47 protein-coding genes and 1 riboswitch are annotated in these 52009 nt (G+C 43.1%); of the genes, 10 read left to right on the forward strand and 37 right to left on the reverse strand.

What is annotated here, in order from left to right; genetic code table 11:
- Positions 1-267 precede the first annotated feature (267 nt).
- The 3 genes from L6773_RS17235 to L6773_RS17245 all read left to right on the forward strand — a co-directional run bounded on the left by L6773_RS17235 (position 268) and on the right by L6773_RS17245 (position 4090).
- Complete coding sequence (locus tag L6773_RS17235) at positions 268-1527, forward strand: M16 family metallopeptidase (protein ID WP_237855716.1); 1260 nt, start codon at positions 268-270, stop codon at positions 1525-1527.
- A gap of 322 nt (positions 1528-1849) precedes the next feature.
- Positions 1850-2386, forward strand: coding sequence for an REP-associated tyrosine transposase (locus L6773_RS17240; protein ID WP_237855717.1), 537 nt, complete (start codon positions 1850-1852; stop codon positions 2384-2386).
- A gap of 201 nt (positions 2387-2587) precedes the next feature.
- Positions 2588-4090: an asparagine--tRNA ligase gene (locus L6773_RS17245; RefSeq protein ID WP_237855718.1), complete on the forward strand. Its 1503-nt coding sequence runs from the start codon at positions 2588-2590 to the stop codon at positions 4088-4090.
- A 155-nt stretch (positions 4091-4245) separates the two neighbouring features.
- On the opposite strand, the gene L6773_RS17250 is transcribed toward L6773_RS17245, so the two are convergent.
- The 27 genes from L6773_RS17250 to L6773_RS21805 form a co-directional block, all read right to left on the reverse strand.
- Positions 4246-4443, reverse strand: coding sequence for a hypothetical protein (locus L6773_RS17250; RefSeq protein ID WP_237855719.1), 198 nt, complete (start codon positions 4441-4443; stop codon positions 4246-4248).
- Positions 4444-4533: 90 nt separating this feature from the next.
- On the reverse strand, positions 4534-4767 hold the full coding sequence (locus L6773_RS17255) for a hypothetical protein (protein ID WP_237855720.1): 234 nt from the start codon (positions 4765-4767) through the stop codon (positions 4534-4536).
- Between the two features lie 36 nt (positions 4768-4803).
- Positions 4804-5754, reverse strand: coding sequence for a nitrilase family protein (locus L6773_RS17260; RefSeq protein WP_237855722.1), 951 nt, complete (start codon positions 5752-5754; stop codon positions 4804-4806).
- Positions 5755-5884: 130 nt separating this feature from the next.
- The gene (locus L6773_RS17265) at positions 5885-6688 is read right to left on the reverse strand and encodes a dienelactone hydrolase family protein (protein ID WP_237855724.1); all 804 of its coding nucleotides are present in this window, start codon (positions 6686-6688) and stop codon (positions 5885-5887) included.
- A 153-nt stretch (positions 6689-6841) separates the two neighbouring features.
- Entirely contained in the window at positions 6842-7633 is a 792-nt protein-coding gene (locus tag L6773_RS17270; RefSeq protein ID WP_237855725.1) for a hypothetical protein, read from the reverse strand.
- Between the two features lie 8 nt (positions 7634-7641).
- Complete coding sequence (locus L6773_RS17275; RefSeq protein ID WP_237855727.1) at positions 7642-8481, reverse strand: hypothetical protein; 840 nt, start codon at positions 8479-8481, stop codon at positions 7642-7644.
- Positions 8482-8504: 23 nt separating this feature from the next.
- Positions 8505-9647 carry a UDP-galactopyranose mutase gene (gene glf, locus L6773_RS17280; protein ID WP_237855728.1) on the reverse strand — a complete coding sequence of 381 codons (1143 nt, stop codon included), beginning with the start codon at positions 9645-9647 and terminating at the stop codon, positions 8505-8507.
- A complete protein-coding gene (locus L6773_RS17285; RefSeq protein ID WP_237855729.1) occupies positions 9634-10311 on the reverse strand; it encodes a DUF707 domain-containing protein in 678 nt (225 codons plus the stop codon). Before L6773_RS17285 ends, glf begins: the two co-directional genes overlap by 14 nt.
- A 99-nt stretch (positions 10312-10410) precedes the next feature.
- Positions 10411-11412, reverse strand: a complete 1002-nt coding sequence (locus tag L6773_RS17290; protein ID WP_237855730.1) for a Kelch repeat-containing protein — start codon at positions 11410-11412, stop codon at positions 10411-10413.
- 57 nt (positions 11413-11469) lie between these two features.
- Positions 11470-12468: a glycosyltransferase family protein gene (locus L6773_RS17295; RefSeq protein ID WP_237855731.1), complete on the reverse strand. Its 999-nt coding sequence runs from the start codon at positions 12466-12468 to the stop codon at positions 11470-11472.
- Between the two features lie 14 nt (positions 12469-12482).
- Complete coding sequence (locus L6773_RS17300) at positions 12483-13643, reverse strand: PorV/PorQ family protein (protein ID WP_237855733.1); 1161 nt, start codon at positions 13641-13643, stop codon at positions 12483-12485.
- A 23-nt stretch (positions 13644-13666) separates the two neighbouring features.
- Positions 13667-14704: a PorV/PorQ family protein gene (locus tag L6773_RS17305; protein ID WP_237855735.1), complete on the reverse strand. Its 1038-nt coding sequence runs from the start codon at positions 14702-14704 to the stop codon at positions 13667-13669.
- Entirely contained in the window at positions 14704-16326 is a 1623-nt protein-coding gene (locus tag L6773_RS17310) for a FlgD immunoglobulin-like domain containing protein (protein WP_237855736.1), read from the reverse strand. Before L6773_RS17310 ends, L6773_RS17305 begins: the two co-directional genes overlap by 1 nt.
- 46 nt (positions 16327-16372) lie before the next feature.
- Positions 16373-16993 carry a sulfotransferase family 2 domain-containing protein gene (locus L6773_RS17315; RefSeq protein WP_237855737.1) on the reverse strand — a complete coding sequence of 207 codons (621 nt, stop codon included), beginning with the start codon at positions 16991-16993 and terminating at the stop codon, positions 16373-16375.
- A gap of 320 nt (positions 16994-17313) precedes the next feature.
- Positions 17314-18654 (reverse strand): cell division protein FtsZ, encoded by a 1341-nt coding sequence (gene ftsZ / locus L6773_RS17320; protein ID WP_237855738.1) that lies wholly within the window; start codon positions 18652-18654, stop codon positions 17314-17316.
- Between the two features lie 117 nt (positions 18655-18771).
- On the reverse strand, positions 18772-20031 hold the full coding sequence (ftsA, locus tag L6773_RS17325) for a cell division protein FtsA (protein WP_237855739.1): 1260 nt from the start codon (positions 20029-20031) through the stop codon (positions 18772-18774).
- 185 nt (positions 20032-20216) lie between these two features.
- On the reverse strand, positions 20217-20948 hold the full coding sequence (locus tag L6773_RS17330; protein WP_237855740.1) for a cell division protein FtsQ/DivIB: 732 nt from the start codon (positions 20946-20948) through the stop codon (positions 20217-20219).
- Between the two features lies 1 nt (position 20949).
- Positions 20950-22365, reverse strand: a complete 1416-nt coding sequence (murC, locus tag L6773_RS17335; protein WP_237855742.1) for a UDP-N-acetylmuramate--L-alanine ligase — start codon at positions 22363-22365, stop codon at positions 20950-20952.
- Positions 22365-23525: an undecaprenyldiphospho-muramoylpentapeptide beta-N-acetylglucosaminyltransferase gene (gene murG, locus L6773_RS17340; RefSeq protein ID WP_237855743.1), complete on the reverse strand. Its 1161-nt coding sequence runs from the start codon at positions 23523-23525 to the stop codon at positions 22365-22367. Before murG ends, murC begins: the two co-directional genes overlap by 1 nt.
- Entirely contained in the window at positions 23522-24715 is a 1194-nt protein-coding gene (locus L6773_RS17345) for an FtsW/RodA/SpoVE family cell cycle protein (RefSeq protein WP_237855744.1), read from the reverse strand. Before L6773_RS17345 ends, murG begins: the two co-directional genes overlap by 4 nt.
- Before the next feature lie 51 nt (positions 24716-24766).
- Positions 24767-26125 (reverse strand): UDP-N-acetylmuramoyl-L-alanine--D-glutamate ligase, encoded by a 1359-nt coding sequence (gene murD / locus L6773_RS17350; RefSeq protein WP_237855745.1) that lies wholly within the window; start codon positions 26123-26125, stop codon positions 24767-24769.
- A complete protein-coding gene (mraY, locus tag L6773_RS17355; RefSeq protein ID WP_237855746.1) occupies positions 26125-27261 on the reverse strand; it encodes a phospho-N-acetylmuramoyl-pentapeptide-transferase in 1137 nt (378 codons plus the stop codon). The genes murD and mraY overlap by 1 nt, the downstream gene beginning before the upstream one ends.
- Positions 27261-28748: a UDP-N-acetylmuramoyl-L-alanyl-D-glutamate--2,6-diaminopimelate ligase gene (locus L6773_RS17360; protein ID WP_237855747.1), complete on the reverse strand. Its 1488-nt coding sequence runs from the start codon at positions 28746-28748 to the stop codon at positions 27261-27263. The genes mraY and L6773_RS17360 overlap by 1 nt, the downstream gene beginning before the upstream one ends.
- Positions 28749-28751: 3 nt before the next feature.
- A complete protein-coding gene (locus tag L6773_RS17365; RefSeq protein ID WP_237855749.1) occupies positions 28752-30896 on the reverse strand; it encodes a penicillin-binding transpeptidase domain-containing protein in 2145 nt (714 codons plus the stop codon).
- Positions 30893-31336, reverse strand: coding sequence for a hypothetical protein (locus tag L6773_RS17370; RefSeq protein WP_237855750.1), 444 nt, complete (start codon positions 31334-31336; stop codon positions 30893-30895). The genes L6773_RS17365 and L6773_RS17370 overlap by 4 nt, the downstream gene beginning before the upstream one ends.
- Positions 31333-32262 (reverse strand): 16S rRNA (cytosine(1402)-N(4))-methyltransferase RsmH, encoded by a 930-nt coding sequence (gene rsmH / locus L6773_RS17375; RefSeq protein WP_237855751.1) that lies wholly within the window; start codon positions 32260-32262, stop codon positions 31333-31335. The genes L6773_RS17370 and rsmH overlap by 4 nt, the downstream gene beginning before the upstream one ends.
- A gap of 1 nt (position 32263) precedes the next feature.
- Positions 32264-32728 carry a division/cell wall cluster transcriptional repressor MraZ gene (locus L6773_RS21805; protein ID WP_237855752.1) on the reverse strand — a complete coding sequence of 155 codons (465 nt, stop codon included), beginning with the start codon at positions 32726-32728 and terminating at the stop codon, positions 32264-32266.
- A 521-nt stretch (positions 32729-33249) separates the two neighbouring features.
- On the opposite strand from L6773_RS21805, the gene L6773_RS17385 reads away from it, so the two are divergent.
- Positions 33250-33777, forward strand: a complete 528-nt coding sequence (locus L6773_RS17385; RefSeq protein ID WP_237855753.1) for a hypothetical protein — start codon at positions 33250-33252, stop codon at positions 33775-33777.
- A gap of 513 nt (positions 33778-34290) precedes the next feature.
- Positions 34291-34914, forward strand: a complete 624-nt coding sequence (locus L6773_RS17390) for a porin family protein (RefSeq protein WP_237855754.1) — start codon at positions 34291-34293, stop codon at positions 34912-34914.
- Between the two features lie 61 nt (positions 34915-34975).
- Here L6773_RS17390 and L6773_RS17395 read toward each other — a convergent pair whose 3' ends face one another.
- The 8 genes from L6773_RS17395 to L6773_RS17430 all read right to left on the reverse strand — a co-directional run bounded on the left by L6773_RS17395 (position 34976) and on the right by L6773_RS17430 (position 43560).
- Complete coding sequence (locus L6773_RS17395; RefSeq protein ID WP_237855755.1) at positions 34976-36055, reverse strand: homoserine dehydrogenase family protein; 1080 nt, start codon at positions 36053-36055, stop codon at positions 34976-34978.
- 2 nt (positions 36056-36057) lie between these two features.
- Positions 36058-37104: a homoserine O-acetyltransferase MetX gene (gene metX / locus L6773_RS17400; protein ID WP_237855756.1), complete on the reverse strand. Its 1047-nt coding sequence runs from the start codon at positions 37102-37104 to the stop codon at positions 36058-36060.
- Positions 37105-37158: 54 nt separating this feature from the next.
- Positions 37159-37695 carry an OsmC family protein gene (locus L6773_RS17405; protein ID WP_237855758.1) on the reverse strand — a complete coding sequence of 179 codons (537 nt, stop codon included), beginning with the start codon at positions 37693-37695 and terminating at the stop codon, positions 37159-37161.
- A gap of 107 nt (positions 37696-37802) precedes the next feature.
- On the reverse strand, positions 37803-39131 hold the full coding sequence (locus L6773_RS17410; RefSeq protein ID WP_237855759.1) for an O-acetylhomoserine aminocarboxypropyltransferase/cysteine synthase family protein: 1329 nt from the start codon (positions 39129-39131) through the stop codon (positions 37803-37805).
- A 133-nt stretch (positions 39132-39264) separates the two neighbouring features.
- On the reverse strand, positions 39265-39738 hold the full coding sequence (locus L6773_RS17415) for a CoA-binding protein (protein WP_237855760.1): 474 nt from the start codon (positions 39736-39738) through the stop codon (positions 39265-39267).
- Positions 39739-39849: 111 nt separating this feature from the next.
- Positions 39850-39980: riboswitch (SAM riboswitch) on the reverse strand.
- Between the two features lie 249 nt (positions 39981-40229).
- Positions 40230-41300: a hypothetical protein gene (locus L6773_RS17420; RefSeq protein ID WP_237855761.1), complete on the reverse strand. Its 1071-nt coding sequence runs from the start codon at positions 41298-41300 to the stop codon at positions 40230-40232.
- 492 nt (positions 41301-41792) lie between these two features.
- Complete coding sequence (gene era / locus L6773_RS17425; RefSeq protein ID WP_237855762.1) at positions 41793-42674, reverse strand: GTPase Era; 882 nt, start codon at positions 42672-42674, stop codon at positions 41793-41795.
- 166 nt (positions 42675-42840) lie between these two features.
- Positions 42841-43560: a pyridoxine 5'-phosphate synthase gene (locus tag L6773_RS17430; RefSeq protein WP_237855763.1), complete on the reverse strand. Its 720-nt coding sequence runs from the start codon at positions 43558-43560 to the stop codon at positions 42841-42843.
- Positions 43561-43757: 197 nt separating this feature from the next.
- On the opposite strand from L6773_RS17430, the gene L6773_RS17435 reads away from it, so the two are divergent.
- From L6773_RS17435 to xylA, 3 genes are all read left to right on the forward strand, one after another.
- Positions 43758-44222, forward strand: coding sequence for an NlpC/P60 family protein (locus L6773_RS17435; RefSeq protein ID WP_237855764.1), 465 nt, complete (start codon positions 43758-43760; stop codon positions 44220-44222).
- Positions 44223-44438: 216 nt separating this feature from the next.
- Entirely contained in the window at positions 44439-45932 is a 1494-nt protein-coding gene (locus L6773_RS17440; protein WP_237855765.1) for a xylulokinase, read from the forward strand.
- 10 nt (positions 45933-45942) lie between these two features.
- Positions 45943-47256 carry a xylose isomerase gene (gene xylA / locus L6773_RS17445; RefSeq protein WP_237855766.1) on the forward strand — a complete coding sequence of 438 codons (1314 nt, stop codon included), beginning with the start codon at positions 45943-45945 and terminating at the stop codon, positions 47254-47256.
- A 300-nt stretch (positions 47257-47556) separates the two neighbouring features.
- Here the strand turns inward: xylA and icd are convergent, their stop codons facing one another.
- Positions 47557-48804: an NADP-dependent isocitrate dehydrogenase gene (icd, locus tag L6773_RS17450; RefSeq protein WP_237855767.1), complete on the reverse strand. Its 1248-nt coding sequence runs from the start codon at positions 48802-48804 to the stop codon at positions 47557-47559.
- A 289-nt stretch (positions 48805-49093) separates the two neighbouring features.
- Here icd and L6773_RS17455 point away from each other — a divergent pair, with 289 nt between their 5' ends.
- Both L6773_RS17455 and mutL read left to right on the forward strand, forming a co-directional pair.
- Entirely contained in the window at positions 49094-49297 is a 204-nt protein-coding gene (locus L6773_RS17455; protein WP_237855768.1) for a hypothetical protein, read from the forward strand.
- Positions 49298-49327: 30 nt separating this feature from the next.
- Positions 49328-51160 (forward strand): DNA mismatch repair endonuclease MutL, encoded by a 1833-nt coding sequence (mutL, locus tag L6773_RS17460; protein ID WP_237855770.1) that lies wholly within the window; start codon positions 49328-49330, stop codon positions 51158-51160.
- Between the two features lie 116 nt (positions 51161-51276).
- Here the strand turns inward: mutL and L6773_RS17465 are convergent, their stop codons facing one another.
- Positions 51277-51627 (reverse strand): hypothetical protein, encoded by a 351-nt coding sequence (locus L6773_RS17465; RefSeq protein WP_237855773.1) that lies wholly within the window; start codon positions 51625-51627, stop codon positions 51277-51279.
- Between the last annotated feature and the right edge of the window lie 382 nt (positions 51628-52009).

Consider the following 52009-nt stretch of genomic DNA (forward strand, 5'->3'; position numbering starts at 1 on the left):
CTTCTTTGACCGGCGACTTTTGCAAAGGGTAATAAATGTAAAAGGCTGCAATCTGTCTGGCTTTAGCTCTGGAAGGGAATGGGGCTAAAGCCCACTCCTTAGAATAGAGCTTCCAGCCGTTGGCTGAAGCCAACGGTAATGAATTGAAGAATTCTGCCAAAATGAACGGTAGTCTCAGTCATTCTATTCAGTTATTATCAGTTTAAATTTGACTCGCCTTATTCGTACTTTTGGGCAAATAATTCATTTCGACTATAAATAATCTATATGACATCTACATCTACGGCAGCCGGGAAAACGATTCAAAAATCAGTTCTTCCAAACGGTCTAAAAATTGTTACTGAGCACATTGAAAGTATAAAAAGCATATCGGCCGGAATATGGGTAAAAACAGGCAGCCGAAACGAGAGTGATGCACAAGCAGGTATAACTCATTTTCTTGAGCACATGTTATTTAAAGGAACCGAAAACCGTACTTCATTTGAGATTGCTCAGAGCATGGAATCGGTTGGGGGATATCTCAATGCATTCACTTCTACAGAATACACATGCTATTACGCTCGATGCCTGGACAGTAAGTTGGAAGACGCCCTGGATGTTCTGAGTGATATGGTCCGTCACTCCATTTTTCCTGAAGAGGAGATGCAAAAGGAAAAGAATGTAGTACTCGAAGAGATGAAGATGTACAACGACAGTCCGGATGATTTTGTAATGGAGGAGTTCAGCGGACAGCTCTTTCCGGATCATCCAATCGGCCGGCCGGTTTTGGGTTACGAAGAGACGGTGGTCTCCTTCACTCGTGAGGGATTATTTGATTATATCGACAACCGGTATAATCCCGATAATTTACTGGTTGCCGTAGCCGGGAATGTGATTCACGAAGATGTAGTAAAACATGTTACACGGCTTTTGGATCAAGATGCATCAGGGGCTACGGTTAACGAAACACAAGCGATCCCTCCCTATGAAATCACTCAAAAAGAGCTGACGAAGCCGATTGAGCAGTCTCATATGATTTTGGGCCGGCGTTCATTGAATTACGACCATCCCGATAAATACCTGTTACTGCTTGCAAACACCATTTTGGGAGGGGGGATGAGCTCCAGGCTTCATCAAAATATCCGGGAAAAATATGGATACTGCTATTCAATTGGACCATTCAATCAATCGTACCTGGATTCCGGACTTTTTGGGGTATACATCGGTACGGACAAAGATTATGTTTCCCATGTCCGTGAGTTGATTACGGCTGAATTTATGCGATTACAGGAGGAAAAAGTGGGGGAGAAAGAGCTCAGTGAAGCAAAAGCACACTTGAAAGGAAAGCTTATGCTATCACAGGAGAATACCAGCAACAGGATGACAAGAATGGCGAAAAGTGAAATCTATTTCAACCGCTATGTAACTCTCGATGAACTTGTTGAAAACATAGATGCCGTCAATTCCGAAGATCTGAGAACATTTTCTGAAGAGTTCTTCAATCCTGAAATGTATTCAGAGACATTGTTGGTGCCGGAGAAGAAATAACTTTTAAGTTCTAAACCACAAACTTCAATAACGATTTTACTTGTCCCGAAGGTCTCCTTCGGGACATTGCACAACGAAGGTCTGCTTCCGGTAAACCATACGGATGCGATAATTTTTAAAGGGGTGTAATTGGAGAATAGAAGCGGAGCTTCAGAGTGGCCGTGCCAAAGGAGACCTTTGGCACGAGTTAAAAATCACAGATTCCAAACTTATTTACTTGTTTCGAAGGTCTCCTTCGAAACATTGCGCGTAGAAGCTCTGCTTCAAAAAAACTTTGTAAGGTTTTTGCTCAAGCAAGTTCATACAATAAAGAGTCTTGATTATGAGCAGAAGTCGCTACAAAATCTATGAAACAGAATACCCATACTTTCTTACCAGTAGTATAGTTGAAGGTATCCCACTATTTGCAAATCCTGAAATTGCACAATTCATACTTGATGGATTTCAGTTTCTACAAGAATCAAAAAATGTGGATTTGTATGCGTATGTGATCATGGAGAACCATATCCATTTCATTGCTGCTCACGATGATTTACCGAAGAAGTTGAAAATTTTTAAATCCTATATGGCTCGTCAGATAGTCGATTTTCTTGTAGAAGGAAATTATCATCGTTTATTGAAACAAATTAAACGAGCTAAGTTACAGCATAAAAACCAGAGTAAGTATCAAGTCTGGCAGGAAGGGTATCATCCGAAGCAAATTACTACACCCGAAATGATGATTCAGAAGATAGAGTACATTCACAATAATCCTGTAAAACGAGGATATGTTGATGAACCTGAGCATTGGAGATATTCATCGGCGCACAATTATTTAGGATTGGAGGGTTTGATACCTATTAAGTTGTACGAGGAGTGAATAGAAGCGGAGCTTCGAGGTGGCGAGCCAAAGGAGACCTTTGGCACAAGTTAAGTATAGTTAATTCTCTTTCAACTGACGAATTTTCAACGTTGCATTATCAGTTGTGAATATCTCTGTGTTGATCACAGCAATTCTTCCCGGTAACTTGTATTTTTGAGCGAAAATTTCAGAAAACGAACACAAACTATAGGATAATTTATGAGTATCTCTTCAGTTAAGAATCTCGCCGATCATCAAGACAAAATCGTAACACTCAAAGGATGGATCTATAATATTCGCAGCAGCAAGGCGATCCATTTCCTGGAAGTTCGGGACGGAAGCGGACTATGCCAGTGCATTGTTGCCGCCGATGAGGTATCTGAAGGGGTATTTGAAGCGGCCGGAAGCCTGAAACAGGAGAGCTCGCTTGAAATTACCGGGAAAGTTGTGAAGGATGATCGAAGTATCGGTGGGTATGAACTTCATGCTACAGATCTGAAAGTGATACAAATTGCTGAAAATTATCCCATCACTCCGAAAGATCATGGTGTGGAATTTTTGATGGAGAACAGACATCTGTGGCTGAGGAGTCAACGGCAGTGGGCGGCGATGCAGGTTCGAAATACCATCCAGTTTGCAATACATCAATTTTTCCAAAAGGAGGGATTTATCCAGATGGATGCACCCATTTTTACCGGAAATGCCGCCGAGGGAACGACCACTCTTTTTGAGACCGACTATTTTGATGAGAAAGCTTACCTCACACAATCGGGTCAGCTCTATGCCGAAGCGATGGCGATGGCACATGGAAAAGTGTACACCTTTGGCCCTACATTCCGGGCGGAAAAAAGTAAAACCCGCCGTCACCTCACCGAATTCTGGATGATTGAACCGGAAATGGCTTTTTACGATCTGGAAATGAATATGGACCTGGCCGAATCGATGTTACAGTTTATCGTTCAAACGGTTTTAGATGAAAATGAGTCTGAACTCGAGATACTTGAACGCGATACAACCTACCTGGAAAAAGCGGCTAACGAAAAATTCATCCGGATCTCCTACTCCGACGCCGTGGAGCAACTGAAAAGCAAGGAAACGGCTGAGCTCCTTGATCAGATGGAAGTAGATCGTAAAGAGGAGTTAAAAGAGATTCAGAAGGAAGAGAAGGAGATTAAAAAAGAGCACGGATCGGCGAAGAAATGGCGTAAAGCGCAGATCGATCAGCGGATTAAGGAGATTAACGCCCGGGTAGATCAGATTGAAGAAGATTTAAGAAATATCCCGGTTTGGAAAGAATCGGCTGCAAATTTTAAATGGGGAAATGATTTTGGCGGCAGTGATGAAACGATCCTGACGATGCAGTATGATACACCGTTGATGATCCATCGCTATCCTGCAGAGGTAAAAGCCTTTTACATGAAGCGTGATCCCGAAAATGAAAAACTGGCATTGGCCCTGGATGTACTTGCGCCCGAAGGATATGGAGAGATCATTGGAGGAAGTGAGCGGGAAGATAGCCTTGACGTTCTGCAGGCAAGAATTGAGGAGCATGATCTGCCTGAAGATCTGTTCAACTGGTATCTTGACCTTCGAAAATTCGGAACGGTCCCGCATTCCGGTTATGGATTGGGCCTGGAACGAACCGTGGCATGGATTTGCGGTCTGCAGCACGTGCGCGAGACGATTCCATTTCCACGTATGCTGGGTCGATTGAGGCCATAATTTTTTTAACCGCAATGGTGCGGAGTATCGCTTACTGGTAGAATTCACTCATTCCGAAGCTCCGTTAACTGAATGAGTAAACTGTTTCAGATCCACGAAGTTTTTGAAACTTCGTGGATCTACTTAAAAAGATTGATAGTAAGTATACATTACTTTTAACGTTGTGGCTTCTTTTCAGGATTTTCTCTCACATCAAAAAAGGAAAGGATTATTATTTGATGATCTTTTATTCGATAAAAAACACGTGTCTGCTTTGAGAGTTGGAACCCCCGAATCTTTTTATGAGCATATTCAATGCTCCCTAACTCAGGAAATAATTCTACTAAATCGAAAAAGTCTTTTGTTTTTTTCAAAGGCCGAGGCACATTTTCTCCCCGCTCATCGGAAATAAAACGCTTTGTAGAATTGTAGGTTTTCTTCAGCTCTTTTGTTGAGAAGTATTTTCATGAATCAGAATCAAAGAGTTCATCTCTTGTAATTAAATTCTGCTCGTTCTCTGATACTTCGAATGATAATAAAACTTCATTTTTTTGCTCTTGGGACAGTGAGTTCCAAAGAGAAACAGTTTTAACATTTTCTCTACCTTTTAAAAAGTCATAGAGGGACTGCAACAACTCTTGATTTTCTATCCGATCGATTATTTGATGAATATTGTGTTTGAGTTTAAATGTTTCCATAACATTTCTTTTAAATTTCAATGATCTATTTAAACCTCAATCATCATTCTTCATCCATGCCGGCTGAATTTCTGACTTGTGATCGGCTCCCATGATCTCCCGAAACAGCTTAGGCTTTCGTGCATTTCGATATCGAAATCCACCCGCAAGTTTCAGTTTATCTGATGTGATGGTTGCTGTTGTCACTTCATCTTTAAACGATTTGATCTCTGTTACCACATCGCCATAGGGATCAAGAATCAAAGCGTTGCCGTTTTTCAGATGTTCGCCGTCGTACCCAATCGGATTGGTGAAAGCGTAATAAACGCCGTTGTCGAATGCGCGTGCGGGCAGCCAGCGCATCAGCCATCCAATTCCTTTCGGACCGTCGAACTCCATTCGAAGGGGGACCGGATCGAGGTGTCGATTTTCCCAAAGTTCATGATCTACATACCCTCGTCCCGGCATGGAAGATGGCGTGCACATTGTAACGTGCGGGGCAAAGATCACTTCAGCTCCCAGCAGTGTGGTTGCACGGGCATTTTCGATCACGTTGTTGTCGTAGCAGATCAGGATTCCGCATTTCCAGTCGTTCAGTTCAAAAACGGTGTATTCTTCACCGGCCGACAAGTATTCACTAATAAAGGGATGAATTTTTCGATGCTTTCCCAATACACCGGATTGATCTACACAGATATAGGAGTTGAAATATTGATCGCCATCTTTTTCCACAAGTCCGGCGAGGATCGGAACATCATACTTTTTAGAAAGCTGGATCAGTTTCTGTGTACTCTTGCCATTGGGAATCTCTTCGGAGAGATCATCGAGTTGCTGTTTGTTCAAATCTTTCAGGTGAGTATATGCTGTGATGCATAGCTCATGAAAACTGACGACCTCGGCACCGTCCGCCTTGGCTTTGGCTGTAAGTTTTTCAATAACCGAGAGATTGTAATCTTTATCTCCATCTGTGGGTTCAAATTGTGCAACGGCAATGTTAAATGTGCGCATTCGATTAAGTGTAGCTATTTGATGATTCCAGGTGATAAGAAAATATGAAAAAATAACCGCAGTGTACGCGGAGGGTCGCAGAGTTTTTTAAAGAATTCCTCTGCGTTTCTCCGCGCTCTTTGCGGTTACATTACATGATTATCTCTTCAAGTAAACCCTTCAACCGCTCCCAGGCGGCATCGCGGGCAGCTTTTGATGCTTCATCTGCATTTGGATCATCGCCGGCTCGCATAAAAGCATGGCCGGCACCTTCATAAATTTCATACTCATACATTTTTCCAAATTCGTTCATCATCTCTTCAATGGCCGGAATTCCCGAGTTGATTCGTTGATCGTTCTCACCGTAAAAGCCGTAGACCGGCGCGCTGATTTGCTGTACGGCTTCAGGGTCATCGGGTGCAGATCCGTAGAAAACCATATAAGCTTCAGGTTGGTCACTGTTGGTAGCATAACGAAATGTTTGCGATCCTCCCCAGCAGAAACCGGCTACTACCACAGTTCCGGTTGAAGCAGGAACATTGCTGATGTACTCTCGTACGGCGTGAAGGTCTTGAGTGATCTGATTGGGATCGAGAGTGTAGAGGGCATCGCGCGCGGCATCGGAGGTTGGAAAATCGGTTGTGCGTTCATATTCATCACTAAAGCCGGATAGCAGATCGGGTGCGATCGCAATATAACCGGCTTCAGCAACCTGGTCGGTGAAGCTCCTTGCCCAGTCATTCAAACCGCGATTTTCATGAATGACGATTACCGCAAGCGTTTCTTCATTAGTTTCGGGATAGGCCACAAAATTGTGGATGGTTCGGCCGTTGTATTCCACATCCACCCACTCGTGGTGACGCGGTGAATTTTCAAGTTGATCAACGGCATAGTCTTGTGCCATTAAACCGGTAGTGAAGAATAAACTCGCCAGGATAACTATTACTGATTTCATAAGATTTGATATTAGGTAGAAGTTGATGTTCTATAGCAAGCAACAATCTATCAATAAGCATTCCTCAATAAACGATCAATAGTGTTTACAAGGTTTAAGAAATTAAATTTGGCATGTTTTGAATTTTCCTTGAATTAATTAGTGAGATTAATCCTACTGTATAGACTTTTGGGAGAGGAAAAATGGATAGCCAACGATATGCAGCCAGTGTCGTTCAAACATATAGGCCTGAATGTGAGCACCTTTTGACAATCGATGCATAGATTCCAGTGCTTTTCGTGAAATTTGTGAAAGAATTGAATTCTGAACCGCAAATATAGCGCCGTACGTTAATTGTCCAAAAAGATTTGAGGCGGCCAACTCAGCACGCTCGGGAAGTCCACACATGTTCAGAAAATGTTCTGAGAGATTTGTGCCTTCTTTTAAATCATATTGAGTACGATATATTCTATTCAGTTTGATTGAAAACTCATCATGAAATTTCAAAAAGTCCATAGAGTAGACAGAAAAGGGCTCAAGCCGAACCCGAAGATCACCCACAAAGTTGTTTTTGTCGTTTTTTAAAAGGACGTCAGGAGGTAAAAAATCTTTTTTGTATCTAAAGGATAGAGGCTGGACTGGTTTCCACTTTGATTCGTTTTGAAGTAGCTTCAAGAAATCCGGACTATGTTCAAATGGATCGGCCTGAGTGAAAACAGAATATCCGTTTGGATTGATGTATGATTTTCTCTCCGTTAGATACGTGATATAAGTTTCCGATTCACGTCCAATATTTTTCTGCTGGCTTACCTGTAAATTTTGCCTGTAGATTTGATTGAGTGAAAGCGGTTCTCCCTTGTTGTAAATTTTTATACCAAACTTTTTAGGAACATGCCTGATCCATGAAATATCTTCATTGAAACGAGCAATAACCAGCGTATGAGGGCTTTCGAGAGTAGATGCCATTCTGAAGATTACAATTGAACTTCTTGAAATTTGTTGCTTGGGATCTCCCTTTCGTTTAATAAAAAAGGTTCACCAAAAATATGCATCCAATGGCGTTCAAAAAGGTAGCCATATTTATCATCCTTATGAGTTAAGTCATACATTGAGTAGATAGATTCCTCTTGCAAATCATTGAGCAATTGATTCTTTACAGCGAAGATGGCTCCGAATGTAAAACGCCCCAGATTGTGACAAGCCGCTGTTTTTGCTATTTCAGGCAGATTGCATTCTTTCAAAAAATGATGAGAAATATTTACTCCTTCCCCCAGGTTTCTCTCGGATTGATACCATTTCGTTGTGTATTGAATCCCTTTATCCAGGAAATAAATAGTTCCCAAAGAGTATAGCGAAAATGTTTCCACCCGAACTCTTAAACCTTCAATAAAATGACGTTTATCCATCTTTAATACTTCTTTTGGTGGGATATTCCTGTCTTTCCTCCAGCGATAGGAGAGAGGTTGGAGCGGATCCCAGAGATGAACGCGGTTAAGCAGTTGAAGGAAGTCCGGGCTGTGCTCAAAAGGGTTTCCCTGGCAGAAAACCGTATAACTTTCGGGATCACCATACTCAGCAGTTTCCTTTACATATCGCAAATAAGTTTCTGCTTCGCGTCCGCAGTTGGGAATGTGGACGACTTGAATACGGTCATTGAGTTTGCATAGAAGTTTTTGAAATAGTGGAAGCCGTTTGCTTTTGTTGTAGATGATAATGTCGAATGAATCCGGTACATGTTTCACCCACGAAATATTTTCTTTGTACCTGGCAATAACCAATGTGTGTACAGTTCTTTCGGTTGATGAAGTATTCAATTGAAATATGCTATTTGATTCAATCAGGTGATCATTTGTGTTGAACTGCAAAGGTCTTTTTCAAAAAGGCTTAATGCACGTGCCACGGCTTGATCCATATCGTAATAAAGATAGTCAGCCAGGCGGCCGGCAAAAAGAACATTCTTCCCAAGCTGTTTTGATTCTGATTTATATTTCCTAAACAGTTCTCGGTTTTCAGGGTGGGGAATTGGATAATAGGGCAGTGATTTACCCTGAATATGAGCCTTGGGGAATTCATAGGCGATTGTAGTTGACCTGCTCTTTTGTCCAGTCAGATGTTTGAATTCTGTTATTCGGGTAAAATCAAATTCATTGGGATATGTTACGATACCGGCTGACTGGTGAAACTCCTGCTCAAAGTGTCTGTATTCAAATTGAAGGCTTCGGTATGGAAGTTCACCGTGTAAGTAATCGAAGTAAGCATCAATCGGGCCGGTATAAATCATCCTGTCGAATGATATATCATTTACTATATCTTTATAATTGGTACTCAGCACTACTTCAATATTCTCATTATCGATCATCTTTTTGAACATCTCTGTATACCCCTCCAGTGGGATGGCCTGGTAGATGTCCTGGAAATACCGGTTATCTCTGCTGATATGGATGGGCACTCTTGCCGTCACGGAATCATCGATCTCTTCGGGTGTTAATCCCCACTGTTTGGTTGTATAACCCAGGAAAACATGCTCATATATATAATTGGCAAGAAAGCTAAGTTCACCGCTGGATCTCTCCTTCATTTTTAGAATTGGAATTTTTCTCCCGTAGCCAAATTCGTCAATAAGCAAAGTTTCGAGTTTCCCGGCATATAAAGGAGGAAAGCATTGATATAACGCGTTCAAATTAAATGGAATGGGCACCTCGATTCCTTCAACTGTAGCAAGCGATTTATGATAGTAGGGGCGCCAATTGGTGAATTGTGAAAGATAATTCCACACTTTTTTACTATTCGTATGGAAGATATGGGGGCCATATTTGTGAACCAGGATTCCGGCTTCGTTATAAAAATCATGAGCATTGCCCCCAATATGATCTCTTTTTTCAACAAGCAATACTTTTTTATCAAGTTGGGAAGCAAGTCGTTCAGCTAAAACGCTCCCCGTAAAACCGGCTCCCACAATCAGATAATCAAATTGATTCATAGACCTCCTTCGTGAGATTATATTTCTCAATATATCTTTGAAGTTCATCGAAATGCTTTGATTGAACCGGTCTTGAATGAAAGGACATTACATCGTCAATAATGGCCATATTTTTCTGTTTATAATCCACAATGTCTCCCCAATGAAAGTCCATCCCCCAGCCACTTTTATTTTCTTTAAATGTAAACAAAGTTTTTTTGAGAGCCTCCCTGGAAAAACAGGGTTGCATAATTTCTACAAAATTGGTGTATCGCAGCTTTGAATTTAACTTCAAACAAGTATGTGGATAAGAATAGAATTTATTAATCAGGGCGGGTTGTGCGATTGCAAGATTATATCTCTTCATGTATGAAAATAGGCGCTGAATTGCTTCCGGTTTGATGATTATATCATCATCAGGCATATAAAAGTATTCATATTGATTTAGGAAGTCTTCATTCTCTTTGAGGTAATCATAGATCAGGTTGTACTTATATCCTTTTGATTGTTTGATAAATGGCGTGTCAGTGTCATATTTATCTATAGAATCATCATAAACGATTAAGTGAAGATCAAAACGGCTGTTTTCACTGATCCATACAGGATGCTTGCTTTTCTCACCTACCGCAGATATAACACAATATGGATGAGAGGGTCTTGGATCTGTATTTTTGTTATTCCCCATTATGATTTTTCAGATTACTCACAGAAAATTTAATGAATCAGCCTGAAATGCGTGAAGTTATTTTGCTTTTCTTCAGCGTTGAATTCGGTTTAATAATACTCAATCCGACGGAAACTCCAAGTACCAGGAGTCATTGTTATTTGTTGGAGCACCAGCACCGCCAACGCCCCAGATTTTATTTTTAAAGACAGCATTGGCGTGACTATATCTCCCAAAGTAAGGTTCTGTCTTCTGCCAGTTAACTCCATCACTGCTGTACCAGATCTGTTTGCTTACTGTACCTACTATACCATTCACACTCTCATCAATTATGAACCCTCCGATAAGCCAAATTTTATTATCAAATACAACGCATTCGAAATAGATTAAATTAGCAAATCCAGCATTTTCAGAAGCCATCGTCCAATCTATTCCATTTTCACTGTACCATACATCATTGTGTCCATATCCACCAATTACCCACATTTTATCATCAAATACTACACTTTCATGGCCGGTTCGAGGTTTAAAGGCCGCATCATCCGTGGCTTGTGACCAGTTCACCCCATCTGAGCTATACCATGCATCATTACGGATATATGTCTCATTAAAATCGTCACTTATTTCACTGCCGCCAATCACCCACATTTTGTTGTCAAAAACTACACTTGAGTGGCCGTTTCGTCTTCCAAGAGGAGTATCATCAGCAGCCTCTACCCAATGGCTTCCATCTTCGGTATACCAAACATCTTTGAAAAAACCACCGACAATCTCACCGCCAATTAGCCACATTTTATCATCGTATGCGAATGCAGTGTGCTGCACTCTCGCGGGAAAATCAGCTTCTTCAGTTGCTAATTCCCAATGAATCCCGTCCTCGCTATACCAAACGTCTTTCATCCCAAATCGATGCTGCAGGCCACCGAACATCCATATTTTATCATTAAAAACTACCAGGGAATGTCCTTGTCGCAACAGCATTCCTATATTTTCATTTGCAATTACTCCACTACCATGAGAAATGTTTTCATCTTCAGGATCAACCGGTGAGTCCGAACCACAGGAAATGATGAGAGTGGTAAACAAAATTATAAATGTGCAGAAAATTTTATAGTCACTCATGATGGAATATTGATGAAAGATTAACCTTCATCTTAAAAAAATCGAAGATGCATTTGGTTATAATTCCCGAATAATCTCCTTCAACTCTTTCTGAGATTTAAAGAACTTTAAGTTTTTCCCCTCTTGTTCTTTTAAGCATCCTTTTTCGGGCAGGATAATTGTTTTATCATAACTTTTTGCAAGTGGAACTCCTCCGGATGCAAGTACACTCTTGTAATTAAAAACAAGAAAATCGGCCGCGTTGAAAAATTCGGGAACACAATCTTCTTTGATGAACTGTGGAATCAGAAGTACGTTATTCATCTCCTGAGAAGCTTTGCGAATTTTTTTGAAGTATGCCATTTGTCCTTTTTTTACCGGCCCAACAACCAGTAGTTTTTTGTTTAAAGGCTCATCTTTAAAGATTGCGCAAACTTTGTCAACCTGCTTATAAGGGCTGATGTGTCCGAACATCAAATAGATTCGGTCCTGGATTTTAATTTTCACATCGTAACGGTGGTTAATAGCCTCGATGGCGGCTGCTCGCGGCATCAGTTGTGGTGGATAACCGGGATGCGACCAGACACGGAATTTTTTGGGAGAGACGTTAAAATAGATCGACAGATCCGGAATTATTGATTCACATTCCACAACAAGCCGATCTGCTTTTTTTGCAAGCCACCTCCGGGCTTTAATATGCAGCCATTCATGGTTGCAATCCGGCGGAACTTTGTTATGCAGAGACCAAACAAGTTTACCGCCTAAAAGCAGGTACAGTTGAATGCAGAATAATTTAAAAAGGAATACAAAAACAGATCCTAAACCAGAAAACTGGATCCAATGATAGTGTAAAATTGAGTCGCCTTTGATGAGCTGGTGAAGTATAAATTTCAGATGCCCGGCTGTACTTACATCAAATATTTTAAAATCCGGTGAGTCGAGCAGTTTTTTATAGAAAAGATAAAGGTAATCAGACTTTTTGTGAGTATATCGAATACGGGGAGCCACAAACAACGTTGTAGGTTCGGATCTGATCAGCCCATCATATAGTTCATCCAGTTCATTGATCTCACTCATAGCAGACCCACTAATCAAAAATAGTATTGAACTCCAAAAGAGTGGACTGTACCGAATCCCGTTGAAAATGGCACAAGTGCATAATTAACACGAACAGATTCAATCTCCAGGCCCAATCCAAAACTGTAAGGTCGCTCGGTTGGCCCCCATCGATATCCACCCTGAATAAATAAAAGATCTCCTAAATTCAGATCCATTGCAAGAGTAAAAAAACTTTCGTTTTTGTTACTGTCAATAAAATCACTTCCGGGGTTTTCCCGGATTGGTTTACTCCAATCCGCAATCAGACTCACCAGCACCGGTAAATCATTTCGGCCGGGTGTGTTGAACTGAATCAAACCAGCAGAGAGCCCGGTGTTAAATGAAGTGGGGAGAGGAGTAGATTCCTGGTCGAGGCTTTCCATATTTCCAATGTTCTTAATTGCAGCTGCAGCCCGGATTTTATCATCTATAAAAGTTGAGGTGATTCCCGCATTAAAAGCATACCCGGAGGCCCGAAACTGGAACACCTCCTCGCGCAGGTATTGACCGGTGATACCCACAGAAAAGGGACCCAGTTTTTGAGCGACAGCACCAGCCAGAGATAAATATCGAATGGAGAAATTTCCAACAGATGGCCCGGGTTGATCTCTAGCCTCAAACCCGTCACTGCCGGAGGAGTAGACTCCAAATGCAAATGCCCGATTGTCTCTTTTAAGATTCATGGCCGCGAACTGGTTATTCACGTTGGCAATCCAAAGTGTATAGCTTACATCCAGGCTCGACTGGTCATCATAAACCAACAGCGACGGATTGGAATAGATTGCCGATGGCCCGACGGCCGAAGCAGTGGTTGCTTCAGAAAGTGACAGCATACGCGACGATGGACCGATATTCAAAAAATCGAGTCCGCTGCCGGTGTCTTGGGCATTAAGATTTGGACCTGAAAAGAGAAGGGTGAGGGTTGCGAGAATTAGAATCGATAATCCGGCGTGTTGTGTAGGAAAGTAACTGTTAAGTGATTTGATGGACGAAAAAAGTGAATCTCTTGGTGCTGACCGTTTTTTCGCCCTCATCCCTTCGCCTCTCTCCCCGCGGGAGAGGGATTGAGGGAGAGGGTTAAATGATGATTGGCCTGGAATCGGCCTTTTAGCGCTAAACACATACGAAGAGAACCTTCGCAACGAGTTAGACATCTGGAATTTGTTAAAAAAGCGGATCATAAATTCAGCCTGATTGCAAATACATGCATGGTTGAGAGTCCCGAAGGTTCCCTCAGAAATGAATAATCAATCGAGGGGGACAATGCATCATAGGGTAAATGTATGGAAAATCCGGCAGCGGGTTGCAGATCATTTCCTTCACCTAATTCGTTTATCTGGGCCCCGGCGCGAAGTGTAAATCTTTCATGGAGTTGGTAGCTCGTTCCAGTACGCAAAAAATGACTGACAGAAGTTTTTTCTGATCGATCGATCGATTGACTCTGCTCATCATGAACTGGTAGAGTTTCATATGATTGCCGGCGATGTTCAATATCTAAACTGATCAGCCAAATCTTATTGATTTGATATGATGCACCTGCCACCATCCGAACAGGAAAAAACTCCTGGTTATTGGATGAATCTGTTCCGTAAAGATCTGATGTATTGAACCTGTAGGAGGCCAGTAGATCCTGAACGTTCAGCCCAAGCCGTAGTTTTGGAAATGGGTGAATCAATAATCCTGCATCAATTCCCAAGCCGGAGCTTGTGGGCAGTTTGGGGTGATACCGGGCGATGTTATATTTGAGCCCGATACCTGCCCAAATGGATTGCGAAAAGCGGATTCCAAAATTACTGATTACCTGGAATTCATTTGTCGATAGATTTTCTGTGTGATACCCGTTCAGATCTCGCCCATCTATTTTGCCGACACTGCCATGCAAAACACTGAGAGAAAGACCCGCAGAAGGCGGAAGCTGAAAATGAGAATGCAGCATGTTGAGCCTGCGGTCGAAAGGGAGCAGAGCCGTTCCGGCATCAATTTGGATCAGGTCAGATTTTATGGCCGCAAAAGCGGGATTGTAGTAACTGTAGCTGCCTTCCTGTACAACGGATGTCATAGCATTTCCCATCGCCATTCCGCGGGGAGAAAATCCCATTCTTGAGAAAGAACCAGCAAATCCACCGCTTTTCTCCTGTGAGAAAAGCTCATTAGACCATCCGAAGGTCATAAATATCAATAAGATATAGATCGGAATGGATTTAAGATATTTCATCAATCAAGCAGTAGAATTTTGCCATTTGTAAACCCGTTGGATGTCTCGATGGAGTAAAAATAGGTTCCGTTTGAAGCGATTCGCCCCGATTCAGTCAGCCCGTTCCAGGCGGTTTCATAAGACCCGGATGATGGAACTGTTGGCACACGAATCGTTTTGACGGGATTCATTCCAAAATCAAAAATGCGTATGGTGGCAGGCCCGGGATTCTTCATCCGGTATTTGATTCGAACAACCGAATGTTGCGTTGGTGAAAAGGGATTGGGGTAGGCATAACTGTTTACATTCGGAGCATCGGGTTGATACTGATTGCCGCCACTCAAAGGAACATCAACCCGCAAGATTTCCCAGTTTTCTCCACCGTCTGATGTTGATGCAATTCCGTCGGATGTTCCCACCCAAAGATTCTGTTCGGTGGAGGTGACTGCAAAATACCGGGCATCCGGCTTGATGAATGTATTGGGACTTGAAATTTGAGGAATTCGCTTCCAGTTTTCACCATCATCTCTTGAAATATAGAGGCCGTTATCTGCAGCTACATAAATATCTTCATCAAAAAAACCGATGTCGTTGGCTCGAACTCCTTCAAGAAATTGGTGGAAAGTTTCTCCTTCATCATCGGTATACACTATACCATATTCATCTCGATTCTCGGAATCGGTGATCCAGTTTGTCATCCAGATTCGGTCGGTGTCAGGTTGCTGGCGAATTGTAACCACCCAGTTAGACAGGAGTCCCTCTTGCGATTCCGGGTTCCATGAAAAGTGCCTCCATTCAATTCGGTCGACCGGAGCTGTTAACGCATTTTCGGAGACATTGATACCGGATGCTGTTCCAACCCATACCCGTTGCTGGTCGTCAATCAGCAAGCCAAACCCAAGTAGATTGTTATCAAACCGGGGATCGTATCGATTAATCACTTCATCATCGGGAGTTACGGAGACCCACCCATAAGATTCTTCGGGATTCAGGTTCGATACATTCGACGGTGGTAAAAAAATCCGTTCCCAGTTCTCCCCGTTATCGCGGCTGCGCAATAGTCCGGATGCCCAGTTTACAGATAAAATCGTTTGATCATAAAAATCGACTTCATAAGGCGGTGATTGTTCGGGTACGGTTATTCGGGTGCGAATATAAGTTGTGTCTCCATATTCAAATTCAATATCACAGGGAGGGCCAATCGAGGCGGCATCACAGGAATCATCAGCTTTTTCATCAAGCGGAAAAGTGATGAAATCCCAATCATTTCCGGAATCGTTAGATTGATAATATCCCTGAGCTGCATTTACAGATGAACCGCCACGGGTTGAGGTAAATCCCAAACCGGCTAAAATTCTGGTTCCCTGAACTTCTAAAGAGAAGACCCGTCCGCGACCGTTAAACACACTGTCGGCATTTGCGGGTACATAAATATCCCCGGTAAATTCCCCATAAGCATTCAGTCCCGGGCCAATCCATACTGCCTGATCGTTTCCTTCCAAAGTAGAGTTAGAGTTTTGACGTAATGTAGAATATCGATCTTCAATGGGGCCGTACGTTTGTGAAAAAAGGAGAGATGGAGAGACAAAGAGGCAGAAGCAAATTAAATAGATCTTGATAAAAATCGAGTTTCCGTTCTGCATCAGGAAAAAGTATCAGTGTGCTTTATTGAAATCAAATGAATAAAAATCAGAATTCATATTCAAACAGGTTGATATCTGTCTTGTGAGAATGTCGCACTAATTCCCGGGTTTTATCCGTGTAATATTCCCGGTAATCGGTATTGTTCAATTTGTTGATGTGAGGCAGTTCCGCCTGTATCCCGATGATGGAGCATATTTTTTCGAAATCCTGCTCCAGATTTTCAAAACGGGCGACAAAATCCACCAGTTTCTCTCCATTTTTTGAGTAGATGAATTTTTTTTGGGGAGCATATGATTTCTGACACCTGTCTTTAATGTATTCATCGAAATTCCTGAAGCTCTTCGTGCGCTCATGCAGAAAATGATTTTTATCCGCAAGCAAGTAATTGTAGAGTGATACATTCCAATCCCAGGGATTTCGTACCACGGCAAATGAGAAATAGGAATCAAACAGGTCACGCCCTATTTCCTCAACCAGCTCTTCCGCTTTGATATGTTTTCTGTAGGGCATGGGGTTCATCGCCTGAATGTGAAAGATCCTGAGAACACGATGGGCAAAAATCCGAAAATGATTTGAACAAAAAGGCATGAGCGCACGGGATATGCTGGAACCTGCATTCTTATAGATATGGATAAAAATAAAGTTGTGTTTTTCTGAGATCAGCATACCGATTATCGAGTTATAAGTCTATAATATAATATCCTTAAATGTATAAATATCAAGTATATAAGTTGTCTGTCTGGTTAATAATGAAACATTAAAAGATACATTTTATTTAAATTTGAATCTGCTGTACTTTTTTTCATTTCGCCTTTTCCCATTACAAATAAATTATCTTTCCTCATCATTAATTTTATACCTTACAGAAAAGAAAAAAGCCTCCGATCAAAGAGGCTCTTTTTTTGATTTAGCAATCTATAGAGTGGACACAAAGTGCCCATCTTATGTTATAAAGCAATCATTGAATCATGGAATACATTGAAATGTTAGTCCATGATTTTTCGAAGGAATGCAGGTTGTTCACTGTCACGCTTGTCGATTCTTTCAGATCGATCATTCAGGCCTGAAGAATCGTCGTTACCGGCTTTGCGCTGTTCCTGCTTAGGTTCGGATATCTCCTCATCGGCTTCCTTATCATCATTCGTTCGAATGTGTTTCAAACTTCTGCGATGGATGGCCGGTGAGTCGAGGTTTTTCAGGTTTTTCTCGCCTTTATAGAAATTGCTGTCCATTGCTGTTCTTCGCTGGGCAATTTCACTTGCCTTCGGCAGCATGGTTGATGGTTTCTTCTCGCTGACAGCTTCATTTTTCTTGGACGAAGAAGGTTGAGATTGAGATTTAACATTGTTCTCTTCAAACTCAAAACCGGTGGCTATTACGGTTACCCGCAACTCCTCATCAAATGATTGATCCAGAACGCTACCGAGAATAATCTCTGCATCTTCGCCGGCTTCCTGCTGGATGATTCGTGTAGCCGTTGTGGTTTCTTTAATCCCCAGGTTCGATCCGGCTGAAATATTCACCAGAACATTACGTGCCCCGCGAATACTTACACCATCAAGCAGGGGAGAGTTAATCGCTTCGCGGGCGGCGATCTCTGCGCGATCGGGTCCGCTTGCAGTCGCAGATCCCATGATGGCAGCACCACCGTCAATCATAGTAGTTCGGACATCTGCAAAGTCGAGATTAATAAGTCCCGGCATCAGGATCAAATCAGAAATTCCTCTTGTCGCGTTATAGAGCACTTGATTGGCGTTATCAAACGCTTCAACCAGTGTTGTGTTTTCGTCGGCAATATCCAGTAATCGTTCATTGGGAATCACGATGACGGTATCACAATTTTTCTTCAGTTCGGCAATGCCTTCAACGGCATATTTCATCCGAACTTTGCCTTCAACGAGGAAAGGAGTGGTGACGATACCCACCGTTAAAATTCCTTTTCGCTTGGCAATACCTGCTACCACAGGAGCTCCTCCCGTTCCGGTTCCGCCGCCCATTCCTGCCGTTATGAAAATCATGTCGGCATTGTCAACAGCTTCATCCAATTCATGGCGATTTTCTTCGACAGCCTCGCGGCCAATTTCAGGTCTCGCACCGGCTCCCAATCCAGATGTCAGGTTGGCTCCAACCTGGATGGAGATATCGGCGTCATTATTTTTGAGCGCCTGGGCGTCTGTATTCAGTGCGATATACTCTACACTGTCTAATCCTTTTTGGATCATGTTGTTGATGGCATTACCACCGCCACCGCCAACACCGATCACTTTGATCTTCGCATTATCCTGACCTTTCTCGTCAAAACTAAAGCGTGAGGTTACGTATTCCATAGTTAACTCCGTTTATGATTGCTATCTGTAATGATTATTGATTGCTTCTTTCTTGTTTATTCGATTTCTCGTAGGGTAATTCTTGAACTACCCTTACAAGTTTGGGTTTTTTGATTGCTAAAGTTCTTTAAACCAACTTTTCATTCGTTCGGTGATACTGTTCATCACCTTCTCGACTCCGGTTCCTTTTGATGATGACGGAACCATCTCGTTCTCCACACCTTCTGCTTTCAGCGCGTGTAATACTAAACCCACACTGGTTGCATAGATGGGGCTGTTTACTTCTTCGATCAACCCGCCTGCAAGCCCGAGAGGACGGCCAATTTTGGCATCCATTCCGAGTACTTCATTTGCAAGCGGACAGATATTCTTGATGAGTGATCCGCCACCGGTAACCACAATTCCTGCACTCAGGGAATCGGCGTATCCGCTGCGTTTCACCTCGATGGCTACGATCTCCAGGATCTCTTCCATTCTCGCCTGGATGATTTTTGCCAATATGCTTTTTGTAATCTCTTTGGGTGGACGACCTGCAATGCCGGGAATGGTGATTGATTCATCATCTTCAATCAGGTCTACAAAACATTCGCCGTGCTGATGTTTCAGTTTCTGTGCCTGGTCATCCAACACACTTAATCCAATTTTGATGTCATCGGTCACTTTCTTTCCGGCAATCGCGATGACGGCTGTATGGCGAATCGTATTCTCCTGGAACACGGCAAGGTCCGTCGTTCCGCCGCCGATATCCACCAGAACTACTCCAGCCTCTTTCTCTTCATCATCTAATACTGCATAGGATGAGGCGAGGGGTTCGAGAATGATATCCGCAACCTGGTAACCGGCGCGCTCTACACATCGGTAGAGGTTCTTTGCCGCAGAAACCAAGCCGGTGATTATGTGCACTTCGGCTTCCATTCGCATACCGCTCATGCCAACAGGGTCACTGATTCCGTCCTGACCATCCACTACGAATTCCTGCGGAATCACATGTAAAATCTGCTGATCGGGCGGAAGCATAATCTGCTGGCAGTCCTTCAAAATCCGCTCGACATCCTGTACTGTAATTTCTTTGTCTTTATTGTTGATGGTAATAACACCCTTGCTGCGAATACTCCGGATATGATCGCCGGCAATTCCAACGTTCACGGAATTCACCTCAATCCCCGAAGCCAGTTCAGCCTGTTGAATGGCCGTTTTGATGGCGTTCACAGTCTTGTCAATATTCACGACGACCCCGCGATTTAAACCCTCGCTGGGGGCTTTACCGACACCCAATATGTGGATTCGATCCTGCGTATTAATCGATGCCACAACGGCACAAACTTTGGTCGTGCCGATATCGAGTCCTACAACAATTCGTTCATTTTCCTGTTCCATATGCGATCCTGATCTGTTATTGATTGCTAAACTTTTTTTAATTTTTTTAAAAGAAACTGATAGTGTCCTAAGAAAACGACAAGATCAAGGCGCGCGAAGGTCAAAAAAGCGCAGTGTACTGCGTGTACACGAGCATTTTTTGAACAAGCGGAACGCAGATATTGATGTTTTCTTAGAGACACTATTTAAGAATTTCGTGTTACAATTTGATCTTCAAAGCGGAGATCGATGCTGGTAAACGCTGCCATCCCTTTTTTAGATATCACCTCGGTATAAAAGGCATCCCAGTTTTTCATCTTTTCTTCGAATTGATCATTTCCAAAAAGAAGTTTCACTCCATTTTCATAGGTGAGCGCAACTACACCTTCACTTTCATTCCAAGAAACTTCACTGATAGTGACCCAACCGATTTCATTTTTTCGTGCAGCGATCAAAAAATCCTCCACTTGTCTATATGAATCTGATTTCAATGTATCACTCAATGATCGAGCTGAAAATCCATAAACCAGCGGGACATCTTTTACTTTTTCAGGAATGACAGGGAGCTTGATCCCTCCTTGCGCCACGTAAACCCGACGATTTCCATCCACAAGCATGGCAAATGGTTCTCGCTCTGTAACCTTGAAAGTCAAAGTTCCAAGGATTCCCATACTTACCGTGGCATCTTCCACATAAGGCAGTGCTTTTAAATCCATAAAAAGACTGTCATAAGAAACACTGTCTGCCAGCATGCCAATCGGTAACTCCAATGCTTCTTCCAAAGATTCAAGATCCGTATAGTGATTTCCTTCAAATTTCACCTCTTCAATCCTCATGTTATTTTCGAGGTAAAGTCCGGCAAGAACGGCACTTGTAAAGAGTGCGAGAGTCAAAACAATCCAAACAGTGTTTTTCAGTATGCTCGATATCTTCGCCATATTAAACACCTCCTTCATTTACAAGATCAAGAAACTGTTCGCCGTATTTATAAACGTCGCCGGCACCCATCGTGATGATGATATCGCCATCCTGCAATATCTCTTTCAATTTTTCGGGGAGATCTGATTTTTCTTCAACATAGTGGACATTTTTATGGCCGTAATTTTTAGCCGTATCAGAAATCAACTGGCCGGTTACACCTTCAATTGGTTTCTCCCGCGACGGATACACATCCGTCACGACCAAGACCTCTGCATCAAAAAAGGAAAGGCCAAATTCTTTGTACAGTTCTTGAGTTCTGGAATAAAGGTGAGGCTGAAAAACGGCAACAATTCTACGGTTTTTCCAACCTTTTCGGGCAGCTTGAATACTTGCCTGGACCTCTGTTGGATGATGAGCATAATCATCAATCACAATCAGTTCATCGGTATTGTGTTTGACCTGGAATCGCCTGAAAACACCCTCAAACCGCTCTAATCCAGATTTTATCTTCTCAAATGAGATTCCGAGTTCAAGCCCAACCGCAACCGCTGCCAATGCATTTTTTACATTATGATCACCGGGAGCTTTTAATTGGATTTCGCCGAGTTCATGACCCGATGAGATCACGGTAAACGTGCTGTTCAGAGTTTCGTGGGAAACATTTACCGCACGTACTTGAGCTTGTGGATTATATCCGTAACTAATGGTTCGTTTTTTGATATTCGGCCGTATACTTTTCACTTCAGGATCATCAAGGCAAACCACAACGGCACCATAAAAAGGGACTTTATTGGCAAAATCGGTAAAGGCCTGTTTTACATCATCCAGGTCCTCATAGATATCCATGTGCTCCGCTTCGATGTTGGTAATCACCACCAAGGAAGGGGATAGGCGTAAAAATGTTCGGTCGTACTCGTCGGCTTCAACGATGATGATATCACCTTTACCGACAACAGCATTGGTTTTTGCAAAACTGTGAACTCGTCCGCCCACGATAATAGTTGGATCAAATTGTCCGTCTTGCACCACATGACCGGTCATGGTCGTAGTGGTTGTTTTCCCATGGGTTCCGGCAATGCCAATTCCATACTTGGTACGCATTAATTCGGCCAGCATTTCCGAGCGTTTAATTACCGGAATTTTTTGGGACAGGGCTTCTTTCGTTTCCACGTTATCATCGGCCTTAACCGCGCTGGTATAGACCACCACATCGGCACCTTCAATATTTTCCGGGGCATGCTGATAAAAGATATTAGCACCAAGTTCTTCAAGTCGGTACGTCGTTTCCGATCTGCTTTGATCCGATCCACTGACCCGGTATCCGCGAAGTAGCAATATCTCGGCCATTCCGCTCATACCAATCCCACCGATGCCCACCATGTGAATGTGGCGGGTTCGTCCAAAAACGGGTTGTGTTTGAATGGAATTACTCATCAATTTTGCTTCTCTAAGAATGAAAAAATTTTGTTTTTGATCTCTTCTGCAGCATTAGGTTTTGCAAGTGATTTCATCGCGGATGACATCTTGTTCAGCTCTTCCTCATTTCGAATCAACTCGGTAACAGCTGAATAGAACAACTCATCAAGCGTCGATTCTTTTAAAAGTTTGGCAGCTCCTGCATTCACCAATGATTGAGCATTTGTGGTCTGATGATCCTCAGCTACATAGGGTGATGGAACCATAATGGCCGGTTTTTCGGTTGCAGCCAGTTCGCTAAATGTTCCGGCTCCGGCCCGGGCAACCACCAGGTCAGAAGCTCCATACGCCGCCGACATATCGTCGATATAGGCCATCAATCTCAAATTCGGATACTTCTCAACATCAATTGTATCAACCAAACTATCATAATACTTGGGTCCGCATTGCCAGATGATTTGAAGATTCGCTTCATTGTGAAGTCTGTCGATCTCGGAACTCATGATATCATTCAAGCCTTTAGCTCCGCCGCTACCACCGATAATTAATAAAACCGGCCGGTCACTTGAGAAATCGAATCTTTCTAAAGCGGAGGCCTTGTCAAGAGATTTCACCTGCCCCCGTACCGGATTTCCGGTAAGAGTGATTTTCTCTTCCGGCAGATACTGTTTTGCATCATCAAAAGTGGTAAAGATCGCTGTGGCATGTTTGGCTAGAAGCCGATTTGTCAATCCCGGGTAACTGTTCTGCTCCTGCAAAAAGAGTGGGATTCCAAGTTTCGCCGCAACCCATCCAATCGGACCGGATGCAAATCCACCGCATGCAATCACGATATCGGGGTTGAATGATTTCACAATTGAAAAACTCTGAAAGATGCTTGTTATCAGTTTGATTGGGAACAGGAGGTTTTGAGCCGTTAGTCTCCTGTGAATTCCGCTAATCCAAATGCTTTTAATCTCATAGCCGTACTTCGGAACGGTTTCCCATTCCATTCGATCACGGGTTCCCACAAACAGAAAATCCGCATCCGGTTTAGCTTTTTTAATCGCATCTGCAATGGCAATCGCCGGATAAACATGACCACCCGTACCACCGGCTGCCATGAGCACACGAATGTGACCCACGGCAGCGGTGAGGGTATCTGTAGATGATATGTCCTTTGCAACGGTTGCGATCATCCGTTATAAAATCTTGTTTTGATGTTTGCTATATGTCTTGAAATATTCAGCAGCATGCCTGACATTGCTCCGGCAAAAACCATGCTTGATCCGCCATAACTCACGAATGGCATCGGCAGTCCGGTTACCGGCAAAAGCCCGGTGGCCACGCCCGCATTCACAAATGCATAGAGTGAAATCAAAAGAGTACAGCCGAAGGCAATCAAAGTGCCCAGAACATCGGGCGCCTGTCTTGCGATCACTGCGATTCCGCGATAGAGAATCAACAGGTATGCAAAAATCACGGAGATGGCTCCGACAATACCATACTCTTCAGCGATGATGGCGAAAATAAAATCGTTGTAAGGTGCCGGTAGAAAATCACGCTGCGTGCTCTTGCCGATTCCAACGCCAAAAAGCTGTCCCTGTGCGATTGCTATATGCGCCTGCTGAGCCTGGTAACCTTCAGCTGATTCAAAATTCTGATCGTTGATTTCGGTGATTTGAGCTACATATTGATCAATTCGGCTCTGTCGTTCAGTTGATGTGCTGATAAATCCGGCAACACCGATCAATCCAATCAAAACCAAACCCGAAAGTTGTGGAATGCTGATTCGCCCAACGAACATCATCAGGATACAAATGCCCATCAGTACTGCGGCACTACTCAGATCTTCGGTTCCGATCAATACAAACGTGACTCCCACCCAGAACATAATCGGGAGAAAAGCACGCTTAAAATCTTTGATATATTCCTGTTTTTCATACAAGAGTACGGCCACATGGAGAATGAGTGCTATTGCAGCAAAAGATGTTGGCTGAAATGATACACTGCCGATAGAAAGTGAACGCTGGGCTCCCCAGGATACATCTCCGTAAAGGTGCATGACAATAAGAAGTCCCCAACTGAGAAGCATAGCGAAACGGCTAAATCTCGCCAATACCCGATAATTTATTTTTGATATAAAGATCATTACGAAAAATGCGATCAGCAGCTTAATGGCATGACCGGAAACCAAACTCACTGCAGTCGTTCCATGCGACTGGGCAAAGAAAGCGATGGAGGAATACACTGCCAGGCAACCGAAAATCATCAGCCCGATGATGGTAACCAACAGGACCTGGTCGCTGCTCCGGTCCGGCGCATCCAGCTCATCCTTGGTGGTGCCGAAAATGGATCCGACTTTGCTATTTGGTGTGGTGTAGTACAAGTTTTTTTGGTTTGTTGTCAGTTGTCAGTTGTTAGTTGTTAGTTGTTTATGTTACAAGTCTAATACCGCCTGTTTAAACTCATTACCGCGGTGTTCGTAATTTTCAAACATGTCGAATGAGGAACATGCGGGGCTCAGTAAAACTACCTCACCTCGTTTAGCTTTCTTTTTGGATAGTTTAACCGCTTGTTTCAGCGTATCAGCTTCCATGTAATTCGGTACAACTTTTCCGAGTTGATTTTTAATAGCCGATTTTGCCTCACCAATTGCGACTATTGTGTGCACTTTTTCACGGATTTGATGTTCGAGAACAGACCAGTCATTTCCTTTGTCACGGCCGCCAAGAATCAGTACAATTGGCATATTGTAACTGTCCAGTGCAAACCAAACGGCGTTGATGTTGGTCGCTTTGCTGTCATTTACATATCGTACGCCTTTCAGGTTGCGCACCTCTTCAAGCCGGTGTTCAACCCCTTCGAATGTTTGCAGGCTTTCACGAATGAACTCGTTTTTAATCTCCGAGGCCCGTGCTGCCAAAGCCGTAGCCATTCCGTTCTGTAGATTGTGTGTTCCGCTTAAACCGATTTCACCAATTTGCATGAGTTGTTCCTCTTTGTTGTTGATTTTTAAAATCAGTTTGCCATCCCGCACAAAAGCACCATTTGAAATTTCATTATCACTGGAAAATGCCAGTAAACGTGGTGCCTCTTCTTTTTTTGATAACTCCTCTGCGTAGTTCGAGAGGACGGGATCGTCATCGTTGTAGATGAACCAGTTCGAATCATCCTGATTTTCAGCGATTCGAAACTTGGATTTGGCGTACATATTAAAATCGTTTTGATATCGATCCAGGTGATCTTCCGTGATGTTTAAAATGATGCTTATATCCGGCTTAAATTGGTCGATATGGTCAAGCTGAAAACTGCTGACTTCAAGCAGAGCTGTAATCTCTTTGGAGGTTTCATCAACATGATCAGAAAATGCCGTTCCGATATTACCGGCCAACAGATGTTCCTGATTAGCCACTTTCCATGTATGAGCCAGCCAATTTGCGACGGTTGTTTTTCCGTTGCTTCCTGTCACAGCTACAATGGGAGACCGGTTGAACCAGCTTGCAACTTCAATTTCTGAGAAAACCTTTTTACCTGTATTCAGATAGTTCCGGGCAATTTTTGATGATGTTGGCACACCCGGACTCAATACAAGAAAATCTCCATTCATCGCTTTCTCTGAATGTTGATTTTGTTCGAATTCTATCGATTCAGCTCGCAGTTGTTCTGCAAATTCAGAACTGATCGAACTAAAGTCCGTCACAAATGGAATGGCGCCTTTCTTCTTCAAGAGTTTGGCAACAGCCACGCCACTTCTGGCGGCACCGGCAACGACGATATGTTTATTCTCTACATTCATTATCGCAGTTTGAGTGTTAAGAGGCTGATGATTCCAAGCAGTATGGCGATAATCCAAAACCGAATAACGATTTTCGATTCCGGCCATCCCAGTTTTTCAAAATGGTGGTGAATCGGTGTCATCAAATAAACTCTCCGGCCTTCGCCGTATTTCCATTTGGTATATTTGAAGTAACTTGTTTGAATAATTACAGAAACGGTTTCAGCGACAAATACACCACATATGATTGGCAGAAGCAGTTCCTTGTGAATCATTATGGCCATCGCTCCCAAAGCTCCGCCGAGTGCCAGTGATCCCGTATCCCCCATAAATACAGAAGCGGGGTAGGTGTTGTACCAGAGAAAACCGAGACACGCTCCCACAAGTGAAGCCGCAAAAATTGTCAATTCACCGGCTCCCGGGAGATACATGATGTTCAAAAAGTTTGAAAAGTCAGTCCGGCCGGAGACGTATGCAAATATTCCGAGAATTACACCGGCAATGGCAGACGTGCCGGAAAGCAATCCATCAAGGCCGTCGGTGAGATTTGCAGCGTTACTCACGCCGGTAATAATAAAAACCACGACCGGTATGTAGATCAGCCATCCGGCTGTATCACCAAAAAAGGCATAATCAATATTCACTTCCTTTAGAAATGGAACTGTGGTTAGAGTGTTGTATTCGCTAAATGCAGGCCAGAAGTAGAGCGTTGCGCCGAGAATAATTCCTACGAAAACCTGGCCAAATACTTTAACCCAGCCGTGAAGTCCGGATTTATTTTGCCGAACAACTTTGATGTAATCGTCTACGAAACCAACCACACCAAGGGTTAGCGTTACAAATACAATCATCCAGGTATAGATGCTAAACATGTTCATCCAGAGCATAGCGGGAATTACCGTTGCTAAAATGATAATCACTCCACCCATGGTTGGAGTATTCACTTTGTTCAGATGTGTATGCAGCCCGATGTCCTCACGGATTACTTCTTTCAACTGCATTTTTATGAGCCATTGAATGATTTTTCGTCCAATAATCAGGCTGATAATCAATGCAGTAGCAGCTGCAAAAGCGGTTCGGGTAGTGATAAAGTCAAACGCATCAAACCCGGGAGGCGCGTACTGATCGTTGAGCCATGCAAGCAGTTCGTATAACATCAGACGGCCCCCTCTTTTTTCGTTGTGTCGTCTCTTTTTTGAAGGGCTTCGAGGGCGATTTCACGGTCATCAAAATGAATTCGATCCCCGTTTATCTCCTGGTAGGTTTCATGTCCCTTGCCGGCTATTAAAACAATCGATCCGGCTTTGGATGTAAACACGGCTTCATGAATGGCATCTCTGCGATTGGTAAGTCTTGTGATATTTTCAGGATTTTTAAATCCCTCCATGATATCATCAATAATCAAATCGGGATCTTCTGAACGCGGGTTATCCGATGTTACAATCACTCGATTTGCATACGATTCAGCAATTTTAGCCATTTTTGGCCGCTTGGATTTGTCACGGTCGCCCCCGCATCCAAACACGCAAACCAATTTCTGATGCCGGGTTTTCAGCTCCCTCAACGTGGAGAGTACATTTTCTAATGCGTTGGGAGTGTGGGCGTAATCCACAAATACAATCGGTTCATTTGAAGTATCTAATTCCTGGTTTATACGCTCCATACGCCCGGGGGCTCCGGTACAATGCTTAAGTATTTCAGCCGCTTTTTTGCCGTCAACACCAAGGGCTGTACAAGTCAGAAGTGCTTCAACAACATTGTATGCGTTGAACCGGCCGACCAATGGTGTTTCAATTTTTGTCTCATCTATTGAGATCGTCATGCCTTTGGCGTCTGATTGTAAGATCTTGGCCTGCAGAAGGCCTTTGTCCTCAAAACTGAAGCTCAAAATTTTTGCCGGGGTAGAATTCACAATCCATTCACCCCGTTCGTCATCGGCATTTGTGATGGCCCAGCTTTTGCTATCTAAAGAGTTGAATAATTTCTTTTTTGCAGATGCATACTCATTCATCGTCTCATGATAATCGAGATGATCATGGCTTAAATTTGTAAAAACAGCTACTTGAAATGAGATACCCTTTGTTCTTCCCTGGTCCAATGCATGAGAAGAAACTTCCATCACCAGGTATTCACTACCGGCATCTGTCATCTCCTTCATTGCTTGTGCCAATTCTATGGGGTCGGCAGTTGTTAGTCGGCTGGGAGATTTGTCCTGAAGAACTCGTTTCTCAATGGTACCAAGAAGAGAGGCCTGATAATTCAATTTTGTTAAAATTTGCCAGACTAATGTGGTGACAGTGGTTTTACCATTTGTGCCCGTCACACCAATAATTTTTAGCTTATCAGCAGGATTTCCCTCCATTTTTTGCGCTAACTTACCGAGCAATTTCCGGGTTTTTTTCACCGTGATGACGGTTACGTTTTCATTAAGTTCAATCTCTTTTTGGCAGATGATTATACCAGCGCCTCGTTCAATCGCTTCATGAATAAAATTGTGCCCATCTGATTTTGAGCCCTTTACCGCGATAAAAATATCACCTGGTACAACCTCCCTGGAATCTTGCCGCAACTTCCCTATGGTTTCCGGTTCCGGGCCGGAAATGGAAATCGGTTTGCAAAATGATATGAGTTCCTGGTAGTTCATGGTTTAGTAAGACGCAATCGATTGAGATTGACTTATGGATTTCGCTTTTCCGCGAACGGTCACGGTTCGGCCCTTCTTCATCAGGTCGCCGGCTCTCGGAAATTGTGTATAAACAGTTCCGGAGCCCACCGTTTCAATTTCAAAACCCCTGCTCATTAGCAGGAATGTTGCCTGCCGCATATTGAGATTCGTGAGATCGGGTATTTGAGCATATCCTTCGGGAATAGAATCCGTGGTTTGATTCGTTAACTTGATCTCCAGCGGTTTGTTCGGGTCAATTTTCTCACCGGGAGCAGGAATTTGCTCTTCAACAAATATTCCTTCTCCTATTTTTTTAAAAGGGATTCCGTTTTTATTCAGAAGGATGGAGGCGTTCTCAAATTGAAGCCCGGTTAATTTAGGTGCTACATTTGGAGCATCCTCTGCAATCATATCTTTCGGAGTAGATTTTTGAATAGAATTGTCCAGGCCTGAGATTCGAGTGGCAATTTCTTTGAAAATTGAGCCGGCCGTAAATCCACCGTAAATACTTGTTTTTGGTTCATCTAACAAAATAAAAATTGCATGTTCAGGGTCTTCAACCGGGAAAAATCCAACAAATGAGGCACGATATTTAGTCTGATATTGACCGTCTTTAAATTTCTGAGCTGTCCCTGTTTTACCGGCAATCCGCAAACCTTCGACCATGGCCCAACTGGCCGTACCCGAATCAGAAACAACATCCTCAAGAATTGGAATCAGTTTATCAATTGTCTCTTCATCTGCAACTTTTCGAACGCTTACCGGTTTCCTCTGTTGAAGAATATTGCCAAATTCATCCCTGACAGACTCAACCACGTAGGGTTTCATCATCACTCCGTCATTAGCTACAGCAGCATAGGCCTGAATCATCTGCATAGGAGTTACCTGCACCTCATATCCGATTGACATCCAGGGCAGAGTAACTAAACTCCATTCATATGGACGTTGAAGCCTCCCCTCTTTTTCGCCCGGCAGATCGATCTGCGTGGAAGTTCCGAACCCAAGATTACGGGCATACTGGTAAAATGATTCCGGTTCCATTCTCATCGCAATTTCTGAGGTAGCAATATTCGATGATTTTGAGATCACTTCGGAAAATGTTAAAGTGCCAAGTGGATCATGATCCCGCATCGTCTGGCCGTGAATCATCTTGTACCCTTTTTCAGGTGTTTCAAACTTCTCATCAAATCCTACCAGTTCCTGTTCAATTGCGGCAATGGCCGTAGCTACCTTAAATGTAGATCCGGGTTCTATCTGATCGGAAATTGCATAGTTCCTTCGATTTTCATTTTCAATAGTTGCCGGCGAATTTGGATTGAAATAGGGAAAGTTGGCCATCGCTTGAATCGCGCCTGTTTTAGGATCCATGATTATGGCGGTTCCTTTATCGGCCATGTGGCGCTCAATACCGGCTTCTAACTCTTCCTCAACAATAGCCTGTATCTGCGAATTGATCGTAGTGTGGAGGGAATATCCCTGTTCCGGCTGTTTACGGGGCGCTCCCACATAAGCAAAAATATTGTTTAAGGGATCTTTTCGAACTTGCTGTAATCCGTCAGTACCTTTTAAAATATCATCGTACTCAGATTCGAGTCCGGCCATGCCTTTCATCTCATGATTCACAAACCCTACAACATGTGCTGCCAATGATCCAAAATTATAATTCCGTCGATACTCTTCTTCCAACAGCAGGCCGCGTATATCCAGCAAATTCAGGTCTTCGTATGCCTGAACCGGAACACTTTTCTCTAAAACCACATATTGTGATCGAGAAGGGGCATTTTGAATTTTTCTCTTGTAGTAGTTTACATTTCTGGAGGTGTGATTGCTCAAGGTCTCTGCAATCCGTTGAATATCCTGAGAAGTTCGGCCTACCGTTTTCGGATCAACGGCTACCTGATATATAACCTGGTTGGTAGCCAGTATGGAACCGGTGGCATCATATATATCTCCCCGCTCTGCCGGAATGGATACATAGTCGATCGCTTGAGAGTTCCAGAGTTCACGCAGACCATCCCCCTCTGCAACATTTACCCGAAGCAGTTGAAAGAAGATGCCTGCCGGCAGCAATAGCAGAAACCCGAAGAGCAGGAACATCCGGCTCATAATTGAACTGCGATCACTCATTCTGTATCTGTACGAATATATATGATTTGGTCTGCCGGCCCGGCATTAACAAACCCAAGCTCGCGTGCTTTTTGGTAGATTACTTTTGGGCCGGTCAAACGTTCGTATGTAAGTCTCTTTTCCTGGTATATTCGTAGTGCTTTATTATACTCAGCTTCAAGCTGGTTGACCTCGGTCAACGTCTGCTGAGTATTAAAGACATGACTGATGTAAATAATCCCACAGAATCCGATCAAGAACACTGCGAGAACAATCTTCCAGGGGGTGAAAGCCGGAAGGTTTGATATTTTATTTTTTGGGTCTTTAATACGCCTGCCATGATTTGGGGCAGAACCATCTGTATTAAATGCTTTATCGAAGAAATTTTTCTTCTTGTTTTTAGCGGGCTTACCGCCGGAAATTCCTTTTCGTTTATTTTTTGAAGGGGTGATTACATTCATTCTTCTTCATCCTCCTTCACTTTTTCCGCAACTCTTAATTTTGCACTCCGAGCTGCAGGGTTTTCTTTTATCTCTTTGTCTGATGGCGTGATGATCTGTTTTGTGATCACATTAATCGGTTTTACGGGGTTACCGAAAAAATCTTTTTCAATCTCGCCCTCAAAATTTCCACTCCTGAAAAAGTTTTTAACAATCCTGTCTTCCAGCGAATGATAGGAGATGGCAACAATCCGACCACCGGATTTCAGAATATCTAGTGACTCCTGAAGGCCTTGTTTCAAAACATCCAGCTCTCGGTTTACTTCAATCCGAATCGCCTGGAAAACACGGGCTACCGTTTTGATGGTATGCCTGCCATAAATGACATTTTCAATGGATTCACGAAGCTCTCCGGTGGTCTCAATCGGGCGGTTATCAATTATTTCACGAGCAATCTGTCGGCTCAATCGCTCTTCACCGTAATGGTAGATTATATCTCTCAGTTTCTCATAATCGTAGGTATTCACGACATCATAGGCCGATACACCACTCAGATCACTCATTCTCATATCAAGTGGGCCGTCTTCCTGGAAACTAAAACCACGTTCGGCTTCTTTGATTTGATGAGTGGAGACCCCCAGGTCAAACAGAATACCTGAAATTTTTCCGTGATATTTTGGCGGAATTAAAGTAGACAGGTGGCCAAAGTTCCCGGAGATGGTTTCCAGTCTGGGATCATCGCCGAGCCTTTCTTTTGCAGCTTCAAGTGCTTCCGGGTCCTGATCAAGGCCGATAAGGGTAGCATCAACAGAAAGAGTTTCGAGAATCTTCTTACTATGTCCGCCGCCTCCCAAAGTTGCATCTATATAAATACCACTCTCATCCGTCACCAGGAATTCGATGGCGGGTTGTAAAAGCACGGGGGTATGTGGATGATATGTTGCCATATTAATTTTCACTCTCTGGTTCATCCCCCATTACTTCTTCAAAAAGATCAGCGTATGCATCATCGTCGAGCATTGAATCAATTTCATCGAGCTTCTCAGGAGCCCAAATTTCGATACGCTCTCCGCTTCCGATAAAAATGGCTGTTCCGTCGATTTGAGACCACTCTTTAAGATGTTGTGGAAGAGAGATGCGGTGTTGCTTGTCGAGGGTAACATCTTCGGCGTATCTCAGAATATTTCGTTTTACCGTACGGCCTTTCCTGCTGAAACTGTTGATTTTATCGAGTTTATTTTCAACTACTTTCCACTCATCCTGAGGATATAAATAAAGGCAAGCGTCAACACCACGGAGGAGAGTATATCGATCTTCAGCATCAGGGCTCACATTTTTGCGTAGCTTGGCCGGGAAAGCAACACGGCCTTTATTATCTACACTGTGTTCATATTGCCCTTTGAAGCTTGGCACGTGAATTCTCTATTTTTAAATGATTGCTAAACTACTTGGCAGGATGTGATTGATGTGATACTCGATTAACCCACTATCCCCCACTTCTCCCCACAATGTACCCTATTGCCCCCTAATATGTCAAGAAAAATGTTTTGATTATTAAAAATAAGATTCCTGTTCTATTAATTTAATATCCCCCATTAGAGCGTTCTGAGGGCGATATCAGAAAAGTATTTTAAGGAATAGGGTAAACTGTGGTAAAAAGTGGTGAGTCATTAGAGAGCTAAGTGGATGCTAGTGAGATGAAATCACTAAGATTCGGGTTTATTGAACTTTTGTTAGTTGTCGGAGTGCTTACACTATCCATTAATTGAACTCATTTCGGATTTATTTACGTATATCGGAGTGAAGCAGAAATCAAACTCTAATAACAAACTATCATGAAGAAGAGAAGGTCAATTCAAATAACATTTCTCGTATCAATATTTTTCTTGAGTTTCACTCAAGTCTTAGCACAAGAAAAAGGGTATAAGATAGATATGAACTCTGGTATGTATGAACGACTTACTCAAGAGGCCAAAGAATCAAATGAGGGGCTGCCCGCAGAAGAGCTGGCACGGTTTTTCTCTCGAAATCTGACTATAAGTTCAACGGCTGAAGAACCAATTAAATCTCGTCTAATTATACTTTTTATGGATGGGAAAGGGAACATCATCAATCGATACGGTCTTGATGCGGAAGAGTTATCGAACAGGAGAATGAGGCTCGGTAGATTATTGAGCTCATCGCAAATTGCAGGAATCATGAGGGAGAGTGTTCCGTCCACAAACTGGATTCCAGGTACTCAATGGCTTTCAGATAATGCACCTTTGCGAAATACGGACGAGATAGAGAGAGTTGCGCGGCAAATGGCTATAAAAATTGGATCACCAGCTCGGAATGATGAGTTTAGAAATTCCCATAGCTTGGCATTTGTAGTTGCACCCCCTGAAATAGTTGCGCCCTCTGAAAATGAATTCGATAAACCTACTCTGTATTTTGCTGTATTCTCATTATATACTAAGTAGCTAAACGCGTTTACCAGTTAAGATTGTAAGCAATAAAACCCTATAGTTATCTGAAATGAGTTTTTTTAGCTTTTGTCATTCCTCCCGACAGCGGTCGGGAAAAAGCACCCGAATCTTCCCCCTTACATCCTACGCCAAACATGCTCACCGTAGCCTTGCGCGAAGGAGAGGCTTCGGAGCACAGGTCGAAGGGGGACTCAGGGGGATGATCAGCCTATAAAACATGCTTCATATAATGAATACGACTATAGCTTTTTAAATTCAACTGGTAACCGCGTTAACTAAGCATTTTAATTTTTTTAAAGAAAATCTACTCAAGCCGGGATTAAAAAACGATTCCGGCTTTTCTTTTTAGACCGATGATATTCATTTGAATCAATTCTATAAAATATTTCGCATCTATTGGTACAGGGATTTAGTAAACCTTGTTATATTTGGATTTAATACGACCAGATAAATTTTCTAAAGACATATTTCATCAAAACAGCTAACTAAACCGAACAAAAGATTCGAATGAGTAAACTACTATTACCGATAACCATTGTTCTGTTTCTATCGATCTCAAACAATAAATTGCAAGCACAAGAACGCAGTTTCGGAATCAAAGGAGGAGCCGCCGGATATCAGCTTACAAGCGAGTTGGGTGATTTCTCATCAACTTCAGACCGAAAGATTGCGTTTGAAGCCGGTATTTTTGGTGAGTTTCCAATCAACAGGTTACTTGCCATTCAACCGGAAGTTGTTTTTGTACAGAAGGGCGGCGAAGAAACAAGTCAGTCGTTAGGCAGTTCATCGGTTACTCTCAACTATATAGATGTACCCTTATTGTTGAAAATTAATGCACCCGTTGACGGAAGTCTTCAACCATTTATCTTTGGCGGCCCATATGCCGGGTACCTGATTGAAGCAACAAGTGATTCAGAAGGAGAGAGCCAAGATTTAACAGAGTTCCTGAATGATATTCACTATGGTATTAAAGTAGGAGTGGGCTTAAATATCGGCCCTGTATTAATTGATGCAAGGTACGATATGGGGTTTGCCAATCTCTATAAAGAGGATGAGGAATTGGATGGATTTGACGGTGATTTTGAATTCACAACAACCGGCTTTGTTTTAAGCTTAGGCCTTAGATTTTAAATAATCACGTATAGAAATCAAGAGAAGCCCCTTGTTAAGCAGTGTTAACAGGAGGCTTTTTTTATGCGATTGAAAGAACGTCAGCCAAGATTCCGGCAGCAGTTACCTCTTTGCCCGCACCGGGTCCCTGGATAACCAATGGCTGATCGTAGTATCGTTTAGTCTTGATCTGAACCAGGTTGTTTGTGTCTTTAAGCTGACCCAAGGTGGAAGATTTTGGAACTTCGCTAATTCCAACATTTATTTTTCCGTCCCTCAACACACCGGTATATCGAAGTGTATTCCCGGCTTGATCGGCTTTTGAGACCCTTTCACTCCAGTCTTTGTCAAACTTGTAGAGTTCTTCAAGGAATGTGGTTGCATCTACATCTTTCAATTGATCGGGTATCAGTGATTCCACTTTAAGATCATCGCGCTCCATTTTGTAACCACAGATTCTGGCGAGAATCAGAAACTTTCGTGCAACATCCTCTCCGGAAAGATCATCACGAGGATCGGGTTCGGCATAACCAAGGCTGCGTGCTTTAATCACAGATTTGCTGAAACTATTTCCTTTGTCAAGTTCAGAAAAAAGATAGGTCATGGTTCCTGAAACAACGCCGCTGATCTCGATGATCTTATCGCCGGTTTGAATCAGGTTCTTGATGGGATTTACAATTGGAAGTCCGGCGCCAACATTAGTTTCATAGAGAAATTGCACATTTTTTTCAGCGGCAAGTTCATGCAGGGATTCAAAATCATCCTGACTTTGCGTATTTGCCAGTTTGCTGGGGGTAACAACATGAATATTCTCCTTCAGCAATTGTGGATAGATTTTCGTGGTTTCCAGGCTTCCGGTTGCATCTACAAAAATAACTGAACCTTTAGGGTAGGAGGTCAATTTGCTGGTGATCGACTTCCAATCCTTTTGCGGTGCCTTCAAAAGTTTTTCAAGCGTGTATTCAGTCTGGCTGTGATCGTACCAAAGAACATGCTTTCGATTACAAACGCCCAGTACGCGCAGGGATTTCTGAGAACCGTTTTTTGAAATCTGCTTTAAAAGCGTGCTGCCCACCGCCCCCACGCCGGCTATAAAAACTTTCTTCACCTGTTTTGCCTGATCCGGTTTGACTTGTTTATATGCTTTCAATTGTGATGACATAATTAATAGCTCAGTGTCTGTTTTTCTTTAATAAATGGTTTGATAATGTCGTTGATCTGTTCAAATTCAATCAGGAATGCATCGTGTCCGTACGACGATTTAATTTCTTTGTATTCTGCATTCTTTAATAATTTTGCCAGCTCTTTTTGTTCATGAGTTGGATACAAATGGTCGGATTCAATACCAATGACTTTAACAGGTGATTGAATCTGCCCGAGAACTTCTTGAAATGAACCTCGATCCCTGGATACATCATGCGAATCCATTGCTTCTGTTAAGGTGATGTAGGAATGAGCATCGAACCGGTCGGCCAGCTTTTTGCCCTGGTAATTCAAATATGATTCCACCTGGAACTGATCAGAATCTCCCTGGAGTCCGCGGCTGAATTTCTTCTCATAATCAGATGGGGTTCTGTAGGTAATCATCGCCATCATTCGTGCTGCAGCGAGGCCTTTAGCGGGTCCGTCATTTTTATCGTAATTACCATTATTCCACTTTGGATCGGTAAATATTGCCTGCCTTTGGGCATGGCTGATTCCAATAGCCCACGGACTGTGAGATTTCCCCATCGCTATAAGTGCTGCGGATTCGATACGATCGTCCATAATAGAAAACTCGAGTGCCTGCATCCCTCCAAGCGAGCCTCCAAGTACCAGTTCAATTCCGGTTATTCCAAGCTGATCTAACAACTGCTGCTGAAATCGAACCATATCCCGAACTGTAATTTCAGGAAAGGAGCTTTTGTACGGTCTGCCGGAATCAGGATTTTCTGACCAAGGACCGACAGACCCGTAAGGACTGCCGGGTACATTAATACACAGAATAAAATTTTTAGCGGGATCGCAAACCCGGCCCGATCCAAAAATCCCGGGAAACCACTCATCGGCCGCAGCATGGCCCGTTAATGCGTGGCAAATGAGAATCACATTATTTTTCTCTTTATTCAGTGAACCCCATGTTTTATAGGCTACATCCGGTTCATTAAACCGAAAGCCTGCCTCTGTGATAAAAGGCTTTTTTAATTTCTCTATGGTAATTCCTTCGTTCATTTGCTTTTCAATGTTTAATATTCCCACCGGTTTTAAACCGGCAGGAACTTACACTCAAAACTTCTTGAAATCTACCTGACCGTCAATTTTTACAGGATTGCTTATGATATCAAGAACCGGGCAACGGTCTACAGAAAGCTTTTCAAGTGTTTTAAGTTTTTCTGTATCAGTTTCATTCGTTTCTATTGTCGTTTTATAAGAGACAGATTTAAATCCGGCTCGTTCTTCTGAAAGATTCAGGAAACCATGCAGGTCCAGATCACCGTCCACCTCAACATGTACTGCTTTGATATCGATATCCAATACCGTGGCATAAGCTTTAATGACTATTTCCTGGCACGCAGCAAAAGCACCTAATACATATTCAACGGGGTTCGGTCCTTCATTTGTCCCGCCAAGTTCAACAGGTTCGTCTGAAACAAATTCAAAATTCCTGATTTTTATATTCGACAAAAAACCGTTTTCCAGTGTTGATTTTGCCTTAAATGTGGCATCTGCCTGTTCAGGATTCTTTTGGATTCCCTGTATTAAATTCAAAAGCGAATTTTTCAGTTTATCGTTGTTAAGATCAATAACTGTTTCTGTACTCATTACTTTGTATTTTATGGTTGCATGATATGTATGCTGAATCCTTAAAAAAGATACAGCATACTGTTAATTAGCAGCAGGACTCCCGCCCGGAGTCCTGCTTTTTTTATTTAAGCTGTTGTTTTTATGTTTTTAAATGCCTGTTCAAAGTCACCGATGATATCGTCAATATGTTCGATACCCACTGAAACCCGCACAAGGTCTTGTTTCACGCCACTTGCAGCTTGTTCCTCTTCAGAAAGTTGCTGATGTGTGGTGGATGCAGGGTGGATTACCAGTGTTTTCGCATCACCCACATTTGCAAGGTGACTTGAAAGCTCAACACCTTCAATAAACGCACGGGCAGCGTCATATCCGCCTTTCACTCCAAAAGTAAAGACTGACCCAAATTTGCCTTCCCGGAGATATTTCTTGGCATTTTCGTGAGAAGGGTGATCAGGCAAACCGGTGTAGCTAACCCAGGAAACATTTTCATTGTTTTGAAGCCATTTGGCTAGCGCAAGGGTATTTTCGTTGTGACGTTCAATGCGGAGTGAGAGAGTTTCCAATCCCTGTAGCAACAGAAAACTGTTGAAAGGAGAGGGAGCAGGACCTACATCACGTAAGCCATCAACTCTTGCACGGATGGCAAAAGCGATATTTCCAAATGGGCCGTCTTCGCCAAATACTTCCCAGAAGTTCAACCCGTGGTATGATGGAGAAGGTTCGGTAAACAGAGGATAGTTGCCATTCCCCCAGTTGAAGTTTCCGGCATCTACAATCACGCCGCCGATGCTGGTTCCGTGGCCGCCAATCCATTTTGTGGCAGACTGCACCACAACATTTGCACCGTGATCGATAGGACGATTAACGGCTCCGGCAGCCCCGAAGGTGTTATCAACAACGAGTGCAATTCCGTGTTCTTTAGCAACAGCAGAGATTCCGTGAAAATCAGGTACGTTTCCGCGCGGATTACCGATAGACTCCAAATATATCGCCTTTGTATCATCATCGATTAGAGCTTCGAAAGATTCCGGATCGTCGTTTTCGGTAAACTTCACATCGATTCCAAGTCTTGGAAGAGTAACCTTAAACTGGTTATAAGTTCCACCATAAAGATTCTGAGTGGATACAATATTATCGCCAGCCTGTGCAAGGTTTGTAATGGCCAGGAATTGTGCGGACTGCCCGGATGCTGTTGCTACTGCAGCAGCACCCCCTTCCAACGCTGCGATTCGTTGTTCAAAAACATCGCTTGTTGGATTCATGATTCGGGTATAGATATTTCCAAACTCTTTTAGCCCGAATAGATCAGCTGCGTGTTGGGTGTCATCAAACGTGTATGAAGTAGTCTGATAGATCGGTACAGCTCGTGACCCTGTTGCCGGATCCGGTTTCTGTCCTGCATGTAATTGCAATGTTTCGAATTTGTAGTTTTTAGCTTCTCCGTTATCGCTCATGTTATTTGTAGTTATGAATTAATGTTAGTTGAAGGTCTGTATTAATTTTTCCGTGAAGGAGGTAAGATCAGCTTCATGTTTTGGAGCTGATCAATGAGTATGTTTCGTAGTTTGAATGGTACATTGGTTTGATTTATTGATGATCCCTGATTAAAAACTGGTGATCAACTTTCATACATCTGTTTTGAATCATTGTGATGTTTTCTTTCTGTGCTCTTTTTACCTGGTCGGGATGGTTACCCGTACCCAGTTGCAGCCAGATAACATTGGGCTGCAGCTGAATTGATTGATCCACAACCTCAGGAATCCATTCAGGCGGTAAAAATACATTTACAACATCCACTTTTCCCGGGATTGATCGTAAATCCGGATATGTTGGCTCGCCAAGAATTTCATCTGCATTTGGGTTCACAGGTATAACCTTATACCCGGCATTTTGTAAATATCGGCCTACATACCGGCTGTCTTTATGTCGATTTCTGGAAATTCCCACAATTGCAACTGTTTCAATTTTCGTTAATAACTGCTGTATGCGATCTGTTTCTTCTGACAATGCATGATCAGATCGCATTTTCTTATCGTACCAGTTTGTAAATGTATTTTTCAAAACTTCTTATAGATTCTGTTTCCCGTTGAAAACAAAAAAGCCTCTTCCAAATTTCTGTCCCTTTTATGGGAAAGATGTTCAGAAGAGGCTTTTATTTACTTGTGCCTTATCGTCTTATCTTTCCCAAACTCGATGCAAGATCGAATCGGGCAGGATTTAGCACCTGACTTCCGATAATATGAATTATCGAAACGGTTGCTAAGGTTTCACAGGGCCTGTCCCTCCACCTTTCTGGATAAGAATTCAATTTTTTAAAGAACTCATCCGCGGTTTGCGGTTATCAAAAAAGCCCTGCTGGTATCCAGAGGGCTTTTCAATATTTTAATGAAAAAAAGATCTGTCCCTCTGCATCACGTGCTACAACAACACATACACATTATGCAGAAACAACAAGCAATATTTTCGTTGAATTTTTTCATCGCCATATAATACAAGAGAAATGTCTATAGTTGCAACATTTTTTTTAAGAGCTAAAAAAGTTGAGTAAAATCCTAGAAACGGATTTCCGTGATTATTTCCAATCGATTAATATCTTCAACCTTTCCGTCAATTTTCATCCAGTTCCTTCTCACGTTTAAGATAATCTTAGAACTATTTGGGAAACGATAAGCAATTCCCCCCACCGCCTGCCTTGAAGTCCACAGGTTGGTGTCGGTATTTACAATCTCATCAAATCGGTTGATGAGTTTTATCGGAATACTTTTGATAGGCCTTATCTCGATAAAATGGCTCCATCCTTTTAAATCTATAGGTTGAAAATTGTTCGTAACAAAGTTACCTGAAGCATCACCGGTACCTGTAAATCCCTGAAATACAGTTGTAAACTGAAATGATTCATAAGAAAGCGCCGTTGAGATCATTTCAAAATCGGGGCTTTCCGGGATATTTCCTTTACCGTAGGAACCGAAAATACTAGTTTGAAATCCTGGAATATGGTCAGGTAATGGTCGAATCGTCAATCTTCCCTCAAGCAGTTTATTGTTGTTTTCTTCAAGAGAATTGTAACCTCCGCCATTGTAAATTCCAACGCTAAGGCTACCGTATCGGCCTGGATAGGAGGATTGAATGTCCTGTTGGAAGGTTTCGTCAATTTCTCCACCAATTAAAGAGGCAAATGTTACTCCAAAATCAGCTGAACTTACAAGGCCATTCTGATCCAGGAACATCGATTCCTGAGAGCGATAGTCATTTATTTTTTGTTCAAAATCGATCCAGGGCCGATGAACAACGCCTATTTCGGCATATGGACTTGTCAGAAATCCGTAGTCATCAAAGTTTAATTTTAAAAGAGCATATTTCAGCCGGAGCTCGATATTTCCTTTACCATCTCCTTCCTGGTCAATTGAAACATCCTGGGTAAAACGGATCTGGGCCATTCGAGTAAGTCGTTTTCGAAATGTTATATACCCTCTCTGAATGGTGAACTCATTGTTAACACCTTCATCCTCAAAGATTCGCTCATAAGAAAAGAAAAACTGGCCACTGAAATCGACGCTGGTATCAAGGTCTTGGCTATAAAGCATAAATGGAAAAAACAGCAATCCCACTAAAACCCATCTCATGGTAGTATATTTTATTTTCATATAACGGTAGAATCTTGCCCAAACATAGAGGATTTAAGACTCTTTTTGAAGTTTTCTGAGTTATTTACTCTGTTCAAGCCATTTTTGTAAAATTTGAGTCAATTTTTATATGCAATCACAGGCAATGCCAGGGAAGGGATACGGTCATTCATCGAGTCTGTCTGAGTTCAACTGTAAGTACACATTTTGTCAGTTGAATGACGAACAGAAACACAAATATGCTCTTATCGAATTCTGAATTTCAGACTGATCAAAACCACTCGATAAAGATTCGGATTGGATTTGATGATCAGTTGTTTGAAGGAAACCCGTATGTACGAACATCGATAGAAATCCGCCTGATGGCACGAATCGATTGTTTGTAAGTGAATTGAATTGCGTAAAATTTGGATCTCTGTTGATAGTATATAGAACAGAGCAACCTTTTCCCGGTGAAGAAGAAATCATACCCGGGGTTTAAATTATTACCTGCTAATACCCCAAGTTCCGGACCCAGTTTTCATCTTCTCTCCACTTTTCTCGAACCTTGACGTGGAGATCGAGAAAGACCTTTTTCCCGATAAAATCCTCAATTGCTTTTCGTGCCTCTATGCCGAGTTGTTTGATCGCTTTTCCGCCTTTCCCAATTAACATCCCTTTTTGTGATTTTCTGTTGACGATGATATTGGCAGAAATTCGGTCGATATCGATATCCGCATCGTAGGAGACAATATCTACAGTGCAGGAGTATGGAATTTCTTGCTGGAACTGCAGGTAAACTTGTTCACGGATCAGTTCAGACACGAAAAAACGAACGGGATGCTCGCTTAAGTCTTCTTTCGGGTAAAAAGGAGGTCCCGATGGGAGATAGGATCGAATATCCTCAAGAAGCTCGGTAATTCCCTCGCCATTTAGTGCTGATACAAAATGGGTAGAAGAGATACTGAGTTTATCTTCAATTTCATCAGCTTTCTGCTCGCCTAATTCATTTTTTACCCGGTCCATTTTGTTTACCACCAAAATTGTTGGTTTGTTGATCGATTTGAGCAGTTCAATCACCTCTTTTGTCGGGTGTTTATCGGTCGGGTCAAAGATAAAAAGAAGAACATCGGCATCAGCCCTTGCCCGGTTAACGGTATTCATCATCGCTCGTTGCAGTTCATATTTTGGGGTGATCACACCCGGAGTATCCAGGAATACGATCTGGGTGTTCTCATCAGAGTAGATACCAACCACCTGGTGCCGGGTAGTTTGGGCCTTGTGAGTAGTAATGGAGATTTTGCTTCCGAGAATCCGATTCATTAGCGTAGATTTACCTGCATTCGGTTTCCCGATGATGGCTGCGTACCCGGATTTGTGTGATTTTTCAGTCAATTTTTTGATTTTTTTTTTGAAATACCTCCCCGAAGGGAAAAAACGAATGTAATGAGCCTCGGGATGACACCCTTCCCGGCTGGCGCTATACTCCCCTCAAGGGGAGATGCCCTACCCCTGATTAATCGCTGAACACAATTGAATCTGCCTCCTCCCGACAGGGGAATTATTTATTCATAATTTTCAAATATTCTTTAACCGTACGCTCCAATCCCCAGAAAACGGATTTGGAGATGAGGGCGTGCCCGATACTTATATCCTCCAAATGATTGACATGATCAATTAGGATTGGAAGATTTTGGAGGTTTAAGCCATGTCCTGCGTTTACAATCATTCCCAAATTATGAATAAGTTCTGCAGCCTCAGATAATCGTTCGAGCTCTTTTTGCTGAGTATCTTCATCAGGGGCATTTGCAAACGTTCCTGTGTGAAGTTCAATAGCATCTGCCCCAAGATTGTGGGCCAATTCAATATCCTCTGGGTTCGGGTCGAGAAAAAGACTGATCTTAATACCGGAACCGTGAAGTGCCGGAAATACACGATTTTTAAAGTCATTAAATATAACTTTCATATCCAGGCCACCCTCTGTTGTCAATTCTTCACGGCCTTCAGGCACCAGCGTGCAGAGGTGAGGCTCTACATCTTTACAAATCTCAATCATCTCATCGGAAGCCGACATCTCGAAATCAAGGGTTCCTTTCACAAACTTTTTGAGTCGGTAGACGTCTTCATCACGTATATGTCGCCGATCACGCCGAAGGTGAAAAACAATTCCGGAAGCTCCGGCCTGCTCACAAACTGTAGCGGCATCCGCCGGATCAGGATAACCTTCACCACGGGCATTTCGTAAAGTTGCTACATGATCAATATTAACAAGTAACTGCATTGATTTTTTACTTTCAGAAATCAAATTAATTAAGAATATTTATATAAATATCATCCTGAAGATACAATATCCCCATACAAATGTTTAATTCGCTCGCATCCCAAAGGGTAACTTTATTTGCGACTCTCGGAGTACTCTGTTTTTATTTGAGCGGATGCGGAATCTCTAAAAGGACCGCTGCCCCAGACCCTCCCGAAGTGAGTTCAAATCCACTGGAGGAACCGGCGGTTCAAACAGAACCCGAGCAGCCGGTCCCCGCAGCAATGGATATCTCAAATGCTTATGAGAATATCACCAGCGTTCGAAGGCAGTTGCAAAATGCACATCGGGAATGGAAGGGAACTCCCTATAGATTTGGAGGAGAAACCAGTAGCGGAATCGATTGTTCGGCATTTACACAACAGGTATTCCGGGACTTTTTTAAAAAGGATCTTCCGCGACATACTCGCAGCCAACTCCAGGAGGGGACCGTCATCAGGAGGCGATCGATAAAAACCGGGGATCTTATCTTTTTTAAGACAGGGCGGAGATCGCTCCATGTGGGTATATCAATGGGGGATGGCGATTTTCTGCACGCATCTGTTACATCCGGAGTAATGATCTCTAACATCGGCGAAAGTTACTGGACAACTCGTTTTCTTGGAGCGCGAAGAGTTTTATAAGGCGTTTACCGGTAAAATTATCATACAAAAGGTCCTTTCCATGAAGTCGAACTTTGCGAGGACTTTTCAGACCCTGGCAGGTTCTATATAAAGATACTTTTGACAGATAAAGGCGTTATTATAGTCTTTTTTGTAAATGATAAAAGGAACCCGCATTTTCCAATGAAATAGGGTATTTATAGTCGTTGTTCAGTTTATCATTTTATTATTGCATACATGAGAAAGAAAGTTTTATTAGGATTCGATGTCGGAAGTTCATTTGTAAAAGGTTCTGTAATTGATGCTGATGATGGGGACCTAATTGCCTCAGCATCCGCACCCGATAATGAGATGGCCATGTATTCACCCAAACCGGGCATGGCAGAGCAGAAACCTGAAGTTTGGTGGGAGCAGATCAAATCACTGACGCATCAACTTCTTTCCTCAGATACATTTAGCAAAGATGATGTGGCGGGTATCGGGATATCTTACCAAATGCATGGTTTGGTTGCTGTAGATAAAGATCTAAAGGTTCTGCGACCCTCTATTATATGGTGTGATAGCCGGGCTGCTGCAATTGGGAGAGAAGCTTTTCATGATCTTGGTGAAGATTTTTGCCTGAAGACCTTCCTGAATTCACCGGGAAACTTTACCGCATCGAAATTGAAATGGGTAAAAGAGAATGAGCCGGAAATTTACAATGAGATTTGGAAAATTATGCTTCCGGGTGATTTTATCGGGATGAAACTGACTGGTGAAGTCTGTACCACAAAATCGGGCTTATCTGAAGGAATTTTTTGGGATTATAGTGAAAAAGATGTGGCACGGTCCCTGTTGGATCATTACGGGATCTCTGCCGATCTCTTGCCGAAAGCCTACGATTCGTTTGACGATCACGGAAGTCTCACGCAATCCGCCGCTGATGAGTTAGGTTTGAAAGCGGGTACGCCCGTGACTTATCGAGCAGGGGATCAACCTAATAATGCATTTTCTTTAAATGTGATCAATCCCGGTGAAGTAGCAGCTACAGCGGGTACATCCGGGGTGATTTACGGAGTGATCGACAAACCTGTGACGGATGCAAAATCCAGGGTAAATACCTTTATTCACGTGAACCATGGGGCAGAAAAGGAACGCTATGGAATGCTTCTTTGCATAAATGGCACCGGAATTCTGAATAGCTGGATCAAAAAGCAGTTGGCTGATGACAGACTTTCGTACGATGAAATGAATGAGCTTGCCGCAGGGATTGAGATCGGTTCAGAAGGATTGAGTGTTTTACCTTTTGGAAACGGTACGGAGCGTGTACTTGAGGATCAAAATCCTGGAGCTCAATTCGGTGGAATTGATTTTCACCGGCACACCAAGGCACATATGTTCCGGGCGGCACAGGAGGGCATTGTATTCTCCCTCAACTATGGATTGCAAATCATGGAAAAAACAGGCATTGAGTGCAAAACTGTGAAAGCGGGCCATGCCAACATGTTTTTGAGTCCTGTATTCAGAGAGGCATTTGTAAATACGACCGGGGCAACTTTAGAATTGTATGATACCGACGGTGCACAGGGTGCAGCTCGGGGTGCCGGAGTTGGTGCGGGTGTTTATGAATCAATCGATGAGGCGTTCCAGGGACTTAAGCTAATTGAAACTGTGAGTCCGGAAAAAGAGAAATTATCCAAATACCGAAAGACCTATCAGGAATGGGTTTTAACATTACAATCAAAACTTTAAATACAGACTGATGAGCGAAGAATATTTTCCATCGATAGATAAAATTGAATATGAAGGGCCGGAAACGGATAATCATCTGGCGTTTCGATATTATGATGAATCGAAAGAGATTGCAGGGAAAACCATGAAGGAACATTTCCGGTTTGCAATTGCCTATTGGCACTCCTTTTGCAATGAGAATAGTGATCCTTTTGGGGTGGGGACCAGAACATTTCCGTGGGATAAAAGCAGTGATCCAGTAGACAATGCTAAATTCCGCCTGGATGCTGCATTTGAATTTTTTACCAAGTTAGGAACGCCATATTACTGCTTCCACGATCGCGATCTTGCTCCAGAGGGAGTGACGATTCATGACTCCGAAAAAAACCTTATTGATCTGGTTTCCAAAGCTAAAGAGTACCAGGGAGAAACCGGGGTAAAGTTGTTGTGGGGAACGGCCAACCTCTTTTCTCATCCACGCTATATGAATGGTGCGGCCACCAATCCCGATTTTGAAGTTGTTTGCCACGCAGCTGCCCAGGTAAAAGCAGCGCTCGATGCAACCGTTGAGCTTGATGGCGAAAACTACGTTTTCTGGGGCGGACGTGAAGGATATATGAAACTCCTGAACACCCAGATGAAACGTGAGCAGGATCACCTTGGTGAGTTTTTGCGGTCAGCCAGAGATTACGGACGAAAAATCGGGTTTGAAGGAAATTTCCTGATCGAACCGAAACCGATGGAGCCCACCAAGCAACAGTACGATTTTGATTCTGCAACGGTGATTGGATTCTTGCGTGAGCAGGATCTGCTGGATGACTTTAAACTGAACATTGAGGCAAATCATGCCACGCTCGCCAGCCATAGCTTTGCACACGATTTGGCGGTTGCAGCGGAAAGAGGTTTACTTGGCAGCATAGACGCGAATCGCGGTGATGCCCAAAACGGCTGGGATACCGATTACTTCCCAACCGATCTGTATGATGCTACTGAAGCGATGGTTGTTGTTTTGGAGAATGGCGGAATTGCACCCGGTGGTTTCAATTTCGATGCGAAAATTCGAAGAAATTCTACGGATCTGGAAGATCTCTTTCACGCTCACATTGGCGGAATGGATACATTCGCACGCGGGCTGATCATTGCCGATAAAATTATGAACGATTCTGACTTCAAAAAGATCCGCTACGGACGCTACTCTTCTTTTGATGATGGAAACGGCAAAAGTTTCGAAGAAGGCAATCTGTCTCTCGAAGAGCTGAGAACATTTGCCATTGAGGCCGGTGAGCCTAAGATGACAAGTGGGAAGCAGGAACTGCTTGAAAATATCGTAAATCGATACATCTAAACATGAATACTGGTACAGGTTTGTCCCAAGGGGATTCCCTCGGAGTAACTTGTACCAGTTCTTTGTGATATCTTCGCACAAGTCAAAGACTTGCGCGAGTTTTGATTTATAGGTGTGTTCATCACATCATTTGAAAGATCATGATAGCTGAAATCACGTAGACACACCCCTGATGTTTACGCTGAAGGCTTCAACATCTGTCCCCTCTCAAGAGGAGAGATTCGTTACGAAAACGTAAAAAATAAAAAAAGGAGGATACCTCTCGGCCGCCTCCTTTTTCTTATTTTTTTCGGAATAGATTTACATTCCTTTAACGATCTCTTCGCCAAATTCAGAGCACTTCAGGAGTGTTGCGTCTTCCATCAGTCGTTCGAAATCGTAAGTGACTCGTTTATTGCTAATTGCTTTTTCGAGTCCCTTTTCAATCAGGTCAGCTGCTTCTTTCCAACCCATGTATCGAAGCATCATGACTGCAGAAAGAATCAGTGAGCCCGGATTTACTTTGTCCTGGCCGGTGTACTTTGGAGCTGTTCCGTGGGTTGCTTCGAAAACGGCAATCCCGGAGTTATAATTAATGTTGGCACCCGGTGCGATTCCAATTCCACCCACACAAGCTGCAAGTGCATCGGATACGTAATCGCCATTAAGGTTCATCGTTGCAATCACGTCGTACTCATCAGGACGAGTGAGAATTTGCTGCAGAAATGCATCGGCAATCACATCTTTAACAACAATTCCGTTTGGCAATTTACACCACGGTCCTTCGCCAATCACTTCGGCATCGAACTCTTCTCTGGCTACTTCATATCCCCAGTTTTTAAAGCTTCCTTCAGTAAACTTCATAATGTTTCCTTTGTGAACCAGGGTCACACTGTCACGCTCTTCCTCAATTGCATAATTGATCGCAGAACGAACCAGTCGTTTGGTTCCCTCAATGGAGATCGGCTTGATTCCCAAAGATGATGTTTCAGGAAATCGGATGCTGGTAGCACCGAGCTCATCAATCAAAAAGTCTTTTAACTTTTTATTCTCGGGTGTTCCTGTCTGATACTCAATTCCCGCATAAATATCTTCGGTATTTTCTCGGAAAATCACCATGTCTGTTTTTTCAGGATGCTTGACTGGAGAAGGGGTGCCGGTGTAATATTTTACCGGACGGACACAGGCAAACAGATCCAATTTCTGGCGAATAGCTACATTAAGGGAGCGAATTCCGCCTCCAACAGGTGTCGTCAACGGTCCTTTAATTCCTACAAGATACTCCTGGAATGCAGTTAAGGTATCTTCAGGCAACCACGTATCGTCGCCATATTCCTCAACAGCTTTTTCACCGGCGTATACTTCAAACCAGTTAATTTTCTTCTTCCCGTCGTAAGCTTTTTCAACAGCACTGTCTACAACGTGTTTCATGGCAGGTGTGATATCAATTCCAATACCGTCGCCTTCAATAAACGGAATAATCGGGTCGTCTCCGACTACCAGGGATCCGTCTTCTTTTTTCTTGATGACGGAGCCAACAGAAGGTTTTTCTAATTTTTCAAAACTCATTCGATTTGGTCATTTTTTTTGGGTTAGCAATTTCAGAAAGGCAAAATAATGAAATTAGTTGGGATTTGTTATTCGAGCCAAAGGAAACATGGTATTTCTTTCGAATCAGATGATCATACCGTCATATTTTTTTCAGTTACTGAATCTATCTATTCATCTGTTTAAAAAATACCATGCTTAGTATGAAGTTTATCCTTGAAAAAAACTGCAAATTCCGGTTCTCAAATTGTATCTTTAAAATAGTTTGTAAACCGAGTCGTTTAGTGTAAAACGAAAAAGCGGAGTACACATGATGAAACCCATGTTCGGCTTCAGAGCCAAGCCCAGAAAATTTGACATGCCGACGCGCTATTATGACCCTGAGAAGGAGAAAAAGCGCAGGCAGCGAATGAAGTTTGAAACAAAACGAAAGCGCCATCGTGCTCAGAATATTCGCGTCGTATTATATGCGGTTGGCTTAATTATGGTTATTTGGATTATTGCAGCTCTGTAAGCATCACCTAAAAAATTTGGACTGAGTTATTTGAATCAACAAGGAGAAATCGGGCAGTCGGTTATTCGAACCATGCCCCCCGAACTTTCCAATAAAATTGCCGCCGGTGAGGTCATTCAGCGACCCGCATCTGTAGCAAAAGAACTTCTCGATAACGCCATTGACGCAGGCGCCGATCACATCAAACTGATCGTCCAGCAGGCCGGCCGTACACTTATCCAGGTTGTGGATAATGGATGCGGAATGTCTGAAGAGGACGCCAGGCTCTGCTTCGAGCGGCACGCAACATCAAAAATAGAATCGATTGAGGATCTTTTTCGAGTCCGAACAATGGGTTTTCGCGGTGAAGCGATGGCATCGATTGGCTCTGTCTCGCAAATTGAGATGAAGACCAAGCGGGTGGAAGATGATGCCGGAACACTTCTTGAAATTTGGGGTGGAGAGGAGAAACGATTTGAACCGGTGGCTGTGGATGATGGCACCTCTGTTGCCGTTCGAAATCTTTTTTACAATGTACCGGCGCGCCGTCAGTTTTTGAAGACCGATGCCACCGAACTCAAACATATCATAAACGCTTTTCAGAACAGTGCGCTTGCGAATACCAATATTGAGTTTGAATTACATGCGGATGGTGACCGTATGTATCATCTGCCAAAACAGGATTTGAAAGAACGGATTCCTGCTCTTTTTGGGAAGCAGTATAAAGCCAGCCTGATACCTTTTGAAGAGGAAACCAGTTATGTGAAAATTCACGGGATGCTGGCCGATCCAAAACTGGCCAAGAAAAGCCGGGGAGAGCAGTTCCTTTTTGTAAACGGTCGACCCTTTCAGCACCGATACCTAACCTATGTAATTCTGAGTCTGTTTGATACATGGACTCGTCAAAACGAATATCCTTTTTACGCGATCTATTTTGAGATCGATCCAACGCAAGTAGATGTGAACGTCCATCCCGCCAAACTGGAAGTGAAGTTTGATGATGAACGGAGCATCATTCAGCTGGCCCGATCGGTGATTAAAAAGGCGATCAATGAATATTTTGCTGTTCCCGATATTGAAACCTCAGAACGAGTAGAGAATGATTTCGATCTCTCATTAGATCAGTTTTCAAACCGCAGTGATAGCCAGAGAAATCGTGGAGGAAAAACCGATCCTATCAATATACCTTCAAGGATCAATTTTCGAAAATCCGGAATCGACGGTGAAGAATCGGCGGAGCGTTTGTATGGGGGAACAGACACCGATGGCGATTATTCTGAAGAGGAGCAAAGGCAATCGTCTGCTAAACAAGGCCAGTCGCGGGACAGAGGATTCTGGCAGCTTCACAATCGATATATTCTCACCCAAACACGTACAGGTTTATGCGTGATAGACCAGCATGCGGCACATAAACGAATTATTTTTGAAAAGGCGATGAGCGCTACGGAAGAGTCACTTCCCGGCACACAGCAACTTCTCTTTGCTCAAACGGTTGAATTAAATGCCACTGAGTTTTCACTGTTGAAAGAGCTATTGCCAATCATCCAGCGAATGGGATTTAGCATTCAGTTGCTCAGCGGAAATACATCCATTATCAATGGCGTACCGGCAGATATCGAGATAGGAGATGAAAAAGCGGTGCTTCGAGATATGCTTCAGCAGTATCGGGAACTCACTAAAAAACCATCTCTTGATGCACGTAAGCGGGTAGCTATTGCTTTTGCTTCTCGTACGGCAATTCCCAGAGGGAAGAAACTCTCAGAGCAGGAGATGGAGATGTTGATTGACCAGCTTTTTGCCTGCAATGAGCCCTATCATGACCCACTCGAAAAACCGACACTCGTAACGATGTCTATGGACGAAATGAAGCGTCGGTTTAGATAAGAACGCCGGACAGCTTGTCCGGCATCATAGGGTTTCGCTGTGGTAAAAAACGGGAAAGTTGGGGTTGGACCGAATTTCGGTATCCTGTTCCACCTCTCTCAGTAAAATTGAGTTTATCAGTAACGGGCAAGCTGCCCGTTGTACGATGTACGCCGGACAGCTTGTCCGGCACCACAGGGTGTCGTTAGGTAAAGAACAGGAATGTTGGGGTTGGACCGGGTTCCGACATCCTGTTCCATCTCTCTCAATAAATTTGAGTTTATCAGTAACGGGCTGGCAGCCCGTTGTACAATGTACGCCGGATAGCTTGTCCGGCACCACAGGGTGTCGTTAGGTAAAGAACAGGAAGGTTGAGGTTGGACCGGGTTCCGGCATCTTGTTCCATCTCTCTCAATAAATTTGAGTTTATCAGTAACGGGCTGGCAGCCCGTTGTACGATGTACGCCGGACAGCTCGTCCGGTACCACAGGGGTTTGTTATGGTAAAGAACAGGAATGTTGGGGTTGGACTGAATTCCAGCAACCTATTCCACCTCCCTCAAGAAATTTGAGTTGATCAGTAACGGGTTGGCAGTCCGTTGTACAATGTACGCCGGACAGCTTGTCCGGCACCACAGGATCTCGTTATGATAAAGAACGTGAAGGTTGAGGTTCGACCGGGTTCCGGCGACCTGTTCCACCTCTCTCAATAAATTTGAGTTTATCAGTAACGGGCTGGCAGCCCGTTGTACAATGTACGCCGCACAGCTTGTCCGGCATCACAGAGTTTTGTTATGGTAAAGAACAGGAAGGTTGAGGTTGGACCGAGTTCCGGTATCTTGTTCTACTTCCCGCAACAAATTTGAGTTTA

This window comes from Rhodohalobacter sulfatireducens (assembly GCF_022012475.1).
In the GTDB taxonomy this organism is placed as follows: domain Bacteria; phylum Bacteroidota; class Rhodothermia; order Balneolales; family Balneolaceae; genus Rhodohalobacter; species Rhodohalobacter sulfatireducens.

Coding starts and splice junctions, on each gene's coding strand:
- L6773_RS17235 (WP_237855716.1), top strand. CDS start 268: ATGACATCTACATCTACGGCAGCCGGGAAAACGATTCAAAAATCAGTT.
- L6773_RS17240 (WP_237855717.1), top strand. CDS start 1,850: ATGAGCAGAAGTCGCTACAAAATCTATGAAACAGAATACCCATACTTT.
- L6773_RS17245 (WP_237855718.1), top strand. CDS start 2,588: ATGAGTATCTCTTCAGTTAAGAATCTCGCCGATCATCAAGACAAAATC.
- L6773_RS17255 (WP_237855720.1), bottom strand. CDS start 4,767: ATGGAAACATTTAAACTCAAACACAATATTCATCAAATAATCGATCGG.
- L6773_RS17260 (WP_237855722.1), bottom strand. CDS start 5,754: ATGCGCACATTTAACATTGCCGTTGCACAATTTGAACCCACAGATGGA.
- L6773_RS17265 (WP_237855724.1), bottom strand. CDS start 6,688: ATGAAATCAGTAATAGTTATCCTGGCGAGTTTATTCTTCACTACCGGT.
- L6773_RS17270 (WP_237855725.1), bottom strand. CDS start 7,633: ATGGCATCTACTCTCGAAAGCCCTCATACGCTGGTTATTGCTCGTTTC.
- glf (WP_237855728.1), bottom strand. CDS start 9,647: ATGAATCAATTTGATTATCTGATTGTGGGAGCCGGTTTTACGGGGAGC.
- L6773_RS17285 (WP_237855729.1), bottom strand. CDS start 10,311: ATGGGGAATAACAAAAATACAGATCCAAGACCCTCTCATCCATATTGT.
- L6773_RS17290 (WP_237855730.1), bottom strand. CDS start 11,412: ATGAGTGACTATAAAATTTTCTGCACATTTATAATTTTGTTTACCACT.
- L6773_RS17295 (WP_237855731.1), bottom strand. CDS start 12,468: ATGAGTGAGATCAATGAACTGGATGAACTATATGATGGGCTGATCAGA.
- L6773_RS17300 (WP_237855733.1), bottom strand. CDS start 13,643: ATGTCTAACTCGTTGCGAAGGTTCTCTTCGTATGTGTTTAGCGCTAAA.
- L6773_RS17305 (WP_237855735.1), bottom strand. CDS start 14,704: ATGAAATATCTTAAATCCATTCCGATCTATATCTTATTGATATTTATG.
- L6773_RS17310 (WP_237855736.1), bottom strand. CDS start 16,326: ATGCAGAACGGAAACTCGATTTTTATCAAGATCTATTTAATTTGCTTC.
- L6773_RS17315 (WP_237855737.1), bottom strand. CDS start 16,993: ATGCTGATCTCAGAAAAACACAACTTTATTTTTATCCATATCTATAAG.
- ftsZ (WP_237855738.1), bottom strand. CDS start 18,654: ATGGAATACGTAACCTCACGCTTTAGTTTTGACGAGAAAGGTCAGGAT.
- ftsA (WP_237855739.1), bottom strand. CDS start 20,031: ATGGAACAGGAAAATGAACGAATTGTTGTAGGACTCGATATCGGCACG.
- L6773_RS17330 (WP_237855740.1), bottom strand. CDS start 20,948: ATGGCGAAGATATCGAGCATACTGAAAAACACTGTTTGGATTGTTTTG.
- murC (WP_237855742.1), bottom strand. CDS start 22,365: ATGAGTAATTCCATTCAAACACAACCCGTTTTTGGACGAACCCGCCAC.
- murG (WP_237855743.1), bottom strand. CDS start 23,525: ATGATCGCAACCGTTGCAAAGGACATATCATCTACAGATACCCTCACC.
- murD (WP_237855745.1), bottom strand. CDS start 26,125: ATGAATGTAGAGAATAAACATATCGTCGTTGCCGGTGCCGCCAGAAGT.
- mraY (WP_237855746.1), bottom strand. CDS start 27,261: ATGTTATACGAACTGCTTGCATGGCTCAACGATCAGTACGCGCCTCCC.
- L6773_RS17360 (WP_237855747.1), bottom strand. CDS start 28,748: ATGAACTACCAGGAACTCATATCATTTTGCAAACCGATTTCCATTTCC.
- L6773_RS17365 (WP_237855749.1), bottom strand. CDS start 30,896: ATGAGTGATCGCAGTTCAATTATGAGCCGGATGTTCCTGCTCTTCGGG.
- L6773_RS17370 (WP_237855750.1), bottom strand. CDS start 31,336: ATGAATGTAATCACCCCTTCAAAAAATAAACGAAAAGGAATTTCCGGC.
- rsmH (WP_237855751.1), bottom strand. CDS start 32,262: ATGGCAACATATCATCCACATACCCCCGTGCTTTTACAACCCGCCATC.
- L6773_RS17385 (WP_237855753.1), top strand. CDS start 33,250: ATGAACTCTGGTATGTATGAACGACTTACTCAAGAGGCCAAAGAATCA.
- L6773_RS17390 (WP_237855754.1), top strand. CDS start 34,291: ATGAGTAAACTACTATTACCGATAACCATTGTTCTGTTTCTATCGATC.
- L6773_RS17395 (WP_237855755.1), bottom strand. CDS start 36,055: ATGTCATCACAATTGAAAGCATATAAACAAGTCAAACCGGATCAGGCA.
- metX (WP_237855756.1), bottom strand. CDS start 37,104: ATGAACGAAGGAATTACCATAGAGAAATTAAAAAAGCCTTTTATCACA.
- L6773_RS17405 (WP_237855758.1), bottom strand. CDS start 37,695: ATGAGTACAGAAACAGTTATTGATCTTAACAACGATAAACTGAAAAAT.
- L6773_RS17410 (WP_237855759.1), bottom strand. CDS start 39,131: ATGAGCGATAACGGAGAAGCTAAAAACTACAAATTCGAAACATTGCAA.
- L6773_RS17420 (WP_237855761.1), bottom strand. CDS start 41,300: ATGAGATGGGTTTTAGTGGGATTGCTGTTTTTTCCATTTATGCTTTAT.
- L6773_RS17430 (WP_237855763.1), bottom strand. CDS start 43,560: ATGCAGTTACTTGTTAATATTGATCATGTAGCAACTTTACGAAATGCC.
- L6773_RS17440 (WP_237855765.1), top strand. CDS start 44,439: ATGAGAAAGAAAGTTTTATTAGGATTCGATGTCGGAAGTTCATTTGTA.
- xylA (WP_237855766.1), top strand. CDS start 45,943: ATGAGCGAAGAATATTTTCCATCGATAGATAAAATTGAATATGAAGGG.
- icd (WP_237855767.1), bottom strand. CDS start 48,804: ATGAGTTTTGAAAAATTAGAAAAACCTTCTGTTGGCTCCGTCATCAAG.
- L6773_RS17455 (WP_237855768.1), top strand. CDS start 49,094: ATGATGAAACCCATGTTCGGCTTCAGAGCCAAGCCCAGAAAATTTGAC.